Source organism: Shewanella sp. SP1S1-7 (assembly GCF_031932105.1).
In the GTDB taxonomy this organism is placed as follows: Bacteria; Pseudomonadota; Gammaproteobacteria; order Enterobacterales; family Shewanellaceae; genus Shewanella; species Shewanella baltica.
Genome location: NZ_JAUOEU010000016.1, coordinates 57,672 through 109,410 on the forward strand (window position 1 = coordinate 57,672; position 51,739 = coordinate 109,410).

The 51,739-nt window shown below is 46.4% G+C and carries 48 protein-coding genes and 7 tRNA genes (1 of these 55 running past the window's edge); 26 read left to right on the forward strand and 29 right to left on the reverse strand.

What is annotated here, in order from left to right; all coding sequences use genetic code 11:
• The 7 genes from secF to Q4Q49_RS13510 all read right to left on the reverse strand — a co-directional run.
• A protein-coding gene (gene secF / locus Q4Q49_RS13480; protein ID WP_311999577.1) for a protein translocase subunit SecF crosses the window boundary here: on the reverse strand, positions 1-104 show its 5' portion. 799 nt of this gene lie to the left of the window's left edge; the window shows 104 of its 903 coding nt (coding positions 1-104); it begins with the start codon at positions 102-104; the stop codon falls past the left edge of the window.
• A 2-nt stretch (positions 105-106) separates the two neighbouring features.
• Positions 107-1,921 carry a protein translocase subunit SecD gene (secD, locus tag Q4Q49_RS13485; RefSeq protein ID WP_311999578.1) on the reverse strand — a complete coding sequence of 605 codons (1,815 nt, stop codon included), beginning with the start codon at positions 1,919-1,921 and terminating at the stop codon, positions 107-109.
• A gap of 227 nt (positions 1,922-2,148) precedes the next feature.
• Positions 2,149-2,772, reverse strand: coding sequence for a hypothetical protein (locus tag Q4Q49_RS13490; protein WP_311999603.1), 624 nt, complete (start codon positions 2,770-2,772; stop codon positions 2,149-2,151).
• Positions 2,773-3,207: 435 nt separating this feature from the next.
• Positions 3,208-3,684 carry a transcription elongation factor GreA gene (gene greA, locus Q4Q49_RS13495; RefSeq protein ID WP_028761461.1) on the reverse strand — a complete coding sequence of 159 codons (477 nt, stop codon included), beginning with the start codon at positions 3,682-3,684 and terminating at the stop codon, positions 3,208-3,210.
• A 370-nt stretch (positions 3,685-4,054) separates the two neighbouring features.
• Complete coding sequence (locus Q4Q49_RS13500; RefSeq protein WP_311999579.1) at positions 4,055-4,873, reverse strand: DUF4198 domain-containing protein; 819 nt, start codon at positions 4,871-4,873, stop codon at positions 4,055-4,057.
• 54 nt (positions 4,874-4,927) lie between these two features.
• The gene (locus Q4Q49_RS13505; RefSeq protein WP_311999580.1) at positions 4,928-5,440 is read right to left on the reverse strand and encodes a DUF2271 domain-containing protein; all 513 of its coding nucleotides are present in this window, start codon (positions 5,438-5,440) and stop codon (positions 4,928-4,930) included.
• Positions 5,441-5,456: 16 nt separating this feature from the next.
• The gene (locus tag Q4Q49_RS13510) at positions 5,457-6,053 is read right to left on the reverse strand and encodes a PepSY-associated TM helix domain-containing protein (RefSeq protein WP_311999581.1); all 597 of its coding nucleotides are present in this window, start codon (positions 6,051-6,053) and stop codon (positions 5,457-5,459) included.
• Positions 6,054-6,524: 471 nt separating this feature from the next.
• On the opposite strand from Q4Q49_RS13510, the gene Q4Q49_RS13515 reads away from it, so the two are divergent.
• Complete coding sequence (locus Q4Q49_RS13515; RefSeq protein ID WP_311999604.1) at positions 6,525-7,256, forward strand: hypothetical protein; 732 nt, start codon at positions 6,525-6,527, stop codon at positions 7,254-7,256.
• Between the two features lie 491 nt (positions 7,257-7,747).
• Here the strand turns inward: Q4Q49_RS13515 and Q4Q49_RS13520 are convergent.
• The 10 genes from Q4Q49_RS13520 to Q4Q49_RS13565 all read right to left on the reverse strand — a co-directional run bounded on the left by Q4Q49_RS13520 (position 7,748) and on the right by Q4Q49_RS13565 (position 12,024).
• Positions 7,748-7,822, reverse strand: a tRNA-Gln gene (locus Q4Q49_RS13520).
• A gap of 41 nt (positions 7,823-7,863) precedes the next feature.
• A tRNA-Leu gene (locus tag Q4Q49_RS13525) sits at positions 7,864-7,948 on the reverse strand.
• 75 nt (positions 7,949-8,023) lie between these two features.
• Positions 8,024-8,100 (reverse strand) — tRNA-Met (locus tag Q4Q49_RS13530).
• 1 nt (position 8,101) lies between these two features.
• A tRNA-Gln gene (locus Q4Q49_RS13535) sits at positions 8,102-8,176 on the reverse strand.
• 24 nt (positions 8,177-8,200) lie between these two features.
• A tRNA-Gln gene (locus Q4Q49_RS13540) sits at positions 8,201-8,275 on the reverse strand.
• Between the two features lie 45 nt (positions 8,276-8,320).
• Positions 8,321-8,405, reverse strand: a tRNA-Leu gene (locus Q4Q49_RS13545).
• Positions 8,406-8,500: 95 nt separating this feature from the next.
• A tRNA-Met gene (locus Q4Q49_RS13550) sits at positions 8,501-8,577 on the reverse strand.
• 208 nt (positions 8,578-8,785) lie between these two features.
• Entirely contained in the window at positions 8,786-9,877 is a 1,092-nt protein-coding gene (ychF, locus tag Q4Q49_RS13555) for a redox-regulated ATPase YchF (protein ID WP_106651360.1), read from the reverse strand.
• 129 nt (positions 9,878-10,006) lie between these two features.
• Positions 10,007-10,594, reverse strand: coding sequence for an aminoacyl-tRNA hydrolase (gene pth / locus Q4Q49_RS13560; protein WP_006082736.1), 588 nt, complete (start codon positions 10,592-10,594; stop codon positions 10,007-10,009).
• Positions 10,595-10,746: 152 nt separating this feature from the next.
• Positions 10,747-12,024 carry an FAD-dependent monooxygenase gene (locus tag Q4Q49_RS13565; RefSeq protein WP_311999582.1) on the reverse strand — a complete coding sequence of 426 codons (1,278 nt, stop codon included), beginning with the start codon at positions 12,022-12,024 and terminating at the stop codon, positions 10,747-10,749.
• Between the two features lie 418 nt (positions 12,025-12,442).
• Between Q4Q49_RS13565 and Q4Q49_RS13570 the strand changes: the two genes are divergently transcribed.
• From Q4Q49_RS13570 to Q4Q49_RS13605, 8 genes are all read left to right on the forward strand, one after another.
• The gene (locus Q4Q49_RS13570) at positions 12,443-12,850 is read left to right on the forward strand and encodes a hypothetical protein (RefSeq protein WP_311999583.1); all 408 of its coding nucleotides are present in this window, start codon (positions 12,443-12,445) and stop codon (positions 12,848-12,850) included.
• Positions 12,851-12,935: 85 nt separating this feature from the next.
• The gene (gene miaB, locus Q4Q49_RS13575) at positions 12,936-14,360 is read left to right on the forward strand and encodes a tRNA (N6-isopentenyl adenosine(37)-C2)-methylthiotransferase MiaB (RefSeq protein ID WP_311889919.1); all 1,425 of its coding nucleotides are present in this window, start codon (positions 12,936-12,938) and stop codon (positions 14,358-14,360) included.
• Positions 14,361-14,561: 201 nt separating this feature from the next.
• Entirely contained in the window at positions 14,562-15,608 is a 1,047-nt protein-coding gene (locus tag Q4Q49_RS13580) for a PhoH family protein (protein WP_006082740.1), read from the forward strand.
• Positions 15,598-16,059, forward strand: a complete 462-nt coding sequence (gene ybeY, locus Q4Q49_RS13585) for an rRNA maturation RNase YbeY (RefSeq protein WP_311999584.1) — start codon at positions 15,598-15,600, stop codon at positions 16,057-16,059. Before Q4Q49_RS13580 ends, ybeY begins: the two co-directional genes overlap by 11 nt.
• 40 nt (positions 16,060-16,099) lie before the next feature.
• Positions 16,100-16,975 carry a CNNM family magnesium/cobalt transport protein CorC gene (corC, locus tag Q4Q49_RS13590; protein ID WP_006082742.1) on the forward strand — a complete coding sequence of 292 codons (876 nt, stop codon included), beginning with the start codon at positions 16,100-16,102 and terminating at the stop codon, positions 16,973-16,975.
• A gap of 6 nt (positions 16,976-16,981) precedes the next feature.
• Positions 16,982-18,556, forward strand: a complete 1,575-nt coding sequence (gene lnt, locus Q4Q49_RS13595) for an apolipoprotein N-acyltransferase (protein ID WP_311999585.1) — start codon at positions 16,982-16,984, stop codon at positions 18,554-18,556.
• Between the two features lie 10 nt (positions 18,557-18,566).
• Complete coding sequence (locus tag Q4Q49_RS13600; RefSeq protein ID WP_311999586.1) at positions 18,567-19,070, forward strand: prepilin-type N-terminal cleavage/methylation domain-containing protein; 504 nt, start codon at positions 18,567-18,569, stop codon at positions 19,068-19,070.
• Positions 19,071-19,268: 198 nt separating this feature from the next.
• Entirely contained in the window at positions 19,269-19,928 is a 660-nt protein-coding gene (locus Q4Q49_RS13605; RefSeq protein WP_006082745.1) for a methyltransferase, read from the forward strand.
• A gap of 98 nt (positions 19,929-20,026) precedes the next feature.
• Here the strand turns inward: Q4Q49_RS13605 and Q4Q49_RS13610 are convergent, their stop codons facing one another.
• Positions 20,027-20,527: a zinc ribbon-containing protein gene (locus Q4Q49_RS13610; RefSeq protein WP_311999587.1), complete on the reverse strand. Its 501-nt coding sequence runs from the start codon at positions 20,525-20,527 to the stop codon at positions 20,027-20,029.
• 121 nt (positions 20,528-20,648) lie between these two features.
• On the opposite strand from Q4Q49_RS13610, the gene leuS reads away from it, so the two are divergent.
• From leuS to lipA, 14 genes are all read left to right on the forward strand, one after another.
• On the forward strand, positions 20,649-23,228 hold the full coding sequence (gene leuS / locus Q4Q49_RS13615; RefSeq protein ID WP_006082747.1) for a leucine--tRNA ligase: 2,580 nt from the start codon (positions 20,649-20,651) through the stop codon (positions 23,226-23,228).
• Between the two features lie 100 nt (positions 23,229-23,328).
• Positions 23,329-23,823 carry an LPS assembly lipoprotein LptE gene (gene lptE, locus Q4Q49_RS13620; RefSeq protein ID WP_006086960.1) on the forward strand — a complete coding sequence of 165 codons (495 nt, stop codon included), beginning with the start codon at positions 23,329-23,331 and terminating at the stop codon, positions 23,821-23,823.
• A gap of 53 nt (positions 23,824-23,876) precedes the next feature.
• A complete protein-coding gene (holA, locus tag Q4Q49_RS13625; RefSeq protein ID WP_311999588.1) occupies positions 23,877-24,908 on the forward strand; it encodes a DNA polymerase III subunit delta in 1,032 nt (343 codons plus the stop codon).
• 24 nt (positions 24,909-24,932) lie between these two features.
• On the forward strand, positions 24,933-25,580 hold the full coding sequence (gene nadD / locus Q4Q49_RS13630) for a nicotinate-nucleotide adenylyltransferase (protein WP_311999589.1): 648 nt from the start codon (positions 24,933-24,935) through the stop codon (positions 25,578-25,580).
• Positions 25,581-25,687: 107 nt separating this feature from the next.
• A complete protein-coding gene (rsfS, locus tag Q4Q49_RS13635) occupies positions 25,688-26,017 on the forward strand; it encodes a ribosome silencing factor (protein ID WP_106651371.1) in 330 nt (109 codons plus the stop codon).
• Complete coding sequence (rlmH, locus tag Q4Q49_RS13640; RefSeq protein WP_006082752.1) at positions 26,017-26,487, forward strand: 23S rRNA (pseudouridine(1915)-N(3))-methyltransferase RlmH; 471 nt, start codon at positions 26,017-26,019, stop codon at positions 26,485-26,487. The genes rsfS and rlmH overlap by 1 nt, the downstream gene beginning before the upstream one ends.
• Before the next feature lie 61 nt (positions 26,488-26,548).
• Positions 26,549-28,405 carry a penicillin-binding protein 2 gene (gene mrdA, locus Q4Q49_RS13645; RefSeq protein WP_311999590.1) on the forward strand — a complete coding sequence of 619 codons (1,857 nt, stop codon included), beginning with the start codon at positions 26,549-26,551 and terminating at the stop codon, positions 28,403-28,405.
• Positions 28,402-29,508, forward strand: coding sequence for a rod shape-determining protein RodA (gene rodA, locus Q4Q49_RS13650; RefSeq protein WP_259522240.1), 1,107 nt, complete (start codon positions 28,402-28,404; stop codon positions 29,506-29,508). The genes mrdA and rodA overlap by 4 nt, the downstream gene beginning before the upstream one ends.
• Before the next feature lie 16 nt (positions 29,509-29,524).
• Positions 29,525-30,595, forward strand: a complete 1,071-nt coding sequence (mltB, locus tag Q4Q49_RS13655) for a lytic murein transglycosylase B (protein ID WP_259541039.1) — start codon at positions 29,525-29,527, stop codon at positions 30,593-30,595.
• Positions 30,579-31,412: a septal ring lytic transglycosylase RlpA family protein gene (locus tag Q4Q49_RS13660; RefSeq protein WP_311999591.1), complete on the forward strand. Its 834-nt coding sequence runs from the start codon at positions 30,579-30,581 to the stop codon at positions 31,410-31,412. Before mltB ends, Q4Q49_RS13660 begins: the two co-directional genes overlap by 17 nt.
• A gap of 141 nt (positions 31,413-31,553) precedes the next feature.
• The gene (locus Q4Q49_RS13665) at positions 31,554-32,729 is read left to right on the forward strand and encodes a serine hydrolase (protein ID WP_300481192.1); all 1,176 of its coding nucleotides are present in this window, start codon (positions 31,554-31,556) and stop codon (positions 32,727-32,729) included.
• A 121-nt stretch (positions 32,730-32,850) separates the two neighbouring features.
• Positions 32,851-33,117 carry a DUF493 family protein YbeD gene (gene ybeD / locus Q4Q49_RS13670; RefSeq protein WP_006082758.1) on the forward strand — a complete coding sequence of 89 codons (267 nt, stop codon included), beginning with the start codon at positions 32,851-32,853 and terminating at the stop codon, positions 33,115-33,117.
• 92 nt (positions 33,118-33,209) lie between these two features.
• Positions 33,210-33,863 carry a lipoyl(octanoyl) transferase LipB gene (lipB, locus tag Q4Q49_RS13675; RefSeq protein WP_063883405.1) on the forward strand — a complete coding sequence of 218 codons (654 nt, stop codon included), beginning with the start codon at positions 33,210-33,212 and terminating at the stop codon, positions 33,861-33,863.
• Positions 33,860-34,825 (forward strand): lipoyl synthase, encoded by a 966-nt coding sequence (gene lipA, locus Q4Q49_RS13680; protein ID WP_006082760.1) that lies wholly within the window; start codon positions 33,860-33,862, stop codon positions 34,823-34,825. The genes lipB and lipA overlap by 4 nt, the downstream gene beginning before the upstream one ends.
• A 194-nt stretch (positions 34,826-35,019) precedes the next feature.
• Here lipA and rimI read toward each other — a convergent pair whose 3' ends face one another.
• Together rimI and Q4Q49_RS13690 are read right to left on the reverse strand one after the other, a co-directional pair.
• Positions 35,020-35,595, reverse strand: a complete 576-nt coding sequence (rimI, locus tag Q4Q49_RS13685; RefSeq protein WP_311999592.1) for a ribosomal protein S18-alanine N-acetyltransferase — start codon at positions 35,593-35,595, stop codon at positions 35,020-35,022.
• Between the two features lie 90 nt (positions 35,596-35,685).
• Entirely contained in the window at positions 35,686-36,051 is a 366-nt protein-coding gene (locus Q4Q49_RS13690) for a hypothetical protein (protein WP_107948770.1), read from the reverse strand.
• Between the two features lie 253 nt (positions 36,052-36,304).
• On the opposite strand from Q4Q49_RS13690, the gene dpsA reads away from it, so the two are divergent.
• Entirely contained in the window at positions 36,305-36,772 is a 468-nt protein-coding gene (dpsA, locus tag Q4Q49_RS13695) for a DNA starvation/stationary phase protection protein DpsA (protein WP_006086968.1), read from the forward strand.
• A gap of 139 nt (positions 36,773-36,911) precedes the next feature.
• Here dpsA and Q4Q49_RS13700 read toward each other — a convergent pair whose 3' ends face one another.
• The 9 genes from Q4Q49_RS13700 to Q4Q49_RS13740 form a co-directional block, all read right to left on the reverse strand.
• Positions 36,912-38,198, reverse strand: a complete 1,287-nt coding sequence (locus Q4Q49_RS13700; protein WP_311999593.1) for a heparan-alpha-glucosaminide N-acetyltransferase domain-containing protein — start codon at positions 38,196-38,198, stop codon at positions 36,912-36,914.
• The gene (locus Q4Q49_RS13705) at positions 38,188-40,350 is read right to left on the reverse strand and encodes a TonB-dependent siderophore receptor (protein ID WP_311999594.1); all 2,163 of its coding nucleotides are present in this window, start codon (positions 40,348-40,350) and stop codon (positions 38,188-38,190) included. Before Q4Q49_RS13705 ends, Q4Q49_RS13700 begins: the two co-directional genes overlap by 11 nt.
• A gap of 85 nt (positions 40,351-40,435) precedes the next feature.
• Entirely contained in the window at positions 40,436-40,726 is a 291-nt protein-coding gene (locus Q4Q49_RS13710; RefSeq protein ID WP_006086971.1) for a hypothetical protein, read from the reverse strand.
• 464 nt (positions 40,727-41,190) lie between these two features.
• A complete protein-coding gene (locus tag Q4Q49_RS13715; protein WP_311999595.1) occupies positions 41,191-42,210 on the reverse strand; it encodes a siderophore ABC transporter substrate-binding protein in 1,020 nt (339 codons plus the stop codon).
• Entirely contained in the window at positions 42,207-42,989 is a 783-nt protein-coding gene (locus Q4Q49_RS13720) for an ATP-binding cassette domain-containing protein (RefSeq protein WP_311999596.1), read from the reverse strand. Before Q4Q49_RS13720 ends, Q4Q49_RS13715 begins: the two co-directional genes overlap by 4 nt.
• Positions 42,986-43,936, reverse strand: coding sequence for an iron chelate uptake ABC transporter family permease subunit (locus Q4Q49_RS13725; protein ID WP_311999598.1), 951 nt, complete (start codon positions 43,934-43,936; stop codon positions 42,986-42,988). Before Q4Q49_RS13725 ends, Q4Q49_RS13720 begins: the two co-directional genes overlap by 4 nt.
• The gene (locus tag Q4Q49_RS13730; protein ID WP_063883358.1) at positions 43,933-44,874 is read right to left on the reverse strand and encodes an ABC transporter permease; all 942 of its coding nucleotides are present in this window, start codon (positions 44,872-44,874) and stop codon (positions 43,933-43,935) included. The genes Q4Q49_RS13725 and Q4Q49_RS13730 overlap by 4 nt, the downstream gene beginning before the upstream one ends.
• Positions 44,875-44,946: 72 nt before the next feature.
• On the reverse strand, positions 44,947-45,657 hold the full coding sequence (locus Q4Q49_RS13735) for a TetR/AcrR family transcriptional regulator (RefSeq protein WP_063883357.1): 711 nt from the start codon (positions 45,655-45,657) through the stop codon (positions 44,947-44,949).
• 92 nt (positions 45,658-45,749) lie between these two features.
• Positions 45,750-47,867 carry a TonB-dependent receptor domain-containing protein gene (locus Q4Q49_RS13740; RefSeq protein WP_311999599.1) on the reverse strand — a complete coding sequence of 706 codons (2,118 nt, stop codon included), beginning with the start codon at positions 47,865-47,867 and terminating at the stop codon, positions 45,750-45,752.
• A gap of 319 nt (positions 47,868-48,186) precedes the next feature.
• Between Q4Q49_RS13740 and Q4Q49_RS13745 the strand changes: the two genes are divergently transcribed.
• Both Q4Q49_RS13745 and Q4Q49_RS13750 read left to right on the forward strand, forming a co-directional pair.
• Complete coding sequence (locus tag Q4Q49_RS13745; RefSeq protein WP_311999600.1) at positions 48,187-49,785, forward strand: ABC transporter ATP-binding protein; 1,599 nt, start codon at positions 48,187-48,189, stop codon at positions 49,783-49,785.
• On the forward strand, positions 49,782-51,359 hold the full coding sequence (locus Q4Q49_RS13750; protein WP_311999601.1) for an ABC transporter ATP-binding protein: 1,578 nt from the start codon (positions 49,782-49,784) through the stop codon (positions 51,357-51,359). The genes Q4Q49_RS13745 and Q4Q49_RS13750 overlap by 4 nt, the downstream gene beginning before the upstream one ends.
• Positions 51,360-51,739 lie beyond the last annotated feature (380 nt).

The following is a 51,739-nucleotide window of genomic DNA, read 5'->3' on the forward strand; positions in this document are numbered from 1 at the left end:
CAGTTAAAACCCTTTACACCTATGATGGCTAATGACGTTATCATCAATAAAATTGAGATAGCACTGGAGACATAACGCCATTTTGTTAGATTGATATTTTTCATGGTTATACCCTCACATGACGACTAACATCACGTCCGTAAACTAAGTTAATCAAGGCTCTTGAAGCAAAGATACCGGTAAACATGCTGGTCAACAGACCTAGACCTAAGGTCAAGGCGAAACCTTGAATGGGGCCATTACCGATGGAATACAGCACGACAGCAGTGATCATAGTGGTGAAGTTAGCGTCGAAAATGGTCGAAAACGCACTATCAAACCCCGTATCAATTGCCAGCGCAAAGCTGCGACCTTCCTTTAACTTGTCTTTTATTCGCTCAAAAATCAGCACGTTGGTATCGACAGCCATACCCACGGTTAACACTAGGCCAGCAATACCGGGTAAGGTCAGCACAGCACCAGGGATAAGCGCCAGTAGGCCAAACAAGATCACCATGTTAGAGATCAGCGCGATATTCGCCACCCAACCGAGACGACGATACCAAAGCGCCATGAACAACAAGGTAATACCCATACCTAGACCAAGCGCAGCAAAACCGTTTTCAATGTTTTCAGCGCCTAACGTCGGGCCAATAGTGCGTTCTTCCACAATCGTCACTGGCGCCGTCATAGAACCCGCTCTTAGTAACAGGGCTAATTGCTGCGCTTCTTGATAGGTGCCAGCGCCAGTAATGCGGAAGCGGTCTCCAAGCTGGGATTGAATGGTCGCGACGCTGATAATCTCTTGAGTTTGCTTAGCCTTACCTTGTTCATCACGGCTGTATTCGCTGTAAGACGTCGCCATAGGTTTGCCAATATTGGTACGGGAAAACTCAGACATTTTCTGCCCGCCGACACGGTCGAGGTTAATGTTTACCTCGGCCATACCCATCTCACCTAAACTCGCTCTGGCATCGACAATGTGATCGCCACCCAGCACTGGCGAGCGGCTCACATAAATAGGCTTACCCGACTTGTCGTTAAGCACCATGGCATTCACAGAACCTGACTCTTTCACCTCAAAGAAAGCCAGACTCGCTGTAGCACCAATGACGTTTTTCGCGGCTGCAGGATCTTGCACGCCAGGCAACTCAATCCGAATTCGATGATCGCCTTGGCGCTGTACTAAGGCTTCTGTGATGCCAAGTTCTTCAATACGACTGCGCATAACTTGCAAGTTTTGCTGCACAGTCAAATTACGCAGTTTAGTTTGTTCCTCTTGACTCAACTTAATCTGTAAACCCGCGCCATCGGTATTGGATAATTGCCAATTTGGATAGGACTGTTTCATCATCTGACGCACGGCGGCGCGGGCGTCATTATCGGGCAGCGTCAGGTTTAACTGGTTAGTTTGATCCAAATAGACGCTGGCGCCACGGATCTTCTGCTCACGGATGAATTGGCGTAGCGAATCAACTAGCGCCTCACCCTGAGTTTGATACACAGGGTCAACATCCACATCGAGTAGAAACTGCACCCCACCACGTAAGTCGAGCCCTAGTTTAATCGGCTGAAAACCTAAGTTTTGCAACCAACTCGGCGCGGCACTGGCAAGGGATAAGGTCAACTCTTTTGGCTCTGTCACCATAGACGAAACCAAGGTTTTGACTAAGGTTTGTTGGTTATCCGCATCGAGGACAATCAGGGTTTCGCCATTCTTTTGGTCGATGCGTTTTACCGTCACGCCTTCAGCTTGCAGCTTATCTCTAAGGGCTACGGGCGTGAGTGTTAACCCAGCCTTAGCGCCCACTTGCACCGCGGCATCCTCACCATAAAATGTCGGCAAGGCACTGAATAACATCACAATGATGGTGACGATAAGAACTATATATTTCCAAGCTGAATAGTGATTTAGCAGCCGTTTATTGGGTTTTCTTTCCATGGGATTAACTCGCTATTTATCACCTAACTTTTAAATCAAAAGCTAAGCGAACATATTGATATCAGTCCGAAACCTATCATTGAGCACCAGCCAATCTAGCCAGTTACACTCAAGTCATCACAGCGAATGTAGCCGCGATAGAGATGGTTTCGGTGAGAACAAAAATGCAATGGCATGCAAGTTCAACGGGAGTGGACTCCTGTCGATAGCACACCTAAATAGGCGGGTTAAACGGCTTGTTGGCTAAATCGATATTGAAGATTTGAGACTTTCCAACCCGAAATTCGGGCGGGGGAAGATACAGCTGAAAGCGTCCAATCTGATGCGATATCCAGATCGGTCGGTTCAACGACATTGGGTGTCGGTTCAGCAGTAAAGTCTAACGCAAGTACATATACCGGCTTCACCTCACGCACATCGTGCTGGGCAAGACTGATAAAGCGCGGCGAATTTATTGGGGCAAAATTTAAGTCGTCCGAATGACTCACGTAATCTGAGCTTGGACAAGGTATTGGCTGGGATGCTGAGTCTGAATTGATGCGATTGGCATCATGACTATGCAATGAGCCGCAACTTTCAACGGTTTGCGCATCAGACTGTACATTAGATTGGGCATTGAGCTGTACATTGTCTTGGGTGATAGCGTCGGCATCGGACAAGCTTTGAGGCTCAGCGCTTGGCATTGCATGGTGAGTCGAGCTATCAAGACTCACAGTGTGCATCTGAGCCGTTTGTTTCAGAGCGGTGTGTTTCTGAGCATAATGGCGAGCGGCATCACTGCGTTGTTCTGAGTTTTTTGGCGTGTAGCTAGCCGAGTGCGCGATCAACATGATCGCCACGCAAACTAACATCAATCCTGTACGCCAATGTTTTACCAAAGCGTGCCCTCTTATAAAACGAAAGATAAACCCAGTCATACTGAGTTTTTGCTACATAAATGTGGGTTTATAAAGCGAAACTCGCGCTAAATCAATTACACAATACCGAGTTAATTCTGATGAAGCTTTATGATAAAGCTAGAGTTGCAGCTTAAGTAAAAGTGCACCAAGAGACAAATTAATCTTTATCCATCTTTCGAGTTCAACCCTGAAGCGCGGTCTCTATCCATAGCTAAATCTTAAATCCATAGCTAAATCTTAAATTCACATGCAAAACTCAATCTCTAAACATGCATGCCAACTGGATTTACAGATAACAAAAAAACCGCCCTAGGGCGGTTTTAGAACGAGCGCAAATCATACTCTCGGCACGATTTAGCAGACTCTATAGCTAAATCGATTCGCTGATTATAAATACTGTACTGAGATGATTTCGTAATCTGTCATGCCACCAGGTGTGGTAATCGACACTTCATCACCTTCATTTTTACCCACTAAGCCACGTGCTATCGGTGAGTTAACTGAAATCAGGTTTTCTTTAATATTCGCTTCATCATCGCCGACTATGCGATAAGTCACTTCAACGTCAGTATCGAGATTCAAAATAGTCACAGTGGCACCAAAAATGATACGACCGTTGTTCACCATCTTAGTGACATCGATAATTTGCGCGTTAGATAACTTACCCTCAATATCACGGATACGTGCTTCACAAATACCTTGTTCCTCACGAGCCGCATGGTATTCCGCGTTTTCTTTCAGGTCGCCTAACTCTCTCGCTGAAGCAATGGCTTCAGTGATCTTAGGGCGACGGTCAAACTTGAGAATATCTAACTCTTTACGCAGCTGCTCTGCACCGACAACTGTCATAGGAACCTTAGTCATAACTTCTTTCGTCTCCTTTAAAACAAAAGCAACCCGTGCCAACGCTAAGGTCAACACAGTCAAATGAGGGTGGAATTGCGCTATTCTAATCGTTATGCGCCTTTGATGCATCAAGAACAATGCATTGACGCAGCTTACCCAACCTTAAGCGGAGTTACCAGCAATGAAATCTAAATCCGCGAGCCAGATAGGATCATTGTGGTGACATTGATAAAAAGCCGTATCGATAAAGGGAGGCTGAATACAAAAATGCCCACTCAACGTTGCGGCTGTGGGCATTTAACGATAAAGGCTAACTCGTTAATAACACTCAATCATTCATCACACTCAGTCATCTATAACGTTTAGTCACTTAAGCGGAAAATGAATCCTATTCGAGCCCAGCTTCAAACGTAAGGAAAATCTCACTAACGGTTTTATCGGCAAGGGAAGTGTCTGAGTTTGGACGTTCAATCGATGCATGTAAAAGATAACGTCCCGCCGCTGGCAAAGTCATGGCTACTTTACCGTCTTTATCTGAGGTTAAGGCGATTTCTTCAGGCTTGTTTCGGTATAAACTGCCGTCTTTCATAATCGCAACACTGACGCCTGCCACGGGTTTACCATCATAAACAAACTGCAATGTGGCGGGTTCATTTTCAACGATATCGGCAGGATGGGTCACAGGGACTAATTCCAAATACTCACCCTTAGGAGCCAAAACCTTATCTGTCGGCTTATTTCGAGTCACGTAGGTTTCCACTCGCGATACATTTAAAGAACCTTCTAATTCAGAAGCACCTTTAGGCATGACTGCGGCGGTTGCATTTTTATCTAAACGACTACGAACAAAACCTTCTTTGCCTTTTACTTTATAGCGGGAGAAGTAGCGCGGCGTGACTTCTTTCTCGAACTTATAGGTGCCATCTTGCAGCAACTGCACATCAAATACCGACTTACGGCCGCCGGTATAACTTGAGCTTGGAGAGCTTGACTCACCATCAGGCAGTAACACACGTACGTCACTGGCGCTGAAAGGTTTATCCATCATAAACACTTGATTGCTGGCAGACACATCAGAGGTGATCCACACGGCTTCTTGGCTTTCGGCCGAAACGTTAAAGTGGCTAGGTAAAATCCATCTGTCGTGGCTGCTTGCCAACGGGCTAATACAAAGTGTGCTAAGTAATGCAATAAGACGTAATTTCATGCCTTTTCCTTAAGTTTAACGAGTAATGTACTGGCAATATATTCAGTAGCAGGCTCAGCGAGCCATGCCACTTAAGCGTATGTCGATAACGCCGGTTTCAGTGGTGGCGGGTAACTGCACTGAGAAGTCCCCCGCAGCTAAATCGATGTTTTGTCGCACGAGATCGCGGCCGCCATGCTCACGCACCACTTCAATAAACACAGTGTAACGAGCAGGTTCCAGCGCTTTGCCTGCCTCATCTTTTAAATCCCAATCGATTTTGTAATGACCCGCAGGACGTGTGGCAGATGCAATACCATCAACAAAACTCATATCGTCACGACCCGCTTTACGCCACCAACGACGGATGTCTTTAAGCCATTTATGGCCTTCATCCCAAACCCAAAGGCTTAAGGTTTTTACCGGTTGCCCTTGGGTATTTTCAATCCACACGGCCACATAGGGTCTGTGATATTGGCCTTCGGTAATTTCAGGTAAAGTTAAATCAACAGTCATTTGCGGCGCCGCAAACGCAGCAGAACTCACAAACAAAGCACTCACCGCAATGGTACGAATAAGATGACGCATACTCGGTCTACACTCCTTATGGAACGAAATAAACATACACAAGTCCGCAACTACCGCTGACAAGTACCATGTATAACAATGACTTTTTGAGGCGCTTGGTTTGAGGCAATAATAAGTAAGCCCCAGTAAGCGAAAATAAAATAATCAGCACGGCGCTAAGATCGAGTATCCAAGCCCATGCAGTGCCTGTGTTACGGCCCTTATGCAAATCATTCACTACAGCAACAACACCGTACTCTAAAGTTTCGACATAGGCTTGGCCGTCGAGCAAGTCCAACGTCAGGCTGCGGTAAGTGCCGGGCCCTTTGCTGACTAAGCTAATTTCGTCTTCATCTATGTCGGCAGTGGCCATATCCATAGCCCATTCACTTTTCAGCCAATGGCCTGTTGCCAAACGCCACTGTGCATCTTGTGTATCGACGGGTAATAAATAGGCAGGGATGGGCACTTGATCCCGTTTAGGTTCCTGATCTGTTTGAGAAAACCAATTAGGGTGATTTAACGTTATGCCTGTCACCGCAAAAAACAGCATCAGCAGCAACAACGCCATAGACACATAAACATGGATAATTCGAGCAAAGGACAAAGACGACTTACTGACTCTTAATTTCAATGGTGCACTCTCAAAAGCAACCCGAAGAGAAATGCCTCAAGAATCGGCTTTCCCTATGCAGCCTAAGACTGAAATGAGCTGCATTAAACTAATTTAATGTCCGAGATTAAATGAGATCGATTATCAAATAGAACAAAGTTTACAAACTTTACATATTCAATACTGAAAAAGAAGCTGAAATATAGGATTGAAGAATAAGACTGAAAAATAAACCGCTTACAGGCAAATCTGCATTTAACACTCAAAAGCCATTATCTTTGATTAAATTAGCAGCAAGTTATTTACGGTATCATCTGTAAATATTCATTAGATTCATAGAGATAAAATCCAACATTCACGCTAACTTTTTGGCATAAAATTTACTTTACGCCCCCACTCGTTTACCTCATGCCAATCGGCTACAATCCGCCGCCGGCGACTTGCTGGTACTCCCAAGGAAATATTATCTTGAGTAAATCTCTGCTCAAAAAAATGCGCTGCCTGCATATTCTGTGGCTCGCGTTAATGCTCAACGCCTGTGTTGCTCCACTCTTATTAATGTCACCCCAAGGTCAACTAATGTGGGCCTTGCTCAAGCCCCTTGTCGGTTTAGATCCAAATGATGTCGGCTTATTCGAACAGCCACTCATTAAGAACCGTATGCAGGAATTGCTGGGTAAAAATTACGATACCACTCTATCGCTGCTCAAAACGGCCGATAAGATCCAGCAGGAAGGTCCACTTATTTATTTAGTGTCAACTTATACTCCTGTACCTGAAATGGCAGAAAAAGCCGGTCTGGTTTGGAACTCTGACACCAACCAAATGGCAGTCATGCTAATGAAAGGCGGCGCGCCCTCAGTGATCTCTGAGCAATTCAGTAATCAGACAGAAAAACGGGTGCCAAGTTGGCCGAAGGAATTAGCCGACTATACCGATCCACAGAAGTTACAACAAAAAGCCTTAGATGCGGGCGCGAACCAAGTGCAGCAACAGTTAGCAGTGCCTAATGCCGTCAAAACGGTTGCCACGGGTGAGGTTAACTCGGTTCAAAGTGCTGTCACTGAGCATGCTGTATTGCCAGCAAGGATCACTGATGCGGCAGCAAAAGTAGCCACACCTGCAATGCCAGCGGTTCCAGCGGTTCCAGCGGTTCCAGCGGTTCCAGCGGTTCCAGCGGAAATAAAATCGCTGCCTGTCGTGCCAGAAGTCAAAAAGCAATAACACAGATCACCACAGTGCCTAATCAACTGGCACTGTGGTATTCACTGTCGTCTTATAAAGTGCCAATTCCCCAGTTCGACATTCTGATCCAAGCCCAGCTTCTTATGCCTGCTATTATGCTAGTGCTTATGTTGGCTCTTATACTCACTCAAAGATTAGTTGTGCTTGCTAACTCTAAGCTTCACTCCACTCTCTGAATCCCAGAACTAAACAGATAAGGCTTATTCAGCTTGCTGACGACTTAAAATCCAATACATCATTATTGAGTTACCCAACCTATAAACGGCTTGATAAAAACAAACGACAGAAATTCAAGCCAGCTATAGCAAGGACATTGATAGAAAAGGGAAAAGGGAAATGCTAAACGAAGAAAGCGAAAGAAACCAAACTGCGAATAATGCGAAAGCAGATAGAGAGTGAAAACGATTAGTAAGGATATAGTGAAAAACCAGAAAGCAAAAAGCCTGTCCGAAGACAGGCTTTTTAACTTTTGGCTGGGGTACAAGGATTCGAACCTTGGAATGCCGAGATCAAAACCCGGTGCCTTACCACTTGGCGATACCCCAATAAACTGTGTTTAATCTTCTTTCTGAAGATTGCATTTTGATGGTACGGGAAGAGAGACTTGAACTCTCACACCTCGCGGCACCAGAACCTAAATCTGGCGTGTCTACCAATTTCACCATTCCCGCATCAAAATGTACCAAAATTGTTTGTTCAACAGCTTTGGATTTTTCTCTGATAAATCACTTTAACAGAGTTAAATATGGTAGCAATGGCGGGACTTGAACCTGCGACCCCAGCATTATGAGTGCTGTGCTCTAACCAGCTGAGCTACATTGCCATGGCTGGGGTACAAGGATTCGAACCTTGGAATGCCGAGATCAAAACCCGGTGCCTTACCACTTGGCGATACCCCAATCAACTTGGAAACTGAGAAAAAATGGCTGGGGTACAAGGATTCGAACCTTGGAATGCCGAGATCAAAACCCGGTGCCTTACCACTTGGCGATACCCCAACTAACTCTGTTTCAAACATCCGCTATCGCCGATGTTTCTAAAAATGGTACGGGAAGAGAGACTTGAACTCTCACACCTTGCGGCACCAGAACCTAAATCTGGCGTGTCTACCAATTTCACCATTCCCGCACAGCTTCGTGTTTACATCTTGAAGAGATGCTAGCAATCAATGCTAGAGTAAAATCGCCGTCTATTTTATATAAGAATATGCTTCTTAAATAAAATGGTAGCAATGGCGGGACTTGAACCTGCGACCCCAGCATTATGAGTGCTGTGCTCTAACCAGCTGAGCTACATTGCCACTTCGATATTACGCGCCCCTCTCAGCGAGGAACGGGGCGTATTATGCTTATTCGAGGTAGCGAGGTCAACAGCTTTTTTTCGCTATTTCCCTTAGGTTAAGCTGTTCGGCTATTACTTCACCAAACTGAGCAACAGATGTGCTAAATAACACACTGTTACTCGTACTTAGCTTAATTTATCAAGGTTTAGGGCTTGTCTAATCCTAGTTATACGTTAAACAAGAAATGCATCACATCGCCATCTTTAACGATATAGGTTTTGCCTTCCACACGTAACTTACCGGCTTCTTTCGCGCCCGCTTCACCTTTGTGAGCGATAAAGTCATCAAATGCCATCACTTGAGCACGGATAAAACCACGTTCAAAATCGGTGTGAATCACGCCTGCCGCTTGCGGGGCACTCGCACCGACTGGCACAGTCCAAGCACGCACTTCTTTCACGCCTGCGGTGAAATAGGTTTGCAAATTCAGTAATTGATAACCAGCACGGATAACTCGATCTAAACCAGGCTCTTCGATACCCAGATCAGCCATAAACTCATCGCGATCTGAGATGTCCATTTCAGCTAATTCAGATTCAATCGCGGCGCACACAGCAACAACGATAGCGTTTTCTGTGGCAGCAATAGCGCGAACAGCGTCTAAGTGTGGGTTATTCTCAAAACCATCTTCCGCCACGTTAGCAATATACATGGTCGGCTTTAAGGTTAAAAAGTTAAGGTAAGCAACGGCTTCCAGTTCTTCTTTAGATAATTCCATTGAACGCAGCATTTTCGCTTCGTCTAAAATTGGACGCATTTTTTCTAATACTTCCACTTCAAACTTAGCGTCTTTATCACCGCCTTTAGCACGTTTTTGCTGGCGTTGAACCGCGCGCTCTAAGCTGTCTAAGTCAGCTAAGGCTAATTCAGTGTTAATCACTTCGATATCGCCAGCGGGATCAACCTTGTTAGCAACGTGAACAATATTGTCATCATCGAAACAGCGTACTACGTGACCAATGGCATCGGTTTCACGGATGTTAGCAAGGAACTTGTTACCTAAACCTTCGCCTTTAGATGCACCAGCCACAAGACCCGCGATATCCACGAATTCCATAGTGGTCGGTAATATACGTTGTGGATTCACAATCGCAGCTAACGCATCCAGACGTGGATCCGGCACAGGTACAACACCCGTGTTAGGTTCAATGGTACAAAACGGGAAGTTAGCCGCTTCGATGCCAGCCTTAGTTAACGCATTAAAAAGCGTTGATTTACCAACGTTAGGAAGACCAACAATGCCGCATTTAAAACCCATATGCTTACCTTTCTCTCGATTATTGGCTAACGAGTCACACTCATCAGCGAGGTTTAGTCGTCCTGCCCTATGGCAGCACATTACTGAATAATTAAATCACTTTATACTTGGGTCTCGCCAAAGCAAAACCTACTCCGCTTTAAAGGAGTGTAATCTGTTCATGGCTTTCACCATGTCTTGCTTAAACAAAATCTCGGTAGAACGCACGGCTTCATCTATCGCCGCATCGATAAGCTCTTGCTCTTTAGCTGGCGCTTTTCCCAGTACGTAACCACTCACTTGGTTTTTATCACCGGGATGACCGATACCTAAGCGTAAACGGTAGAAATTTTTATCGTTAGCCAGTTTAGCAATAATATCTTTCAAACCATTGTGGCCGCCATGGCCCCCACCGAGCTTGAACTTAGCCACGCCTGGCGGCAAATCGAGTTCATCGTGAGCGACCAGAATCTCTTCCGGTGTGATACGAAAAAAGTTCGCCAAAGCACCCACGGCTTTACCACTTAAATTCATATAAGTCGTCGGGATCAATAAGCGGACATCTTTTCCGTGCAATACGGCTCTGGCGGTCAAACCAAAATACTTACTGTCGGCCACTAAAGTTACGCCGCAAATTCGAGCCAACTCTAATACGTACCAAGCCCCCGCATTATGGCGAGTGTGCGCATATTCAGCACCAGGGTTAGCCAGACCAACTATTAATTTTATTTCGCTCATGACACTCAATATCGTTATTTCGTCGATGGCAGCCGCGCAAAGCGCCGACTGAACTGACCATAGCTGCTAAAAACGCGGCATTTTAGCACTCAAAGCCCAAGTCAACAAATGCCACGTCATCGCACTGAGTCAGAACGCAGAACAACTCAGGATTAATTAAGCCCCATTGCATATTTAAGAACGGTCTTTTTGATTGGAGAATCGATGTTTGCCAACTTTAACGCGCCATTACGCAGCAGCTTTAACGGCAGGATATCGTTGCTAAAACCTGCGTAAAACAAATCCATCGCCGTCATCATCAGCTGGTTGTCGCGATAGCGTTTGCGCTGATATTGGGCCAGCACTTCATTTGACCACCAGATATTATCTTGGGCCAATGCATCCTTGATGGCCGCCAGAAATGCTTCAACATCCTTAAACCCAAGGTTCACCCCTTGGCCTGCGAGCGGGTTAATCGTGTGGGCGGCGTCCCCTAAAATCACCACGTTCTGACTATAATAACGCTGCGCATGGCGACGAGTCAGGCCAAAACTGCCTTTATTCTCAACGGTGAAATCGGCATCTAAGCGCGCAGGGAAATGCAAACGTATCTGTTCGGCCAACTGTTTGTTGTTAAGCTGCATTAACTGTTTTATTCGGTTGGCGTCGTCGTACCACACCAGCGACGCGTTGTTGCCGGGCAGAGGTAATAATGAACGCGGTCCTTTAGGCGTAAACTGTTGCCAAGTGACATCTTGCTGGCCCTGTGCGGTGCGGATATTGATCAGCATTGCCGATTGAGCATAATCCCAACCCGATATACCAATCCCCGCCCATTGGCGCACCTGCGAGTGCGCACCGTCGGCACCGACCAATAACTTAGCGTTAAGTTTATGATTCGATTGTAAGTGCACACTTACACTGTCGTTCTCACGGGCAAATGCCGCCACTTTATCGGGACAATATAAAGTGATGCCGGCCAATTGCGCCATCTGTTGCCACAGGACAAGTTGGATTAATCGGTTTTCAACTATATGGCCTAAATGGCTGGCGCCAATTTGTGAACTGTGGAATTGAGTGATACAGCCATCGAGCTCCCAGGTTTCTAAACCAAGGTAAGGCACATTGCGCATTTTCAGCAGTGAGTCCAAGGCGCCAAGACGCTCAAGCAAACTTTCAGAAGCCACACTGATGGCCGAGACTCGCACATCTAACGGCTGCTCGGCTTGATAAGCCTCTGGCGCAAAGGATTCAATCACCGCCACTTTTAAACCTTGCTGAGCTAATCCAATTGCTGTCGCCGCACCGACCATACCGCCGCCGACAAGAATGACATCGAACTCAGTGCCTGCAGCATGATTGCATTCAACACGAGTGACGTCTAAATGAGTCACGTCAGAATGATTTGTATCGGATGTCATCAGTGCACTTGTTTCATCAATTTGGCTCATCTTACTTACCACCTTAGTTACCACCTTTATTGCCTTGTTTATTAATGCCCAAACGACGTCTTTAAACTATCTATGCGCAAGTCTATGCGCCAGCTATTTTACCCAGACAGCATTGACCAAACCTATGCAGGAAAAAGCCACTCACTTTGTATCAAAAGTATGTCTCTTAGCACTCAAACGTGAGCAAATGTTGCTATCACCCCACCGGCTCACAGTTGCTTACAAAGACAAGACTTACCCGTTTCAACACTGACTAAACTCAAGTGGCACGGGCATCATAGCCAAAATCACTTAATCGCGATTTTGTGATTTGGCTGGCGTTATCCGTGCTGAACACTCTCACTTAACTAGCACCCAGCCCTAAGCCGTATTGGACGAGTTAACAAGTGAATGCACCGTATAAATTAGCGAGGATGTCATGAAAACACTGACTCTTTTACCCATAGCCAGCCGCTTATTAATTTGCAGCGCACTTACACAAGGCACAGCATTTACATTGGGCACTGCAATCACATTAGGCATTGCACCGCTAGGTCAAGCCATCGCCGCTGGCTCAGCGGCTAACTCAGTCGCGAGCCCAAACATTGAAACCATCACAGTGACCTATCGCGACCCGCTCGATTATGCCTTATATCAACATACCACGGAAATGTTGAGCGCATTTCGACTCGAAATTCGTGAAGACATCGGCATTCAAGCACGTAATAGCTTGATGGAAATAGCCAAAGCTCAGCATGTTAATCATCATAACCTCGCCCAAGTGCCAGCGAGTAATAAAAACCTAGCATTTGTATGGGTATCGCCCTCAGCAAAAGCCAATCGGTAAAAGTGTGGACAAAGCTGGTCAGCAGCCATAACAGCAGGTAAAATGTCGCGCTATTTTTATTGGTCATCTTAGGGCGACACAACTGATGAGTAAGAAACTCCATATCAAGACTTGGGGCTGTCAAATGAATGAGTATGACTCATCCAAGATGGCTGATCTGTTAGGCGAATACCAAGGTTATACCTTGACAGAAGAAGCGTCTGAGGCAGACATTCTCCTGCTGAACACTTGTTCAATCCGTGAAAAAGCGCAGGAAAAAGTGTTCCATCAGCTAGGACGCTGGAAGACGCTTAAAGATAAAAATCCCAATTTGATTATTGGCGTGGGCGGCTGTGTTGCTTCGCAAGAAGGCAAAGCCATTAAAGACAGAGCCCAATGTGTCGACATTATTTTTGGACCACAAACATTACACCGTCTGCCCGATATGATCGAGCAAGTACGCCGTGGTGACAAAGCGGTTATCGATATCAGCTTCCCTGAAATCGAAAAATTCGATCGCCTGCCTGAGCCACGCGCCGAAGGCCCAACGGCGTTCGTGTCTATCATGGAAGGTTGCAGCAAATACTGTTCATTCTGTGTGGTTCCTTATACGCGCGGCGAAGAAGTCAGCCGTCCATCGGACGACATCATCCTTGAGATCGCCCAATTGGCGGAGCAAGGCGTACGTGAAGTGAACCTGCTCGGCCAAAACGTCAATGCCTATCGCGGCGCAACCCACGATGACGGCATCTGTACCTTTGCTGAATTACTGCGTTTTGTGGCAGCCATCGACGGTATCGATCGTATCCGCTTCACGACCAGTCACCCGATTGAATTTACACAAGATATTATCGACGTTTACGAAGATACCCCAGAGCTAGTGAGCTTCTTACACTTGCCAGTACAATCGGGTTCTGACCGTATTCTCACGGCGATGAAGCGCGGCCACATGGCGATTGAATATAAGTCCATCATCCGCCGCCTGCGTAAAGCCCGTGAAGGCATTCAAATCAGCTCAGACTTTATCATTGGCTTCCCAGGCGAAACCAAAGAAGACTTTGCCGATACTATGAAATTAATTGAAGACATAGGTTTCGACCACAGCTTCAGCTTTATCTATAGCGCACGTCCGGGCACGCCAGCGGCGGATTTACCCGATAACGTCGATATGGAAGAGAAAAAGCAACGTCTGGCGATTCTGCAAGACCGCATCACCCAGCAAGCCATGCGCTATAGCCGCCACATGATGGGCACAGTGCAACGTATTCTGGTTGAAGGTCCATCGGTTAAAAATCCAATGGAACTGCGTGGCCGTACTGAGAACAACCGAGTGGTGAACTTCGAAGGTCAGCCAAAACACATTGGTACTTTCGTAGATGTCGAAATCGTCGACGTTTACACTAACTCACTGCGCGGTGTCTTTATCCGCGGCGAAGATGAAATGGATCTACGTCGTAGCCTGCGTCCGGCTGAAATTCTGGCCAAGCGCAAGCAAGATGATGAACTGGGTGTGACTCAATTTAAGCCATAAGCTTTAAATTGGCTTAAACAGTACCTATATAGAAAAGGGCGACTTAGTCGCCCTTTTGCTTTCACGCACTTTTGTTTAAGTCTACCAAGGCAATTGTTATTTTCCGTTAGCAATTATCGGCTATGGCTCGTAAACTGAAATTATCTTGCAAGGGTTTAGCGACATCAACCTTGCTTTCTTATTCGCTATTGGGAGTGCTATTTGTCCAGTAAATTAACTACCATGAATCTGTATCTCGAACCCGCAGAAACACGCCGTCTGGCTTCACTGTGCGGTCCATTCGATGACAATATCAAGCAGATAGAACGTCGCGTTGGCGTTGAAATCGTCCGCAAGAACAATCATTTCCAGATCACCGGACTGCCACGCAATTGTTTAAGCGCCAACAACTTACTCAAAGAACTCTACATCGAGACCCAAACGGTCAAAGGCAGCACGCCCGATCTTGAGCCTGAACAAGTCCATATCGCCATTCAAGAAGCCATCGCCCTAGAGCAAGAAGACGCGAGCGACGACAGCAGCATTAATATCAAAACCCGCCGCGGCGTCATTAAGCCACGCAATCCAAACCAAAGCCTATATGTGGCCAATATTGTGCGCCACGACATTACCTTTGGTATTGGTCCAGCGGGAACCGGCAAAACCTACCTTGCGGTAGCAGCGGCAGTGGATGCGTTAGAACGCCAAGAAGTGCGCCGTATTTTGCTGACTCGCCCAGCGGTAGAAGCGGGTGAAAAACTAGGTTTCTTACCAGGGGATTTAAGTCAAAAGGTCGATCCTTATTTACGTCCACTCTATGACGCACTATTCGAAATGCTCGGCTTTGAAAAAGTGGAACGCTTAATTGAGAAAAACGTCATCGAAGTGGCGCCGCTTGCCTATATGCGCGGTCGCACCTTGAACGATGCCTTTATTATTCTCGATGAAAGCCAAAACACCACAATCGAGCAAATGAAGATGTTCCTCACCCGTATCGGCTTTAATTCCCGTGCGGTGATCACAGGCGACATCACCCAAACCGACTTGCCTAAACATCAAAAGTCCGGCTTACGCCACGCGATTGAAGTGTTAAGCCAAGTAGAAGAAATCAGCTTTAACTTTTTCGTCTCCCAAGACGTCGTGCGCCATCCTGTGGTTGCTCGCATCGTCGAAGCCTATGAGGCCTTTGATTTAAAAGAGCAAACCTTAAAGGCCAAGAAAGAAAGCCAATACCAGAAACAACAGGAAGCCGCAGCACATGAGTCTTGATTTAGCCTTAGATATTCAACATGCCACCACCTGCGACGGGTTGCCAACGGACGAGCAATTCGCCCTTTGGGTCACAACCGCGATTGGCAATAGCATGGATGAAGCTGAATTAACCATACGTATAGTCGACAGCCGCGAGAGTCAGATGCTCAATAGCACCTACCGCGGCAAAGACAAACCGACCAATGTGTTGTCATTTCCCTTTGAAGCACCACCAGAAATTGAACTTCCTTTACTCGGAGATCTTGTCATTTGCGCGGCAGTCGTTGAAAATGAAGCCCGTGAACAACAAAAACCACTAGAAGCGCACTGGGCACACATGGTTGTACATGGTTGCTTGCATCTGCTAGGGTATGATCACATCGACGATGAAGAAGCCGAAGAGATGGAGTCATTAGAGACTCAACTCATTGAAAGCTTAGGTTTTACTGACCCATATAAGGAACAATAATTAGCTAAGATAATCCCTATCAAAAGCTAATGAGAAAACTATGAGTGACGATATCCCCCCGAGTACGAACGCCCACAAGAAAGGTTGGTTTGATAGAGTAAGTCAGCTATTTCAGGGCGAACCTCAAAATCGCGAAGATTTAGTCGATGTGATTGATGGTGCAGAACAGCGCGATCTGATCACTCAAGACACCCGCGAGATGATAAAAGGTGTATTAGACGTTTCTGATATGCGTGTTCGGGATATCATGATCCCAAGAGCTCAAATTGTCGCCCTCCAGATAGACAACTCGGTCGAAGAATTACTCGCCACTGTGATTGGTTCAGGTCACTCGCGCTTCCCCGTCGTTAACGAAGATAAAGACCATATCGAAGGCATATTACTTGCCAAAGATTTGATCCCTTACGGTTTCTCCAACAGTGATGAGCCCTTCTCACTGGATCGCGTGATCCGTCCTGCTGTGGTTGTACCCGAAAGCAAACGCGTTGATGTATTGCTAAAAGAATTCCGATCTCAGCGCTATCACATGGCGATTGTGGTTGACGAGTACGGCGGCGTATCGGGACTCGTGACTATCGAAGATATTTTGGAAGAAATTGTCGGTGAGATTGAAGACGAATTCGACCACGATAGCACGGAAGAAACCGAGATCCGCAAAGTCGGCAACACGGTTTATATGGTTAAGGCCTTGACGCCAATCGAAGATTTCAACGAAGAATTCAACACTGAATTCAGTGATGAAGAATTTGATACCGTCGGTGGCTTAGTCTCACATGCCTTTGGCCATCTGCCAGAACGTAACGAGAGCATCATCATTGAAGGCATTGAATTTAAAGTGATCAATGCTGACACAAGGCGTTTAATCCAACTCAGAGTTAAACTCCCCGATCCTAATACTGGCGAAGACGTAGAATAATCACTCGTGCTAAAACAAATCCGGGCTTTTGCCCAACAAAAGTCCCGACCTAGTGCTTTGAGACTCGTACTGGCATTTGCCCTTGGCGCCAGTACGGCGCTTTCATTTGCGCCCTATTCCATTTGGATAATCTATCCGTTTGCCATGGCGATTGCCCTCTGGCATAGCCGAGCGCTTGACGCTAAGGCGAGCTTTTACTATTGGTTAAGCTTTGGGTTTGGCTGTTTTGCCGTAGGGATCAGCTGGGTACATGTGAGTATGGATACCTTTGGTGGTATGCCGCTCATCGCCTCCATAGGCTTGATGGCCTTGTTGGCTTTGTACTTAGCCTTATATCCGGCACTAACAGGTTTAGCGCTGGCTTGGTTAACTAAAACGCTCTGTAAAAATGGCGAAACCACGTTTAGCCTTTGGCGTAATCTCGCCCTCTTCCCCGCCCTGTGGACCTTGACCGAATGGGCTCGTGGCTGGGTGATGACAGGTTTCCCCTGGTTATGGGCCGGTTACTCGCAAACCCAAGGGCCGCTTAAACCCCTTGCCAGTATCATAGGCGCACTAGGGTTAAGCTTTGTGCTGGCCATGCTAGCAGGTGCATTAGCCCTTTGTTTTACTAAGCGTTATAAGAGTTTACTGCTTTTACTGCCGCTCAGTATTCTGGCAGTTTGGGCTGCACCTAAGGTTTCCAACATTCATCCTACGGGTGAAAATGTTAAAGTGGCACTGGTGCAAGGCAATATTCCCCAAAGCATGAAATGGGAACCCGACGCCCTGTGGCCAACCCTATTAAAATACATGGATTTATCCCGCGAACATTTTGATGCCGATATTATTATTTGGCCAGAAGCGGCAGTTCCCGCGCCAGAATCTATGGTGCAGGACTTTTTAGATAACGCCAATAAAGTCGCCAATCTAAACCATACGTCAATCATCACTGGCATTATCAGCCATCAAAACAATGAGTTTTATAATTCATTAATTGTGCTTGGTAATCATAATCAGAAACAACAAGCTGGCCCTGACTATGAGGGCGATGGTAGCAATCAATTTAAGAAACACCATCTGTTGCCGATTGGCGAGTTTGTGCCGTTTGAAGCGCTACTTCGCCCGATTGCGCCTTTCTTTAATTTGCCTATGTCCTCCTTTGCCAGAGGCGAATATCAACAGCCAAATCTAAGTGCCCTAGGCCATAAAATCGCGCCCGCGATTTGTTATGAAATTGCCTTCCCAGAGCAATTACGCGACAGTGTTAATCAAGGGACAGATATACTGTTAACTGTCTCAAATGACGCTTGGTTTGGTAGTTCAAACGGCCCATTACAACATATGGAAATCGCCCAAATGCGCGCAGTTGAATTGGGGCGCCCTTTGTTGCGGGCAACCAACAATGGCGTGACTGCGGTAGTCGATGAACATGGCAATATCACAGCATCCTTACCCCAGTTTGAAACAGGTGTGCTAAGCGCAACCATTCCCTTGGTCACAGGCCAAACTTGGTTCGCAAAATTAGGTCAAACACCCCTACTACTGCTCTGTGGTTTACTGGTATTACTCGGCTTTGGCCGACGTGTAAAAGCGCAATAGGATCAAGACCATGCGTTACCCAATCAATAAACAAGATGCGGCTGGCTTTACCTTGATTGAACTGGTCGTGGTGATTATTGTACTTGGGATCTTGGCAGTGATTGCCGCGCCTAAATTTATCGGTTTGAGTAAAGAGGCTCGGGTACAAACCTTGAGCCAATTACAGGCCAGCGTAAAAACCGCCAACACACTGGCCTACTCCAAAACGCAAATGCCCAGCCTGCGAAGCCAAGCCGTTGCAGGCCGCGATGATATTATTGATATCGACCTCAATGGCGATGGCACGCCAGATACCAGATTAAAATGGGGTTATCTCGATAATACCGACATGGAAAAATGGATCACCTCAGATGAAAAGCTCATCATTCAATATCAAGGCGTTGATATCACTTACATAGGATATGATCTTAACGGGGACACCTTAGTGAATGACGGTCAATGTTATTTCCGCTACACCCAAGCTAGCGACGCCAGCACTGCTCCGCAATACGATATCAACTCCCAAGGTTGTTAGGCTGAAACTCAGTTAACCTGTGTTATCCCACAATTATCTGCGAATAGATTAGGCTGATTGCGCGTTACACGTTAAGGTGAACGATTAGACGTGGCCTTATACCAATCATAGTTACTGTTGCTGTTACTGTGTCTGCATAGCCAATAGATTGGTACCATTACCTCGTTCCTTAACCAAGCTACACATCAAGGCAACTCTATGGCACTGCTTCGCGTGCGCTACCAAACCCACGAGTTTGGCGATCTCGATATTCATGTCAGAACCCTAAGAGACAATCAGGAATTTGACGACATAGATGGCGAAGCCGAAAAGCTCGGTATTTCCTCCGCAACTTGGCCGTTATTTGGCATAGTCTGGCCATCGAGCCAAGTGCTCTCGCACCACATGGCAGACTACAAAATTGGCAATAAACGTATTCTTGAAGTGGGCTGTGGTATTGGGCTCGCGAGTCTAGTGCTCAACCATAGGCACGCCGATATCACAGCAACCGACTATCACCCAGAATCAGGAAATTTCCTTAAGCAGAATGTCGATTTAAATCATGGTCGGGCGATCCCGTTTGTGCGCACTGGCTGGGCTGATGCAGAAACGAATTTAGGCTTATTTGATCTGATCATTGGTAGCGATCTCTTGTACGAACAAGAACATGCCGATCTGTTGTCACAATTTATTGAGCAGCATGCTAAACCGGTTTGCGATGTGGTCTTGGTTGATCCCGGTCGTGGTAATCATGCCAAATTCAGTAAACGTATGGTCACCTTAGGTTACGAACACACACAACATAAACCCATTCACACTGAATTCTTATTGGCGCCTTTCGGTGGCCAAATCCTCAGTTACTGTCGTACGAACAGTTGATATTGTCTGATTAACCAAGATAGCGGTGATTTCGGTTTAATTGAGCAAAAAAAACGACGCAGATGCGTCGTTTTAACGAAATAAGATCGTTAACGCGACTAAGGCGTTAGCGGCTCGCGGGTAAATTCTTCGTGATCACACTCTGGGCAATCAGGGATGGGACTCGGAAATTCAATACTCATTTCATTGCCACAGTTAGTGCATACCATGATGCCCTGACTTACTATGTCGCCACTTTTGTAATAACCATTTTGCTTAAAATCTTGCGTTAATTCATGCCATTCCACTTGGCTGCGATCGGTTATTTCACCCAACCAATGCCAAAGCGTATTCTCCAAAGTAATCACAGTTTGGCTGTGGCTCAGACTATCGGCGTTCTGCTCGCGAAGAAAACTGGTAATATCACGTTTTAAGAATTGTTCTACTAAAGCGAGCTCATCTTCTCCAGCCTGTTGTTTAAGACGTAAAAACTCCTTACCTTGAGTGACAGAGTTAAATAAGTTCTTTACAGTCAGCGTGTTATCTTCTGAAAATTGAGCTTTCACTTCGGTAATTAAGGCTTGATACAGTCCTAGTAACACGTTACTTCTATCATTCATAACCAATACTCCTTCATACGAACCTTTTTAATGCATCGCTTCTAGTTTATTCTATGCAGATCTTACTCGCGCTGATATGGCGTTAGATCAAATAATAGGCGGCACTGCCGGAAATAGAGTGATGCAAGAGCAATATAATCCCTCAGAAATTGAAGCCTTAGTGCAAAAGCACTGGCATGACAACAAAACCTTCGAAGTCACTGAAGACGCAAACAAAGAAAAGTTTTATTGCCTTTCGATGTTTCCGTACCCTTCTGGCAGACTCCACATGGGACACGTACGCAACTATACCATAGGTGACGTAGTTGCACGCTTTCAACGTCTTCAAGGCAAAAACGTGCTCCAGCCTATCGGTTGGGACTCATTTGGTCTGCCCGCAGAAAATGCCGCGATTAACAACAAGACTGCGCCTGCGCCATGGACCTATGAAAACATAGAGTACATGAAGAACCAGCTGAAACTGCTGGGTTTTGGTTACGATTGGAGCCGTGAAATCGCCACTTGTACCCCAGAATATTATCGCTGGGAACAATGGTTCTTCACTAAGTTGTACGAGAAAGGCCTAGTCTATAAAAAGACAGCTTCAGTCAACTGGTGTCCAAACGATGAAACCGTACTGGCGAACGAGCAAGTTCAAGACGGTTGCTGCTGGCGCTGTGATACCCCTGTGGAACAAAAAGAAATTCCACAGTGGTTCATTAAGATCACTGCCTATGCAGAAGAATTATTAAACGATATCGATACCTTAGATGGTTGGCCAGATCAGGTCAAAACCATGCAACGTAACTGGATTGGTCGCAGCGAAGGCGTAGAAATGACCTTCGGCGTCGCAGGCCACGATAAAAGCTTCGATATCTATACCACGCGTCCAGATACCTTAATGGGCGTGACTTATGTGGCGATTGCCGCAGGTCATCCATTGGCTGAAATCGCCGCGCACACCAATCCTGAGCTTGCCGCCTTTATCGATGAGTGCAAAAACAGCACAACATCAGAAGCCGAACTCGCGACTATGGAAAAACGCGGTGTCGCTACAGGGCTTTTCGCCATTCATCCTATCACTGGTAAGCAAGTCCCGATTTGGGCAGCTAACTTTGTGTTGATGAACTATGGCACAGGCGCTGTGATGTCAGTTCCAGGCCACGATCAACGTGACTTCGAATTTGCGAAAAAATACGGCCTGGCGATTGAAGCTGTGATCAAGCCAGTTGATGGCGACGTTGATATCAGCGAAGCCGCATATACCGAAAAAGGCGTACTGTTTAACTCGGGAGAGTTCGACGGCTTAGACTTTGAAGCGGGCTTTAATGCCATCGCTAACAAGTTAGTCGCCGAAGGTAAAGGCAAGCGCCAAGTCAACTATCGCCTACGCGATTGGGGTGTTTCACGTCAGCGTTATTGGGGCGCACCCATCCCTATGGTGACCTTAGCCGACGGCACTGTGATCCCAACGCCAGCAGATCAACTGCCAGTATTGCTGCCAGAAGATGTGGTGATGGACGGTATTCAAAGCCCAATAAAGGCCGATAAAGAATGGGCAAAAACCCAAGTCAACGGTCAAGATGCGCTGCGCGAAACCGATACCTTCGATACCTTTATGGAATCGTCTTGGTATTACGCCCGTTACTGCAGCCCGCATGCAGACGAAATGTTAGATCCTGCTAAAGCCAACTACTGGCTACCTGTGGATCAATACATTGGCGGTATCGAACACGCGTGTATGCATTTGTTATATTTCCGCTTCTTCCACAAGTTGCTACGTGATGCAGGTCTGGTTAACTCTAACGAGCCAGCCAAACAACTGCTGACCCAAGGCATGGTGTTGGCCGATGCTTTCTACTACATCAACGAAAAAGGCGCCCGTGTATGGGTTTCTCCTTTAGATGTAGCGACCACAGAAAAAGACGACAAGGGCCGCATTACTAAGGCTATCGACAAAGACGGCAATGAGCTGGTTTATACCGGCATGAGCAAGATGTCTAAGTCGAAAAACAACGGTATCGATCCTCAAGTCATGGTTGAAAAATACGGCGCCGATACCGTTCGCCTATTTATGATGTTCGCCTCACCACCAGAATTAACTCTGGAATGGCAAGAGTCTGGCGTTGAAGGCGCACACCGCTTCATTAAACGTCTGTGGAAATTGGCAAACGAGCATGTGAACCAAGATAACAGCGAAGCCTTAGATGTCAGCACGTTAACAAGTGACCAAAAAGCGCTGCGCCGTGAAGTCCACAAGACTATCGCTAAAGTGACCGACGATATCGGCCGCCGTCAGATGTTTAACACTGCGGTTGCCGCCGTGATGGAACTGATGAACCATCTGCAAAAAGCGCCACAAACCACAGGTCAAGACAACGCCATTATCGGCGAAGCCTTATCGGCCATAGTGCGTTTGCTGTACCCTATCATTCCGCATGTGAGCTTTAACCTGTGGAACGAGTTAGGCAATGCAAGCAACATCGAAGACAGCCAATGGCCAGTCGTTGACGAAGCGGCGCTAGTTGAAGACAGCAAGCTCATCGTTGTGCAAGTTAACGGTAAAGTTCGCGCAAAAATCACAGTGGCAGCCGATGCTGATAAAGAATCAGTAGAAGCCTTAGGCATGAGTGATGAGCATGTGATCAAATACCTAGACGGCCTGACGGTGCGTAAAGTGATCTATGTGCCGGGCAAACTGCTTAGCATAGTGGCTAACTAACGGCTGCTAATAACTCGCTATACTCAAAGCTATTGAAGTTGCAGCATAGCTGCAACTTCAAGTCCGCAGGGTATACCACGAATAGGAAACCGCGAAATCTATGCTAATCAAACGCATATGCTTCGCAATCATGGCACTAGTGATTATGACTAGCGCCGGTTGCGGTTTTAAGCTTCAACGCAGTTATCAAATCCCCGATGTCCTCAATCATTTGAGTTTGAGCAGCGCGGATGAATACAGCGAACTCACCCGTTTAGTACGAGAGCGTCTGCGCTTGAATAATATCCAAGTTGTCGACGCCGCCGATGACGTTCCAGTATTAAGGTTAATCACCGACTCCCTTGAACGCTCGACCTTATCTTTGTATCCCACGGGTAACGTCGCCGAGTATGAGCTGATTTATTTAGTCGAATTTGCTGTGGCATTGCCGGGCAAAGAAGCCCAGCCTTTCAAGGTTGAAATTCGCCGCGACTACTTAGACGATCCCCGTACCGCATTGGCAAAGAGTCGTGAAATGGAATTGCTGACGAAGGAAATGCGTATCCAAGCTGCGGATCGTATTCTGCAAGCGATGGCCAGTACTGAGGTGAATTAATGCGGGCCATCAATTCAATGCGGATAATCTACTCAATGCGGATAATCGACTAAATGAGAGTCTATCCCGATCAACTCTCCCGCCACCTTAACCAATTATTTCCTTGTTATCTGATTTTTGGTGATGATCCTTGGTTGATTGAAACCACCAAAGATCAGATCCGCCAATTCGCCAAGCGTCAGGGATTCGATGAAAAAGTCCAACTCATTCAAGAGACGGGCTTTAATTGGAACGACTTGACTCAGGAATGGCAGGCCATGAGCCTGTTTTCCAGTAAGCGTCTGATTGAGTTAACCCTTCCACAATCTAAGCCCGGTGCCGAAGGCTCAAGCACACTGCAAGCCCTATTGCAGACGCCCAATCCCGATATGCTGTTGATTATCGAAGGGCCAAAGCTCGCCACAGAGCAAACCAACAGTAAATGGTTTAAGACCTTAGATGCCCATGGCATGTATCTGCCCTGCGCCACGCCTGAGGGCGATCAGTTTATGCGCTGGCTCGATGGCCGCATCAAGCACTTTAAGCTCAATCTGCAGCCGGATGCGCGTGCTATGCTGCATTCGCTGTATGAAGGCAATTTACTGGCTGCCGATCAAGCCATGCAGTTGCTGCAACTCCTAAGCCCAACAAATCCCGTCAGTGCCGATGAACTGAGCCACTATTTTGAAGATCAATCGCGCTTCACTGTATTTCAACTCACGGATGCATTACTGAATAATAAACAGGATAGCGCGCAGCACATGCTGGCCCAGCTCAATGGCGAAGGCACAGCCTTACCTATCCTGCTGTGGGCCTTGTTTAAAGAGCTCGGCTTGTTATTCAATTTAAAATGCGAGCAAGCCCAAGGCGTTGCACTGAGTGCACTCTGGGGTAAGCATCGTATTTGGGATAAGCGTAAGCCACTGTATCAAGCGGCGCTGCAACGACTTAGCCTTGAACAACTCGAACATATGCTCGCCCTCGCTTCGAAACTTGAGCTCAATTTAAAGCAGCAGGGTAAAGAGGATTGGACTGGGCTGAGCCACCTGTGTCTGTTATTTGATCCTAGAGCCCATCGGCATCTGGCACATATAGCCATAGACTAATCATAAGTTAACCAAAGAGTTGATATGCGCATTGGTATTTTAGGCGGCACTTTCGACCCGATACACTATGGTCATATCCGTCCGGCGATGGAAGTGAAACACGCATTAGCCTTGGATAAAATCCTGCTGATGCCGAACCATATTCCGCCCCATAAACAGCAGCCTAACTTAACCACAGCGCAGCGCCTCAAGATGGTTGCCGATGTCTGCTCGCAGCTTGATGGCTTTGAGCTGTGCGATATCGAGGCAAAGCGCGACACGCCTTCCTACACAGTTATCACCCTTGAGCAACTGAAAGCCTTACATCCTAAAGACGAACTGTTTTTTATCATGGGGATGGACTCTTTCATCCAATTACAAAGCTGGCATGAGTGGCAACGCTTGTTCGACTTTGCACAACTCGTTGTCTGCCAGCGTCCGGGTTGGCAGCTCGATGCCGAGCATCCTATGCAGCAAATATTAACGGCCCGCAGTCAAGCCCAAGCACTCGCAGAGCATGCTGCTAACCCCGCCCATAGAAATGGTGGGCAGATTTTCCCTGTGACAATTACGCCACAGGATATTTCCTCGACGCACATTCGTGAGCAACTGGCAAAAGGCGAAATCCCCGCCGATTTACTCATGCCCGTCACGCTAGATTACATCCAAAATCAACGACTTTACTTACCTTAGCTCGAAACGTAAGCAGATATCGCCCACTCAACTGCCAATGGCAATGTATTCCGGCAAGCAACACTGGTATACTACCGCGCTATTTAAAATTAATGAGGTACGCCAGCGTGCAGAGCGCGGAATTAAAACAGTTTGTTGTCGACAAGATCGACGACTTAAAAGCCAGAGACGTTGTTGTTCTGGATGTCAGCAAGCAATCTAATATCACTGACTACATGGTCATATGTTCAGGTACATCAAAGACTCACGTTAAAGCTATCGCTGAAAACCTTGTGGTTGAAGCGAAGCAAGCCGGTATTCCACCTTTAGGTGTTGAAGGCCGCGAAAGCAGCGAATGGGTTCTTGTGGACATGGGCGATGTGATCCTGCACGTTATGCAAGATCAAACCCGTGATTTCTACCAGCTTGAAAAGCTCTGGTCAGAAAAGCAAGACTGATGAAGTTACAGCTCATCGCAGTAGGAACACGGATGCCCGATTGGGTTACCCGTGGTTTCGAAGAATACCAGCGCCGTTTTCCCCGTGATATGGCGCTGGAGCTTATCGAAATACCCGCTGGAAAGCGGGGGAAAAATGCCGACATTGTCCGGATCCTTCAAAAAGAAGGCGAACAAATGTTGGCGGCCATTCCCAAAGGCAATCATATTGTTAGCTTAGATCTCCCCGGAAAAAACTGGACGACCCCCGAGCTTGCAACCGCGTTGACTAAATGGCAACTCGATGGTCGCGACGTCAGTTTACTGATCGGCGGACCTGAAGGATTAGCGCCAGCTTGCAAAGAAGCGGCAAACCAAAGTTGGTGCCTATCGGCATTAACCTTACCTCATCCCTTAGTTAGGGTTGTAGTCGCCGAAAGTTTGTACCGCGCGTGGAGCGTGAACACGAATCACCCCTACCATAGAGAATAGCGGGATCTTGATGTTAACGAGTGTCAACCACCCGTCATGGGATCAGCCGGAGATAGCATAAGTGTCGCCAAAAAAGCGGATAACAATGCATGATCACGCCGCCGAGGCGTCTCTTTTTAAGCGCCGAGCGCTATTCACTTTTTTTTGCGTTTTCGCCCTATTAAGCGTATTAGTCACCAACCTTTATCATTTACAGGTTGAATCCTATAAGGATTATGCAACTCGCTCGAATGATAATCGCATTCGTGTTGTTCCCATTGCTCCTAGTCGCGGCCTCATTTACGATCGTAACGGCGTGCTGTTAGCCGAAAACTTACCCTTCTATTCCCTCGATCTGGTTCCTGAAAAAATCAGTAACATGTCAGAGACCTTAGATGAGCTCGGCAAGTTAATTGAGATCAGTGAAGATGAACGCGAAACCTTTACCGAAGCGCTGAAACTTCATCGCCGCTTCAAACCCCTGACGCTCAAAAACCAGCTCACCGAAGAGCAAGTGGCGATTTTTAGTGTTAACCAACATAAATTCCCAGGCATTTCCGTCGAAGCGGGTCTGAAGCGTAATTATCCCTACGGCGCGCAAATCACCCATGTGCTGGGTTATGTTGGCAAGATTAACACCCGAGACAGAGCCCAGTTAGAGCGCAGCGATCTGTGGAAAAACTATGCGGCCACCAAGGACATTGGTAAGCAAGGCATTGAAAAGTTTTATGAGTCCCTACTGCATGGCAAACCGGGTCACTTAGAAGAAGAAGTGAACAACCGCGGCCGCGCAATTCGTACCTTAAAAATAGTACCGCCAGAGCCGGGACAAGATATTTACCTGACCTTAGATCTCAAGCTGCAACAAAAAGCGGTTGAGCTACTCACAGGTTTGCGTGGTTCTATTGTCGCAATCGATCCCCGTGATGGTGGGGTTTTAGCTATGGTATCGAGTCCAAGCTATGATCCAAACCAATTTGTGCAAGGGATTAATAACAAAGATTACAGCGCCTTGCTCAATGATAAATCACGACCTTTGATCAACCGTGCAACCCAAGGCCAATATGCGCCAGCATCAACCATTAAGCCACATCTCGGACTTTTAGGGCTTGATGAAAAAGTCATTACCGAGAGCACCCGTGTGTGGGACCCTGGTTTTTGGCAAATTCCCGGTGTCGAACGTAAGTACCGTGACTGGAGACGCTGGGGACACGGCTGGGTTAACGTTTACAGTGCCATTACCGAATCCTGCGATACCTTCTTCTACGAACTCGCCTACAAAGTTGGGGTAGACCATATTGCCCGTTTTATGGAGCAATTTGGCTTTGGTCAAAATACCGGAATCGATATCTTTGAAGAATCTTCAGGCAACATGCCATCCAAAGAATGGAAACGCTTAAAGTACAATCAAGCTTGGTACATAGGCGATACCATTTCCGTCGGTATTGGCCAAGGTTATTGGACGGCAACCCCATTACAGTTGGCGAATGCCGTTGGGATCATGGCTAACAAAGGCCGTCGTTTTCCGCCGCATCTGCTGAAGTCCATTAAAGACAATACGGCCAAGATTGACTCACCGATTAATGAGTTACCGCCGATTGAGCTTAATAGTCCCCGTAACTGGAATATCATCAACGAAGCGATGCGCCAGACGGCGAATAAATCACGCTTCACCGATGCCACTTACACCGCCGCGATGAAAACCGGTACGGCGCAGGTTATTGGCGTAGCAGAAAATACCAAATACGATGCGAGTAAAATTGCCGAACATTTCCGCGATAATGCCTTAGTTGTGGCCTATGCGCCCTTCGAAGATCCTAAAATCGTCCTCGCCGTCGTGATGGAAAACGCAGGTTGGGGCGGCGCAAATGCTGGCCCCGTCGCTCGCGCCATGCTCGATGAATATATGCTTAGAGATACTTGGAAACCGCAACCATGAGTACCCATAGCCAATATCAAAACATCTGGCAACGCTTGCACATAGACTTGCCATTATTGCTCGGCCTATTGGCTGTGATGGGCTTTGGCCTATTCGTCATCTATTCTGCCAGCGGCGAAGATTTAGAGATGATGGAGCGGCAGCTGTTCCGTATGGTGTTGTCGCTCGGCATCATGTTCACTATGGCGCAAATCAATCCTGAGGCGCTTAAACGCTGGGCCTTACCCATTTATCTGGCGGGGATTGTCTTGCTGCTTGGGGTGCACTTTTTCGGTGAAATCAACAAAGGCGCACAGCGCTGGTTGAACTTAGGCTTTATGGAGTTTCAACCCTCAGAGCTGATTAAACTCGCCTTCCCCATCACTATGGCTTGGTATATCAGTAAGTTCCCTCTGCCGCCGAAGAAACGCTATCTTGCGGGTGCGGCGGTGATCTTGCTGGTGCCGACTCTACTTATCGCTAAACAACCCGACCTTGGTACCTCGATTCTGGTGGCCGCATCGGGGATTTTCGTGTTGTTTTTATCGGGCATGAGTTGGATCATTGTCGGCGGTTTTATCGCGGCAGTACTCGCCTTCCTGCCTATTCTTTGGTATTTCTTGATGCACGATTACCAAAGAACGCGGGTATTAACCTTACTCGATCCTGAGCAAGATCCATTGGGGGCGGGTTATCACATTATTCAGTCGAAAATCGCGATTGGCTCCGGCGGACTTTGGGGCAAAGGTTGGCTCGACGGCACTCAGTCACAGCTTGAATTTATCCCTGAACGTCATACCGATTTTATCTTTGCGGTGATCGGTGAAGAATTTGGCTTAATTGGCAGTATCTTACTGTTAATTATGTACCTTTATATTATTGGCCGCGGCTTAGTCATCGCTTCACGCGCCCAAACCAGTTTCGCTCGACTGCTCGCCGGTAGTATCACGCTGACCTTTTTCGTTTATGTTTTTGTGAATATTGGCATGGTTTCAGGTATCCTGCCCGTGGTAGGTGTACCACTGCCCCTTGTCAGTTATGGTGGAACCTCCATGCTGACATTGATGACAGGGTTTGGCATTCTTATGAGCATTCATACCCATAGACGTTTCGTAGATAGATAATTTTTAGGGACTTTTCATGCCTACTCTCCGAGCTTTTCTAGCTCCACTCGGTTTACTGTGTTTTAGCTCATTGTTAGTCGCCTGTACCACGGCGAACGAACCGACACCCGCGCAGGCACCCGTTCCAAGCACGCCAGTGGCTCCGGCCGCTGAAGTCGCGCCCACAATTCCCGCTGAACTCAAAGAAGAGTTTATCCAAGCTCAAGTAAAACAAGGATTTACTCGTGCAGAAGTGCTCGCTTTTCTCGACAAGACAAAATACAACCAAGGGGTTATCGATGCGATGACCCGTCCATGGGAAGCAAAACCTTGGCATGTGTATTATCCCATCTTCTTAACCGAGAAACGCCTCGACGCTGGTCTCGCCTTTTGGAAAAAACACGAGAAAACCATCGCAAAAGCCGCGGCCAAGTACAAAGTTGACCCACAGATTATTGTCGCCATTATCGGTATTGAAACCTTCTACGGCCAATACACGGGCAATTATCCTGTGATTGATGCCCTCTATACCTTAGGTTTTCACTATCCGCCGCGCGCCACCTTTTTCCGTAAGGAATTTGGCGAGTTGATGAAGTTAGTGAAAGAAGAACATTTAGATATAGATACCCTCAAGGGCTCCTACGCAGGCGCTATGGGTTATGGCCAGTTTATCCCATCAAGTTACCGCCATTACGCGGTTGATTTCGATGGCAGCGGCAACCGCGATTTATTACAAAGTCCTGAGGATGCCATCGGCAGTGTGGCCAATTATTTCCACGAACACGGTTGGCAAGCCAATGCGCCGGTCGCTTTACCGTTAGTGAATAACAGCAAAACTGCACCCAAAGCGAAAGTGTGGGCAGGTAAAAAGCTGGACTATAAAGTTGCAGATATTTTAACGCCGACCTTAGCCTTAGCCGATGCGCGGGACTTAGATGTTTCGCAAAAAGCCTTACTGATTGAGCTTGAACAAGCGGATCACAGTGATTACTGGCTTGGCTTAAATAACTTTTATGTGATCACTCGTTATAATCGTAGCCCTTTGTATTCAATGGCCGTTTATCAATTTAGCCAACAATTAAAAGAACAGCATGCCTCTAAAAAATAATATTTTACAGCTTGCCGCCTTGGTTATGTGCTTCGCCCTTGCGGCGTGTTCTTCAAGCCCAAACAACGCCAGCAAGAAAAACATGGACCCGAACAAGGGCCGTTATTCGCTCAAGAATGACAAGCTGCCGCTGAATCCACCGAATGTGGATAATGTGCCGAACGCGACGCCTAAGTACGAGCCTTATAGCCGCCGTGGCAACAAGCCTTATACGGTTTACGGTGAGTCTTATACTGTGATGAACACAGGCCAAGGCTTTAGTGAAACCGGCCGCGCCTCTTGGTATGGAGAGAAATTCCATGGCTACGAGACCTCTAATGGCGAGCCCTATGACATGTATTCCATGTCGGGCGCCCATAAGACACTGCCACTGCCGAGTTACGCTCGGATCACTAACTTAGATAACAATAAGCAAGTGATCATTCGCATCAACGACCGCGGACCATTCCACTCAGATCGTATTCTCGATGTCTCCTATGCCGCCGCCTATAAACTCGGTATGCTCGGCAAAGGCACAGCACGGATCAAACTGGATGTGGTTTATATTGGCAGTGTTGCGGCCACTAATTCGGCCGTAGCCAGCGCTCAAGATACGGGCAATCATTACATTCAGTTAGTGGCCTCCAAAGATAAAGCCAAACTCAATGCCATGGCGAAGAATCTTGAACAGAAATATCAGGTCAAGACCCGTGTACAAGCGGCAAACAATATGTTTAGACTACAGCTCGGCCCCATAGGTCAGCCTGAGTTAGCCGACAAGCTACTCAATAACGTCAAGCAAAATGGGTTTCCTGAGGGCTATATCGTCCATGAATAATGACCGTTTGCTCTGAACAGAATTGATTTAAAAATAGAGATGAAGGAACCTTCACTAAAACTCACTGTCCGAAAGTGGTACACTGTTGAAGATGTTCTCGAATCCTTTCCATTTAATACAACTAAAAGACGTGCCAAGTTAATGATGAATTTTGTAAAAAGTCCCATTAAAACATTGCTGCTAATTTCCAGTGTCTCTCTCCCCGTTTATGCTGCGCAGCCTATTATTACACCTGATGCACCTTCAGTAGCCGCCAAAGCGTTCGTATTGATGGATTATAATTCGGGCCAGATTATCGCTGAAAGTAACGCTTACGAAAGCCTTAACCCAGCCAGTCTAACTAAGATGATGACCAGTTACGTGATCGGTCAAGAAATCAAAGCGGGCAATGTCTCCGTTGATGATGATGTGACTATCAGTAAAAATGCTTGGTCTAAAAACTTCTCTGACTCTTCTAAGATGTTCATTGAAGTCGGCACTACGGTTAAAGTAGGCGATCTAAACCGCGGTATCATTATTCAATCGGGTAACGATGCATGTGTGGCCATGGCCGAACACATAGCTGGTACTGAAGGCGCCTTCGTTGACATGATGAATTCATGGGCCAAACAACTGGGAATGCGTGATAGCTACTTCGAAAACTCCCACGGTTTGGATGCAGAAAATCACAAATCTACCGCCTATGATATGGCATTACTGGGCGCCGCGTTAATTCGCGACGTACCAGAAGAATACCGCGTCTACAGCGAGAAATTCTATACATTCAATGGTATCAAACAATACAACCGTAATGGTTTATTGTGGGATAACAGCATGAACGTGGACGGTATCAAAACCGGTCACACCTCAGGTGCGGGCTACAACTTAGTGGCATCGGCAACCAAAGACGGCATGCGTTTAATTTCAGTGGTGATGGGCACTCAAAGTGAATCTGCCCGTAAAGCTGAAAGTAAGAAATTACTGACCTATGGCTTCCGTTTCTTCGAAACCGTAACACCATACAAGGCGGGTGATAGCTTTATCACTCAGCAAATTTGGTACGGTGACAAGAGCACGGTTGATTTAGGCGTGGCAACTGACACACCTATCACCATCAGCCGTGGCCGTGGTAAAGACTTGAAAGCTAACTTCGAGCTGACTAAACCATTAGATGCACCTTTAAAGAAAGGTGAAACTGTTGGCCGTCTATTCTTCCAACTTGATGGTAAAGACATCGCCCAGTTCCCACTGGTGACGTTGCAAGAAGTCAACGAAGGCAGCTGGTTTAGTAAATTAGTAGATTACTTTAAGCAGATGTTTTCTGGATGGTTTAGCTAAGCTAAGTCACATAAATAAAGCCACCTTCGGGTGGCTTTATTTTTTTGGGGAGTGCATCGCCCTTGAATCGGGTATAATCGTCACCATATATATCCCAATATAGCCGCTAAGAGTACTGAGTATGTTAGACACTAAATTTGATGAACTGATGGATTTCCCCTGCGCATTTCCTTTTAAGGTCGTCGGTGAAGCCCATGAAACGTTAACTGACAAAGTTGTGGCTGTGGTACAGAAACATGCACCAGGTGATTACTCACCGTCGACCAAAACGTCGAGCAAAGGCAGCTATCACTCCATCACGATTCGCGTGACAGTGACCAGTAAAGACCATATCGAGATTTTGTACACTGAACTTGCCGCCATCGAAGGTGTACGCCGCGTACTATAAATATTCCTCAAGGCCATGAAATGTGATCTGTCTTACATTTATGGCCAATAAGCGTATAATAGCCCACTCATTTCTAAGGGGAGAGGTTGCCCTTGCAAGACACGACTTTGCACATTCGACATCTTGGAAAACAAGATTACGAATCAGTGTGGCATGCGATGCAGCATTACACTGATACGCGCGACAGCGAAAGCCATGATGAACTGTGGATTGTCGAGCATCCGCCCGTGTTTACCCAAGGCCAAGCCGGCAAAAGCGAGCATATTTTAAATGCTGGCGATATTCCGGTTATCCAAGTGGACCGCGGCGGTCAAGTCACTTACCACGGCCCAGGCCAACTAGTGGTATATCCTCTTCTCGATATAAAACGTAGTAAAGTCGGCGTACGTCAACTCGTCACCCATATAGAGCAAAGCATTGTCGATATGCTCGCCAAGTACGGCATTAACGCTTATGCCAAGGCCGATGCGCCGGGCGTATATGTGGATGAACGCAAAATCGCCTCCCTAGGATTACGCATTCGTAAAGGCTGTTCATTCCATGGATTAGCCCTCAATGTCGACATGGATCTGGCGCCATTTCGCCGCATCAACCCTTGTGGTTATGCCGGTCTTGAAATGGTGCAATGCAAAGCGCTTGGCGGACCACAAACCGTGATTGAAGCAGGCGAGCAACTCACCATTACTTTTAGCCAATTACTGGGCTATCAACACCTAGTTCATCATCAAGGATTAGCAGCGTCATGAATAGGCCTGAACGTTTACAACCCGGAGTAAAATTAAGAGATGCCGATAAAGTGTCTCGTATTCCGGTCAAAATCGTCCCCTCAGAGCGCGACACTATGTTGCGTAAACCCGATTGGTTACGGGTTAAACTGCCGGCATCGAATCAACGCATTTTAGAGATCAAGCAAGCGCTGCGTAAAAATGGCCTGCACTCGGTCTGTGAAGAGGCATCTTGCCCTAACCTCGCGGAATGCTTTAACCACGGCACTGCGACCTTTATGATTTTGGGTGCGATTTGTACACGTCGTTGCCCATTCTGCGACGTTGCCCATGGTCGTCCGCTTAAGCCTGACGCCGAAGAGCCGGTTAAATTGGCGCAAACAATCCGCGATATGAAGCTGAAATACGTGGTCATTACCTCGGTAGATCGTGACGATTTACGTGATGGTGGCGCGCAGCATTTTGCCGATTGTATCCGCGAAATTCGTAAACTGAATCCAGACATCAAGATCGAAACCTTAGTGCCTGATTTCCGTGGTCGTATCGATGCCGCCTTAGATATTTTGTCGACTGAGCCGCCTGATGTGTTCAACCACAACTTAGAAACGGCGCCAATGCATTATCGTAAAGCGCGCCCAGGTGCGAATTACCAATGGTCGCTCGATCTGCTCAAACGCTTTAAAGAACGTCATCCCAATGTGCCCACTAAATCTGGCCTGATGATGGGACTGGGTGAGACCAACGAAGAAATCGCTCAAGTATTACGTGACTTGCGCGCCCACAACGTTGAAATGCTGACTTTAGGCCAGTATCTACAACCGTCTAAGTTCCACTTGCCGGTTGAACGTTATGTGCCACCAGCAGAGTTTGACGAGCTTAAAGCCTTAGCCGATGAGTTAGGTTTTACCCATGCAGCCTGTGGCCCATTAGTGCGCTCAAGCTACCATGCAGACTTGCAGGCCCAAGGTAAAGAAGTGAAATAATCTTCTTGCTCAGATGCAGATAGCCTTGATGCAAACTTCAGATGATGCTGAGTTTAAGTGAGATAGAGTTCAGGGTTATCCAAATAAAAAAACAGCGCTTAAGCGCTGTTTTTTTATGGCTGTGTTTTGTGATAGCGACTTATCACAATCGTTCGCGTTGCTATCGTTTTACGACATGAATGCTAATGCTCAGCTTATTCTTGGGTTATCGCTAAATCCATCAAGATAGCGTCTTCTTTACCGCCTGCTATTGGGTAGTAACCTTTGCGGCGTCCTGATTCAATAAAGCCAGCCTTTTGATATAAAGCACGGGCGGCATGATTGGATTCTCGCACTTCTAGCATAAGCACCACGGCGGCCGATGCCTTGGCCGAAGCCACCACAGCATTCAGTAATAACTTGCCGTAGCCTTTACCCTGCTGGCTTGGTAATAGGCAAATATCCAATAAAGTCACTTCATCAACAATTTGCTGCACTATTGCAAAGCCTAAAAGGCCATCAACCGAATCCGGATCTGAAGCAAGATCTGAAACCGCGTTAGTATTAGCATCTAATCCTGCACTCAGCTTTAAACCTAAAACACGATACAAATGCCCGAAACAATCGGCAAGGTTCCCCTCACTCATGGGGTGGCTATGGGCCAAGGATTCAAGCTGCGCCATTTGAGGAACATAGGTTGGTGTCAGCGCGACCAGTTCCACAGGCAAACCTAAGGTGAGTTGTGTGGCAAGCAGCGCTGCGAATGAGCTATCGACTGAAGGGGGGTTCAAAGCATCTATTCCAAAATATTCGTTATTAAACTGTTCTGTGTTCGGGAGACTTATTTAAGACTGACTTCAATATGCTTTATCAGATATGAGCTATGACTTAACCACAGCTTGGCCGCTAACTTGCTCGCGCCATTGGTAAATCTGCTGCCAGAGCGCGCTTTTAGCCTGCCAACCCACTAATAAATCGGCTAAGGGTTCAGACACTAACCATGCGGTGCGTGGCCTGACTTTATGGCGGCGCAAATCCCAGACAATTTGTTTACCCGTATGGGGCTCACAATCAAAATCACATTCTTCGCGTTTGACGTCGATAAGCTTGAGCACAGCGTCGATAAGCGGTTCAGCCTCGGGTAACTCACCGTGTTCATCCCAAATCACTAAATAAGGTTTCACCTTAGTGTCGCGCACTCGCCAAGTTGTCACATTCATGGCGGTTAAATAGGCTGATTTATTCATTAGGGTCAGTTTTATTCAATTCAAGTATCGACTCACAATATGCCGCTAGGATAGCAGTTCTGCCTAGGCATTGTTACTGCCACGCGGCTAATGGAGCTGATATCAAGCCGATTAATGGCAGCACCATTACGGCGTTTAACGCAGGAATGTTCAATCGGATTTATAGATGTATAAAATCTAATTTACTCATTTTACATTTAATATCAGAAGATTAGACTGAACGCACTCAGTAAGACAATAGCAGGAGAACGCCATGATAAACATAGGTATCAATCAAGCCAACAGAGAAGAAATCGCCGCTGGCCTCAACCAACTCTTGGCCGACAGCTACAGCCTGTATCTTAAAACCCACAGCTTTCACTGGAACGTTACCGGCCCCATGTTCACTAGCCTGCATTTGCTATTTGAACAGCAGTATACCGAGCTTGCCCTTGCGGTTGACCTTATCGCAGAGCGGGTGCGTGCATTAGGCGCCAGAGCGCTAGGGTCCTATTCGGCCTATGCCGCGCTGACCGAGATTAAAGAAGATCAGGGCGTCACCAAAGCCGAAACCATGATCCGCGAACTGTTAAACGATCAAGAGTTAGTGATCCGTAACGCCAGAGCCCTATATCCACTGGTGAATCAAGCCAATGACGAAGCGACTGCGGATCTGCTTACCCAACGTATCCAGCTGCATGAGAAAAATGCCTGGATGCTACGCAGCTTATTAACGGAATAATTCGCTAGCAGTATTATTGCGCTAGCCAAAACAAAAAAGTCGCCAAGCGGTTACGCTTGGCGACTTTTCCTTTAAAGCGATATCACTCAAGTTTAGAAGTGCTTAGATTTAGAGGCACTTAAATTAGAGGCACTTAAATTTAGAGGTACTTAATCCAAGCCTGAGTACTGTGTTTTTTATACTCGCTAAATCGCTTAACGGGATAATACAGCGCGATGACTAACACGCCCGCGATGAACCAAATCCATCCCATACTATTCACCCCAAATAACTCACCGTGGTTAGCGCCAAAGGTGAATTTTGCTAAGCTATAAAGCAGTAACAACACGTACAAATGTAGGATATAGAAGAACATAGGGACTGAGCCAAACACAGATAACCCATGGCCGACTCGCGCTAATCTCCCCTCTACTTTCCCACTTGATGCAAAATACCGCTCAAAGGCCACTAAGCAAAAGAACATGCCGCCTAAGGTCACCAGTAAAAAGCTTAATGATGGCGGATACTTAGTTAAATTAAATACCGACATCAAGGTGTCAACAAAATGCACTCCCGCCTGCCAAGGCAAGGTTTCGCCATAGATGTTAAACCCGCGTAGCAATGCAAAAAGTACCCAACAGCTTATCCCTAACTTCAGCAGTGTTTGCTGGCGCTGCGATGCTTCAAGCAAGTTGTTATTCGATTTATTGCTGAAAATGGGCCCAGCGACATAGCCTAGTAATATCACGCCCATCCAAGGCAGCGCGGGATAACTCACTTTGATCTTTAATGCCCCTTCACTGACAAGATATCCACGGTCGTGCAATATGGTCCACAGACCGTAAGCCCAATCATTGGGTTGAAAATGAATTGGCGTCAACAGATTATGACCAAAGACAATCGCGAAACCTAAAAGGGCCATCCAAGGTCTAGGCAGATTTATCAGCGCCGCCAGCGTTAACATGCTCAGGCCGATCACCCAAATGACCTGCAGCCAAAGCGTATGGTAGTTGCCCATCCAAGAGATATTAATCACTAAGATTTCGAGCGCGATTAAAAATAAGCCACGTTTAATCAAAAACGCCCGCGCTGAACGCGGCTGTCCATGACTGCGATTGGCATAAAGCCATGCAGAAACCCCTGTTAAAAACACAAACACTGGCGCACAAAAATGCGCGGCAAAACGGCTTAGAAACAGTCCCCAAGAGGTCGAACTCAAATCCATGGGATCGCTCACCTGCATATGCAGGAAAAACCGTTCCCGCACATGGTCGAGCAGCATGATAAGCATCACCAGGCCGCGCATCATATCGATACTATTGATACGGCTACGGCCAATAGAACGACTCAGTCCTTGCTCGGCAAAACCTGACGGTAACTCAGGACGAGTGTTTATATTCGAGCAGATATTAGAACTGATATTAGAACGGCTAATGTTAGAACTCATAGCTGACACTCACTTTAATGCTACGTGGCTCACCGGGTACCGCCCAAAGTGCCGAATAACTGCTGGCGATATAGTGCTCATCTAATAAGTTGTCCAGATTGACACCAAGGATAAAGTTGTCGCTCAAGTGCGTATTCATAAACACTCCAAGCAACTGATACGACGGTAATTGGAAACTCGGCTCGGCAGAATCACCAAGACGAGAATCCACATAACGCCAACTCATGCCTAAATGTCCATCGATAGAAAACGCATTCAGATCACGCTTCAGCATCACACTCGCAGTATGTTTTGGCACATTCACCAGTGGACTTCCCGCAGGAATAAGCACGCCCCAGTCGGGATTCAAGCTGTCGTTGGCAGTGCGAGTATTCAAATAGGCGTAGGATAATTTGGCCTGTAAATTCTCCGTCAGCTCGGCAACTAAATCGAGTTCAACACCACTGCTTTTTGCTTTACCTAAAGTGGCAGAAAATCCGACATTGAGCGGATCTGAGGTCAAAATATTGCTCTTTTGTGCATCAAACACCGCCAAGCTGCCACTGACTGCGATGCCATTATCAGCTAAGCCATTAAACCAATTGCCATTAAACTTCATCCCTAGCTCAACTGACTTGCTCTCTTCGGCTTCGAAGGGCTGACCTGCAAAGTCGGTTCCAGAAAGGGGTAAAAAGCCTTCAGAATAAGAACTATAGAAACTTAAGGCATCGGACCATAAATACACCAGACCCACTTTAGGGCTAACCCTACTATCGGTTTGCTCTGATAACGTATTTTTCGCAACTTCACTGATATCTTGCTGATAACTATCGAACCTTAACCCAAGATGCAGCTTCCACTTTTCAGTGAGATCCATTTGATCTTGCAGGTATGTGCCCCACGCCTTTTGGGTTTCGTTATTCTCATACAACAAACTCACCTCAGGCTGAGGCCCACCATATTGAGGCTCATAAATATCAATGGCATATTCGCCCTTTTGGCCGCGATAGCGATACAACCCCGTCTTTAAACTGTAGTGATAGGCATCGGCGCCGAGCAGCAAATTGTGGCGAATGAACCCCGTATCCACATGGCCACTTAACTCTAGACGCAGTGAATTATCCTCGGAGGCATAATCTCGGTATCTGTGCTGCCGGGTGAGCGTGCGACCATCATCAAATAGTGATTGCCGACCCTTTGCCAACTCGGCATCGGACGAATAGCCCTTCAAGCTAGAATCGCGATAGTTATAGCCCGCGGTGAGTGACCAATCATCATTTAATTCATAGTCATAGGTCAGCTGGTGCCCAGTGGCATTGACCACAGTTGCGCCATCATTAGGCTCACCTAAATAACGCGAGCGTGGCACAGTATTGATATCGTTGTTGAGCACAATAATGCCGCGATCGAATAACTGTTCCTGCTTGAGGTATTCCATTTCATAGAGTAGCGAGGCTTTATCGGAAATCTGCCAACGCACTGACGGCGTGACGATTTTTTTATCGCTGAACACATGATCGCGAAAACTATCGTGTTCCTGCCACGCGCCGTTAATTCGAAATGCCACATTGTCGGTCAAGCCGGAAGTCACATCTCCCTCTAATCGATATTGATCGAAACTCCCTGCCGATGCCTTTAAATAACCACTGGTTTGATACTGAGGTTTCTTAGTCACAATATTGACTGTACCGCCGGGCTCTGAGCGACCATAAAGCGCCGAACCAGGGCCTTTTAAGATCTCCACGTAGGCCACATTCGATAAATCTCTATGACCACTAAAACCTCGACCACCATTAAAGCCATTGATTAAATAGCCCGATGGCATGTTTTCATTACCCGGAAAGCCGCGCAGAGAAAAGCTATCCCATAAACCGCCGCCATTGTTTTGCCGCGCCACACTGGCGGAATAATCCAGTACATCTTGAAACCGCGTCAGCCCCGCATCTTTTATCAATTGCTCATCTAACACACTTATCGCTTGCGGAAGTTCAGTTGCAGACACATTGCCACGGTAAGCTTGGCGATAGTGGATACTTAAACGCTCAATGTCAGTCTCTAAAATAGCATTACCAGATTGAGCATCCTCCGCAGCCAACAGCATTGAAATAGGATTGAGCACAAACAAGGCGCCCAGCAACAGCGCAGCGCGCTTGGGAATATAAAAAGAGGTCATTTTCACTCCGAAAATAAACAGCATCGGCGCCTTAGCTAAGCCAAGGCGCTCAAAGTTAATTAAGATAAATTGAATAAACAGTAACTTATGCTGTTAAGGGCGGAGCACGACTATTGAAGAAACGACTAAAAGGTCGCTTAAAGGAAATGGCTTGGAACTCAACCGAGATATAACTCTGCTGAGCCAATTGAAAATGAAAGGGCGTACTGGTTATCGCATGTTGCAACTGGTGCTGATGTAAGCACAGCGAACAATGGGACTTAGGGTCTTCATTGGCATGGGAAATACTGTGAACAGCAATGGTCACAGACAATAGCACCAACATGGCGGCAAGCCATATCGCTAGGGTGCGTCTTGTTTGCATCACACTATTCAAACCATACTTCCTCAAATAATTTGGCAGGCGATTGTATGTTAAGCACAACTAAAGTTGCAAACCGATTTACCTAAGCCACAGGGCTTAAATGTTACAAGAGGTATACGACAGTTTTGTGAGAAACAGTATTTGTGAGAAAAGGCGATAACCGCGAATGAATAGAGAGGGCGCTGAATATATTGAGGCTAAATGGCAGACAAAATAAAACGGCTCGCATATTTCTATGCAAGCCGTTGTTTTATTTGGCAGGGGTGGCAGGACTCGAACCCGCAACCATCGGTTTTGGAGTCCAGACGTAAACAATCGAATATCAAGCCTTTATCGTGTTACTTAGAAAAAGACACTGAGTGAAAAATAAAATAACCCTATGATTTAATTAATTTAAAAATTTACTTTTCTAACAAGTTTATTCACTATTTTGACTAAATAACGCATTTATCTAGTGAATCATTAACTGGTGTAGGTCAACGACTTACAGCCAGCGGCTCCTTTATATAGCCCTTTAATACATCATCAATAATGATGTTAAGGGATGTTATTCCGGCCCCTGTGATATACCAAGCCTCAGGATCTACAAAAATGATGTTTCCCGTCTTCCAAGCATTCGTCTCACGCAAGAGAGGGTTATCTATGGACTGTTTATCCAATACAGGGCTTCGCTCCATGACTGCGGTTCTGTCTACCACGTAAATGATGTCAGGATTGTTTTCAAGAATGAACTCGCTTGACACGGGTTGGCCATGCAATCCCATCTGCTCTGATAAGCTAGCGGGTTTAACCCCTAGCCCACTGTAAATGAACCCATACCGAGAACGAATACCTAAGAATCGAAAAGCACCATTATTATGCAACACCACGAGTGCTTTCTCAGGCCTATCCTGAATAACCATTCTGGCGGCTTGGATCTTACTTTCCAGTTCATCCACTTTATGTTTTGCCAAGGTTTGCTTATCAAATACTTTCCCCAGCACCAACAAGTGTTGTTTGACTATATCAAAGTAATCGCTGTTGCTGTCTTGATAATCAATATCCAAATGAATGGTCGGAGCCAAATTCGAAAGTGCCTGATAATGATTTGCCTGAATAGATGACATCAACACGAGATCGGGTTTAAGTGCATAAATACGTTCCATATTGGGCTGAACTATGGCGCCTAAATCAACGATATCATTGTTGTTGCTATAGTCCTGCAGGTAGTAAGGAACAAAATCCTTTGGCATGCCGATAACGGGAATATCTAGCTGTTCGAGATAATCGACTTCATTCATATCGAGGGCTGCAACGCGTACAGGGCGTTTTGTAATAACTGTAGTGCCCAACTTATGGGTTATTTCAACAGGTGTAAAACTTGACTCGCTAGTATCAGACGTTGCAAGAATCGTCTGCTGTACTGGCTCGCTTTTATTGTCGCAGGCCAGCAAAAAAGCCGAGCTAAATAACAGAATCGCCATCACTTTAGTACCGCTTTTACATTTCGACGTCACTTGTATTCTCCTTGTAAGTTGAAGTTGAAATAGTTACAAACTGTTCCTTGGCTCGTTTTCAGCACTTCAAGATCCAGTTCGTACAGTGCTTTTAATCTTTGTGCTGTAACAACCTCCTCAACGGGTCCTTCGCAATGCACAACGCCTTGCTTCATGCCAACAATATAGTCGGAGTAATTAGCCGCAAAATTGATATCGTGAACCACTAACACTACCGTTCGTTTGTAATCGTCACACAGATGGCGAAGCGCCCGCATTATGCTAACGGCATGTTTCATATCCAGATTATTGAGTGGTTCATCTAACAATAAATAATCTGTTTGCTGTGCAATCGCCATTGCCAGAAAGGCCATTTGGCGTTGTCCGCCGCTAAGCTCATCGATAAATGCATTAGCTAATGACTGTAAGGCTAAAAACGACAGAGCTTCATCAATGGCACAATGATCTGCCTTTGTGAGTGTGCCTCGACTATAGGGAAAGCGACCAAATGCCACTAACTCCCTGACCGTCAGGCGTAAATTGAGGCTGTTAAACTGACGCATAGTTGCCACTTGCTTGGCGTAATCCTTCAGGGGAATGTTGTGGATAGCAGTACCTTTGAGTAATACCTCGCCCTGCTGGATATTCAGTAACCGACCAATCGACATCAATAAGGTACTTTTGCCAGCGCCGTTGGGGCCAATGAGTGATGTAATCTGATGTTCGGGAAATTGCGTGGTAACATTTTTAAGCACAGGTTTCGCGCCATAAGAATGATGTAAGTTATTGACGGTAATCACACTGCGCTCCGAGGTTTAAGAATTAATACAAAGAAATAGGCACCACAAAATAAGTTAATTAACAGCCCAACACTGGTTTGATAATTAAACAGGTGCTCAACAAGTATTTGTGCGATAAGAAAAACTGAGATAGCAACGGCGCATCCTGTTATCAAGGTAAATGAGTGCGACGGATGCCTTGCGAGTGTATAGGCCATATTCGCTACAAATATCCCCATAAAGGCCGTAGGCCCTACTAAGCTGGTTGATATTGCGACCAATACCGCGATAAGGCCTAATAACAGGCGGACCACTTTTTGATAATCAATACCGAGAGAAATTGCCTGCTCTCGTCCCATCAATAATACATCGAGCACAGCTCGCGATCTCCAAGCGACAATACACACGGCACCGACAAGCACTAAAGAAATAAGTATTTGCTCTGGTTGAGCGCGGTTGAACGACGCTAGACTATAGCTCTGGAAAATTGAAAATTCACCAGGACTGATAGAATATTGGATTAACTGAGTAAAACTGCCTAACACCACAGTGAGTACTAAGCCAACAAGCAGTAGGAAGAACACATCATGTCGATCTCCGCTAAATAGCCAACGATGAATCGCCATTGAGTAAAGCAACATCACTACGACTGAAACAAAGAAATTGCTGTTAGCGGTGATCAAAATACTGCTGCCCGTCCCTAAGATAAGGATCAGCAGTGCCTGCAAAATCAAGTAAACCCCTTCATACCCCATGATAGATGGCGTTAAAATGCGATTTCCAGCTAAGGTCTGAAACAGTATCGAGGAAAACGCAATACAGACACCACCAAGGCAAATTGTACCCAAACGCACCAATCGATTAGGTATGACATAGTCAAAATCAAAACCTGAGCCCATCAATAAAAATGTGACTGCTAATATTACAAGCAGCCCCCAGCTCAAAAAATGCCATGCACTGTTTTTCATTTGATTTTCCAAACGATAACTAAAAAGATGAGCCCACCTAAACAGCTTGCCGTTAGACCTATAGGAATTTCAAACGGATATAAAATAAGCCGACCTAGTAGGTCACAGATAATCAATAGCGTTGCGCCAGCAAAGGCGATAATAGGCAAAGTGCGTTTTAAATTATCGCCGTAACGCATAGCGACAAGGTTAGGAATAATTAAACCAATAAATGGAATACTCCCGACTGTGATAACTGTGGTGGCTATGGTTAGGGAAACCAGTACTAACCCTAAGATAACTAGACTGAAATAACTCAGTCCTAGTGTGGTAGCCAAGCCTTCGCCCATTCCTACAATGGTAAAGCGCTGTGCATAAAGGTAGGTCAGCATGACTATGGGAAGGATCAGATAGATGATTTCGTAGTTACCTTGCACGATTTTTGAAAAATCACCCAGCATCCATCCCTGCATACTCTGCATCATATTGTTTTGATAGGCATAGAGTTCCGCTATCGCACTGAGTACACTGCCAAACATAATCCCAATAATTGGAATGAGCACCGGACTCTTATACCGAATACCACGAATAATCAGAATAAAGGCTAAGCTCGCAAGCAGGCAAAAAACCAAAGCGCCTAACATTCTGGCGGTGACACCCATACTTGGAGCATGAATGATTGAAATTAATATGCCTAGTTTGGCGGCATCAAGCCCGCCACAAGTAGCAGGTTCAACAAACTTGTTTTGCACAATCTGCTGCAAAATCACACCACAGACAGCGAGCCCTGCGCCTGAGCAAATCAAGGCAAAGAGCCGCGGCAGACGACTTGCAGATAACACCAACCAGACATCATCCGAGAACGTCAGCATCTGCGTCACAGAGGCATACTTTGCACCTAGCAGCAGTGAGGCGAAACAAAGCACAAAAAAGCACGTCAGTGCATAAACTACCTTCACAAACTGATACTTCCTATACGCAATAAATCTTGTACTAATCTGCAGCCGCTATGAAATGTTCATATCGATGCACTATGTTTGAACCTTATCGGATCCCCCTGCCTTTTGAGCATGGGTAACGGCAATACCCGCTAACACTAAGTCACGTTTTCGCTCCCACCATTTGCGGGCACCGACCTTCATGATGTCTACCATCGCATTTATCTGCTCAGCTTTATCAGGGAGCTTGGTGGCTTCATCTTCCCAAATTGCGATAATTCGCTCTTTACGCGTTCGGCCATCGGCTTCTGGTTTAGTGGTTGACCACCATCCCAAAAAACACTCCCCCACCATGTCAACTAAGATATCAACGGCAAGCACTGCCTCATCGAGGGAAAAGCCTTTTTGTTGTAGCTTTTCGACCGACTCAGCAAAAGAACGTATACCCGATGACGGGGTAACACTGGCCTGATGAATAGATTCAGCGAGGCCAGGATGACGCTCATAGAGTGTCCAAATGGCATCGGTCAATATGATCAATTCACTCCGCCAATCGGTGGCTGCTGGCGCTCGCCAGTCCAGCTCATTAATTGCAAGCTCAGCGGCAATGGAGATAACGTCATTTCGACCTGCTACGTGATGGTAGAGGGAAGAATGATCGACCTTTAAATGCGCAGCTATAGCTGGGATAGTCGCTTGATCAACCCCAATCTCCAACGCAGCTCTGGCGATAGCCTCACGGGAAATACGGCTAGGTCTGCCTCGCTGGCGTTTTTGAGTCGGTTGATCCGGTACTTGTGTCATATCGATAAGGTTTCCAAGGCAAAAATGCCATTCTAACCGCTCTTGCTACCCGCTGCATGGCAATACCCAATACAGCGGGTAGAAGCTAGCCGCTAAAACTTCGCCCTAACGCCCACGCCTATTTCTCGTGGTTCAAGTAAATATGCATCCACGCCTCCGGTACTTCTGTCAGCCATTTTTGCCACAGGAGCACGTTCATCCAGTAAATTGCGTGCATAAACAAAGGCTTCAAAATATTGGTTGATTTGATAGGAAGAATTCAGGTTTACCGTTGTGTAAGACCCCACTCTTAACTCAGGCTCATTGGTATCCGTTGAAAAGTATCCATCCGTATGACGCACATCACCGCTCACTTTAAAGGCGTCTGTGATCGCATAGTCAAACCCAAGATTGAACATATATCCTGGCGCTTTACTAAACTCGTTGCCGACAAACTCCTCGCCACGGTAGTCATTAAATTCACTTATCTCAGTTTCAAGTAAACCCAGCCCACCATATAAGCTAAAACTATCGGCAACTTTAAAGTTCCAATCTAATTCAATCCCATAGCTTTGCGCTTCATCAGCATTAATAATGACAGAACCAAAGGGTCGTCCATCTAGGTAGTCAGTAACTGAACGTTGTGAATCATTAAAGCGGGTGTAAAAGAGATTGCTATTTATGATCAAGCGTTGTTCAAGCAGATCGATACGGGTAAAAAGTTCATAGTTCCATGCTGACTCGGCATCGAATGTATAATATTCGCCACCGCGGAAGTTAATGCCTGTACCACCAGGAATATTGCCTTCACTGATCATAGCGCCGATTAGGACGTTATCAGTCAGATCATAGGACAGGGCAACCTTAGGTAATAAAGCCGTAAACGTCTCTTCATATTGATGGCGCACTCCTGGGATGTAGCTGGCAATACCATCGTGGCTAATTTCATCAGACTGATAACGAAGTGCGCTGGTGAATGCCCACTTGGGTGAGAAGCGCCATATGACTTCACCGTAGGGGGCAAAACTGGTATGTCTCAAGTCAGCGTCGGCATTACCAAATACGTTGTTCAACTTGTTATTCGTTTTATCATCCCAGTAGAAGATACCGGCAACCCCACTAAACTCTGAACTCTTGTCACCAAAATTCAGCCTTATATCATTCGAAAAGTTTTCATTATCTCGTTTTGCGATCCCTTGATAAGGTGCGGCGAAGTGATAATCAAACTGTCCTTCTGAATACTGCAGTTGGTTATGCAACTTCATCCCATTGTCGAACACATATTCAAGATCAAAAATCCCGACATGATTACTGACTTCTTGATTGTCCTGAAAAATTGAACGATTTTCTAAGTCATCATAGGGTTCTGATACCACCTCATTTCTGGGACGTTTAGCCTCAGTGGAGGAATAAGTGAGCATGGCGGAAAAGTTGCTGTATTTTTCGGGTTCCCATAGCAACTTCGCCCGTAGATTTTGGTTTTTAAACTCAAAATCCAAATCATGGGCTGTAAAATCTGGGTTAACGTAATCAACAAAGGTATCTCTAGCGCTGTAATCTGCGCTAATTCTTGCGGCAAAGTCATTACTTAGCGCACCGGACGCCATGACCGAAAAGCGCTTCTTATTCCGACTGCCATAAAGTGCTTGCGCTGCAAATTCTGGCGTATAAGTGGGGTTATGGGTATGGATAACTACAGCGCCAGCGATACTATTGGCTCCTTGACTGGTCGTTTGCGGACCACGGTAGACTTCAATAGACGACACATCCCACACGCCTGCGGCGCCTAAATCCAGTTCTGCGGGGCTCAGATATTTACCATCGACACTGATAGTTGCACCGGGCACAGGCTTAGATAAATAGGCATTACCTGCTGCTACAGGCCCTTTAGTATCCGTACCGCGGATAATGGGCGCATCGGTATTTCCGGCATAAATTAAGTTTGGTGTACCGCCGAGAATTTCTGAAATCGTTGATTGGTCCGCATTTTTCCTCAACTGTTCTTCAGTGATGACCGTTACTGAACTCGCAGTTTCTTTCAACGTTCGCTCGATTTTCTGACCGTAAACTGTGATGACTTCAATATTTCCCGCTGCATCTTGTTGCTTGGATTGCTTATCTGGAGCAGTTCCACTGTCAGCAATAGTTGAGCCTGAAATAGCGCTAAGCCCCAGCGCAAGAGAACCGATAACCCACTTTGATTGTGGGTAAAACTTACCAAATCGGGGCATGTTTAATAACTCCTTATACGAAAGATTTGTTGCCAATGAGAATAGTTATCAATTATATTATCGCCGTTCAAAACATTTATCAACACCATGTTGATAAATAAAAATGACCGCTTAATATGGTCGCCATCTCAAGATGGTTCAATTTTTATGAAACAAGGAATTTGGCTCGTGGATGTTCATTTGCCCATAAAATCTGGCACTCAGACTATTTTTTACTCCGCAATATCAAGACTTCATTACTTAATTTGGCTTGTGCTAAGCACGCATTCCAGACAGAAGCCCGGCCTGATCCACTTCGATTTTTTAGGTGAACATTAAAATGCAGTTACTTTTCAGTCCCCATTCAAAACTAGCTTTGGCCTTACGTCCGATGATTCCCGCACTCACTATCGGAACATTACTAGCGGCTGGTACCGGCGTGATGGCACTAAGCGCACTCTGGTGCGTAATACAGCTTATTGCTGGGTATCATTCATTTTGGTTAGCGGGTGCGCTCATATTTTGGATATTGTCGGCACTGCTTTCTGGTAGCGCCTCTTGGATTAATCACAATGCTGAGGCGCAATTTTCTGGAAGATTAAAGCGTGATGTTGCAGCGCATCTTGTTAGGCTGCCACCAAGTACTTTGGCAAAATATAAGGGCGAAAAGTTAAAGCGATTAATGGTCGATGACATAGCGTCATTGCATCATATGATCGCGCATTTACCCTCAGAATTAGCGACCTTTATCATTGTCCCTGCCATTACTATCGGTTTGCTGATCTTAAGCACGGGCCTAGTATCATTACTTGCCCTTATCCCAGGCCTCGTCGCCGCGCTTTTCTATTTGGTGGTAGTCCCAAGGCTTGCTGCAAAACAGGGTGAAGCACGAGTTAATGTGATGGGAAATATCACAGCTGCAGTGGATGATTACTCGCGTGGTGCACCAGTATTTAGAATTTATGGCGATCAAACTGGCGCAATAGCCGACTACCAAAAGGCAACTAAGCATTTTATTGAGGAGATCATTGAGCGGGTAAGCAAGGTATCCACTTCAGTCGCAGTGGCCACATCACTACTACAGGCTGTTTGCACTTTTGCGATTGTCTATGCCATCGGGTATGAATGGCCCCCAGAAAAGCTTGCTGCAGCCTTGTTCTTCAGTCTGGCCATTGTCACGCCAGCCCTAAAGCTCGGGCATGGGCTTGATTATCTTGCCACGGGCCGCGCTGCAGCTAAGCGACTAACAGATTTTCTTGAGCAGTCGAGAGTCCCTGTTGGTAGCGGTAATATTGAGCTTAATACACCTATGCCGCTCACTCTCACCGATGTCGTGCCTTCACTGTCTACAAGCAGTAAAACAGTGCCCATTAACTATCAATTTAGATCTGGCAGAATCACGGCAGTGACAGGGATCAGTGGTGTTGGCAAATCCACATTACTGCGCTTATTAGCTGGCATGGAGCCACTACATGCCGGAGATATTCGACTCGCTGGTATTGCACTCAATAAGTTGGATGAAGCCTCAATTAATCGCGCGATCATGTTATTACCGCAAAGTGCGGGACTACTGGCAACCTCCATCGCCGGCAATCTCGCGCTCACCGCACCTGATGCCACGGATGAAGATTACTTAGTGGCATTACACTGCACACAATTGGATAAATCCTTAACTACTCATGCAAGCACCTTGTCTGGTGGCGAAATACAACGGGTTAATCTTGCCCGTGTGTTTCTTACTCCCGCTCGCGTGATATTGCTTGATGAACCCACATCGGCCCTAGACAGCGAAACGGCATTTAACGTGTTCAAAGCGCTAAGCCATCACGCAAAAACAAACCACAAAACGATCGTGATGATTACCCATGACTTAACGCTTTCTGAGCTGGCGGATGACAAGCTCGCACTAAAGCATCACAGGGAAGGAGAAGGCCAATGATAAATCGTCCCCAAGATTACGCCGCCATAAAACACTTAATACCTGTTGCCTGCGGTTGGGCTGTGGCGGCCATATTGGAAGCGGCATGCTACATTCAACTGGCTTTAGCCATTATTGAGCAGCAATCACCACAAATAGTGCTATTCATTGCCGCGATAACCATACTCACCACAATACTGGCTTCGCGTTCTGGTTTTTGGGCTGGCGCAAGGCTAGCTAATGCGCTCTACAGTGCCCTAGGCGCGACTATGCAACAAGCTAAGCTCTCTTGGTTTACAGCCAGTGTCAGGACACTACTCATAGAAACCGTCTCTCGGAGTATTCCTGGCTTTATGAGTATTCCGGCACATCAATTTCAGGTCTTTATTCATGCACCGCTTATTCCGCTCTGCATTACTTTCGGCATCGGATTGATCGGTGGCATACCACTGGTAATGATGTTGGCTAGCTTGTTGCTCATATCATTTGTGATTCAGAGTATGGCGCAACGGGCCCTTGCCCGCGCAGATATGGACCGAAACAACGCTGAACTGGCAACGAATCAATCCACTCTTGAACTTATAGATCACGTAGAATTACTCCGTACAGCAGCGGGATACAATCGTGCGACCGAGCGTTTAGAGCAAAACTGGCAGGCGCAAGAAATCGCACTGGGTCGAACTAATCGCGCCGCCGCTATAGCAACATTACTGTCGGCTATCGCCAGCTTTTTACCTATTGCCGGCATGGCTCTCTATCTCGTGTTATCAGGCGTAAACAATACGACAATGCTGCTCGCTGTCTTGATGTTGACCATGCGCGCATCAGCGCCACTTGAGACTCTCGCCGTGGCGGCAATAGGCATTAATGATCAGTTAGCGGCTATTAAACACTATCGACAAGCGACTAATGCGCCAACGCTCAAAGAGCCAAGCCAAGCGCAACAAAAGACACCGCACAATCATACAATCGAACTGAATAACGTAACATTTCCCCCTGCGGTGCAAAATATCAATGCCATTATCGAACCAGGTGAACGCGTACTGATTTGTGGCCCTAGCGGTTCTGGAAAAACAACCCTACTTAAGCTATTAATGCGCTTTGATGATCCCACCCTAGGCCTGATCAATTTGGGCAAGGTACCACTCACGTCAATCCCTGCTGCTGAACTTGCCCGCTTTTTCGCCTATGTGCCGCAGGATCCACTCATCTTTACAGGCACCATTGCCAGTAATATTCGCATTGGTAACCCTGATACCGACGATCAAGCCGTAGATAAAGCGGCACGCCAAGTGGCACTGGATGAAGTATTAGACAGATCAGAACTGGGCATATACCAAGAAGTCGGCTTACAAGGTGCGGGGTTATCGGGAGGGGAACGCCAAAGGCTTGCCTTAGCACGCGCGCTTATCAAAAATGCATCGATTCTGATAATGGATGAGGCCACCTCGGCATTGGATGAAGAGACGGAAAAGCGCGTTGCCAAAGCTATTTGCGAACAAAGCTGCACACTGGTTGTCGTTTCGCACCGAAACCAATCAGTTTGGCAGCCAACTCACATTATAGAATTTGCTCAATCGCTTGCCTTAAAGTAAGAATTGCTTGTGCATTAGAAATTCTGAATTAAAGATGTACAACCTATTATTTTTCTTTACCCAAGCTTCTAATGAAGAATGTATTACAGCCGAGATGACGAAAGTCATTTCGGTACTGCACTAGCTGAAAGTACAAAATATCATGAGCATCGTAATAGAACTAACCAAGAGTTCATCGCATATCTCACTCTGATATCGGCCTCATTCAACAAAGATCAAAGGATCACAAAATCGATCTGTTGAAGTTGGTATATCCGAGCACACCTATTTTTTGAACTACTGAAAAAATTAGAATAATAAGCAAATAAAATCAATGCTATAGATAGCGTTCAAAATTATGAACGCCCCCTAAAAGCCCGTTAATAAAACAACAACCAAGC

Excerpts from the sequence above, each read along its gene's own strand:
- secD (WP_311999578.1), bottom strand. The coding sequence starts at position 1,921 with ATGGAAAGAAAACCCAATAAACGGCTGCTAAATCACTATTCAGCTTGG.
- Q4Q49_RS13490 (WP_311999603.1), bottom strand. The coding sequence starts at position 2,772 with ATGTTAGTTTGCGTGGCGATCATGTTGATCGCGCACTCGGCTAGCTAC.
- greA (WP_028761461.1), bottom strand. The coding sequence starts at position 3,684 with ATGACTAAGGTTCCTATGACAGTTGTCGGTGCAGAGCAGCTGCGTAAA.
- Q4Q49_RS13500 (WP_311999579.1), bottom strand. The coding sequence starts at position 4,873 with ATGAAATTACGTCTTATTGCATTACTTAGCACACTTTGTATTAGCCCG.
- Q4Q49_RS13505 (WP_311999580.1), bottom strand. The coding sequence starts at position 5,440 with ATGCGTCATCTTATTCGTACCATTGCGGTGAGTGCTTTGTTTGTGAGT.
- Q4Q49_RS13515 (WP_311999604.1), top strand. The coding sequence starts at position 6,525 with ATGCGCTGCCTGCATATTCTGTGGCTCGCGTTAATGCTCAACGCCTGT.
- ychF (WP_106651360.1), bottom strand. The coding sequence starts at position 9,877 with ATGGGTTTTAAATGCGGCATTGTTGGTCTTCCTAACGTTGGTAAATCA.
- pth (WP_006082736.1), bottom strand. The coding sequence starts at position 10,594 with ATGAGCGAAATAAAATTAATAGTTGGTCTGGCTAACCCTGGTGCTGAA.
- Q4Q49_RS13565 (WP_311999582.1), bottom strand. The coding sequence starts at position 12,024 with ATGAGCCAAATTGATGAAACAAGTGCACTGATGACATCCGATACAAAT.
- Q4Q49_RS13570 (WP_311999583.1), top strand. The coding sequence starts at position 12,443 with ATGAAAACACTGACTCTTTTACCCATAGCCAGCCGCTTATTAATTTGC.
- miaB (WP_311889919.1), top strand. The coding sequence starts at position 12,936 with ATGAGTAAGAAACTCCATATCAAGACTTGGGGCTGTCAAATGAATGAG.
- ybeY (WP_311999584.1), top strand. The coding sequence starts at position 15,598 with ATGAGTCTTGATTTAGCCTTAGATATTCAACATGCCACCACCTGCGAC.
- corC (WP_006082742.1), top strand. The coding sequence starts at position 16,100 with ATGAGTGACGATATCCCCCCGAGTACGAACGCCCACAAGAAAGGTTGG.
- Q4Q49_RS13600 (WP_311999586.1), top strand. The coding sequence starts at position 18,567 with ATGCGTTACCCAATCAATAAACAAGATGCGGCTGGCTTTACCTTGATT.
- Q4Q49_RS13605 (WP_006082745.1), top strand. The coding sequence starts at position 19,269 with ATGGCACTGCTTCGCGTGCGCTACCAAACCCACGAGTTTGGCGATCTC.
- Q4Q49_RS13610 (WP_311999587.1), bottom strand. The coding sequence starts at position 20,527 with ATGAATGATAGAAGTAACGTGTTACTAGGACTGTATCAAGCCTTAATT.
- leuS (WP_006082747.1), top strand. The coding sequence starts at position 20,649 with ATGCAAGAGCAATATAATCCCTCAGAAATTGAAGCCTTAGTGCAAAAG.
- lptE (WP_006086960.1), top strand. The coding sequence starts at position 23,329 with ATGCTAATCAAACGCATATGCTTCGCAATCATGGCACTAGTGATTATG.
- holA (WP_311999588.1), top strand. The coding sequence starts at position 23,877 with ATGAGAGTCTATCCCGATCAACTCTCCCGCCACCTTAACCAATTATTT.
- nadD (WP_311999589.1), top strand. The coding sequence starts at position 24,933 with ATGCGCATTGGTATTTTAGGCGGCACTTTCGACCCGATACACTATGGT.
- rlmH (WP_006082752.1), top strand. The coding sequence starts at position 26,017 with ATGAAGTTACAGCTCATCGCAGTAGGAACACGGATGCCCGATTGGGTT.
- rodA (WP_259522240.1), top strand. The coding sequence starts at position 28,402 with ATGAGTACCCATAGCCAATATCAAAACATCTGGCAACGCTTGCACATA.
- mltB (WP_259541039.1), top strand. The coding sequence starts at position 29,525 with ATGCCTACTCTCCGAGCTTTTCTAGCTCCACTCGGTTTACTGTGTTTT.
- Q4Q49_RS13660 (WP_311999591.1), top strand. The coding sequence starts at position 30,579 with ATGCCTCTAAAAAATAATATTTTACAGCTTGCCGCCTTGGTTATGTGC.
- Q4Q49_RS13665 (WP_300481192.1), top strand. The coding sequence starts at position 31,554 with ATGATGAATTTTGTAAAAAGTCCCATTAAAACATTGCTGCTAATTTCC.
- ybeD (WP_006082758.1), top strand. The coding sequence starts at position 32,851 with ATGTTAGACACTAAATTTGATGAACTGATGGATTTCCCCTGCGCATTT.
- lipA (WP_006082760.1), top strand. The coding sequence starts at position 33,860 with ATGAATAGGCCTGAACGTTTACAACCCGGAGTAAAATTAAGAGATGCC.
- Q4Q49_RS13690 (WP_107948770.1), bottom strand. The coding sequence starts at position 36,051 with ATGAATAAATCAGCCTATTTAACCGCCATGAATGTGACAACTTGGCGA.
- dpsA (WP_006086968.1), top strand. The coding sequence starts at position 36,305 with ATGATAAACATAGGTATCAATCAAGCCAACAGAGAAGAAATCGCCGCT.
- Q4Q49_RS13700 (WP_311999593.1), bottom strand. The coding sequence starts at position 38,198 with ATGAGTTCTAACATTAGCCGTTCTAATATCAGTTCTAATATCTGCTCG.
- Q4Q49_RS13705 (WP_311999594.1), bottom strand. The coding sequence starts at position 40,350 with ATGACCTCTTTTTATATTCCCAAGCGCGCTGCGCTGTTGCTGGGCGCC.
- Q4Q49_RS13725 (WP_311999598.1), bottom strand. The coding sequence starts at position 43,936 with ATGAAAAACAGTGCATGGCATTTTTTGAGCTGGGGGCTGCTTGTAATA.
- Q4Q49_RS13735 (WP_063883357.1), bottom strand. The coding sequence starts at position 45,657 with ATGACACAAGTACCGGATCAACCGACTCAAAAACGCCAGCGAGGCAGA.
- Q4Q49_RS13740 (WP_311999599.1), bottom strand. The coding sequence starts at position 47,867 with ATGCCCCGATTTGGTAAGTTTTACCCACAATCAAAGTGGGTTATCGGT.
- Q4Q49_RS13745 (WP_311999600.1), top strand. The coding sequence starts at position 48,187 with ATGCAGTTACTTTTCAGTCCCCATTCAAAACTAGCTTTGGCCTTACGT.
- Q4Q49_RS13750 (WP_311999601.1), top strand. The coding sequence starts at position 49,782 with ATGATAAATCGTCCCCAAGATTACGCCGCCATAAAACACTTAATACCT.